The sequence below is a fragment of the Pantoea sp. Seng genome, assembly GCF_009829935.1.
GTDB lineage: Bacteria > Pseudomonadota > Gammaproteobacteria > Enterobacterales > Enterobacteriaceae > Pantoea > Pantoea communis.
On the sequence record NZ_SZZV01000007.1, the window covers coordinates 114,119 to 171,789 of the forward strand.

Here is a 57,671-nt window from a genome sequence, read left to right on the forward strand (position 1 = left end):
ACCAGCTGGCAGCCCGCCTGGCGCATCACATCGGGGATGCGGAATGCGCCGCCGATTTCGACCAGCTCACCGCGTGAGACAATCACTTCGCGACCTGGCGCCAGTGCTGCCAGCATCAGCAACACGGCGGCGGCATTGTTATTCACGATACAGGCCGCTTCAGCCCCCGTCAGTTCACACAGCAGCGCACTCACCGCACGATCGCGATGGCCACGTGACGCATCATCCAGCGCATATTCCAGCGTGACCGGCTGGCGCAAGCAGGCAGTGACCGCCTCAATCGCGCGCGTGCTTAACTGCGCACGGCCCAGGTTGGTGTGCAGCACCGTGCCGGTGAGATTGAACACCGGACGCAGCGCGCTTTGTTGCTGCTGTTGCGCGCGGCGCTGCGCTTCCTCTGGCCAGTTAAGATGCCAGCCGGGTAAAGTTTGATGCTGTTGAATATGCGTGCGTGCTTCTTGCTGCATGGCGCGCAGCTGGCGGGTGGTAAACGCGGTGCCCGTCTGCAGCAGCAGCGGCTGCATCGCGGGATCGCGCAGCAGGCTGTCGATCGCAGGCAGTTGTGAATACAGTGTTTTCATCGGGTGGCTTAGCTTAGCTGGAAGGCGGAACGGTGCGGGCAAAACTCTCCCGCGCAAACAACGTATCGGCCAGCTTGATCAATGCCGGGCGGTTCACGCACCAGTTAGGCAGCACCCGGCGGAAGTTGAGATAACCAATCATGCAGCCAGTGGCGATGTCGGCCAGATTGAGCGTACCGCTGTTCAAGAGTTCACCCTGGGCCGCCGCCGTTTCCAGCGCATCCAACCCACGCAAAATTTTCTCGCGATTACGCATTAGCACTTCTTCGGATTGTTGATCGCCGGGGCGCATCTGTTCGCGCACAATCATCACGGCGGCATCGTTGATGCCATCGGCGAGCTTTTCCAGCTGACGTACCTGCAGAGCGAGCAGGGCGTCATCCGGCAACAGAGCAGGGGCGTCACCGCGTAGCTCAATGACCTGGGCGATAATCGAAGAATCAAACCAGGTGAGATGGTTATCGTCTACCAGTGCAGGCACTTTGCCCAGCGGGTTATAGTGCGGCACGTGGCTGTCTTCCACCCAAGGCGACTGGTTAACAAATTCGAACACCAGGCCTTTTTCCAACAGGATCACTGAAATTTTGCGGACAAAAGGGCTGGTGTAGCTGCCAATCAGTTTCATCAGGCGTTTCCTTTGCGACAGTGATAAGTACACAAATTGTAGCGGTGCGCTGTATCGCGCGTTGTTGTCTGGCTCAAAAACAGCGCGATAAATCGTGCCGCTACCATTCGTCGGAAAGCTGAAATTCGGCTTAATCCCCAGGAAACATAAACGGATTCAAGCTGCTACGCGCAAAGCCTTCCTGCTCCATCCGCGCATCCAGCACCAGCGAGGCCAAATCATCGGCCACCGGTTCCACCGCCGGATCTTTCTCCTGATACAGCATCTTCAGATAGGTGCCGCAGTCACCACAGCTTTCGGCTTTCACTGCGGCTCTTTCGCTGTCGAGTGACCAATAGTGCAGGTCGCGCGTTTGCTCGCAGTTGGAGCACTTACTGCGCACCACATACCATTCACTTTCACACAGATTACAGTGTAGATAACGCAGCCCCTGCTGGCCCACATCCATATGCACCACGCTGGTCACCGGCACGCTGGCGCACACCGGGCAGAACTGGCGATGCTCGCCGTATTCTGCGCGGGCTTTGCCTGGGATCAGCGCTGCCATCTGCGCCCAATAGATCGAAAGCGCTGCCCAAATAAACGGGGCTTTATCGCTGCTGACCTGCGCAAAATCACCCTCCAGTAGCGCACTGGCCAGGCCTTCCAGCTCGGAAGAAGAGGCTTTCTCCAGGTTCTCCAGCACCGCCAATGCCTGGCCGCTCATCTCGGGCTTCAGCTCGGCAATGAGCGAATGCAGCAGACGCTGCCAGTGGGCATCGCGGGGATAGGTGTGGATATCAAGCGGAGGTTTACCCTGTTCGGCGCTTTCGGCCAAACGCTGACGCAAATCGAGTTGCAGCGGATGGTCGTACAGCACGATGTCCTGCGCCTGCGCGATCACTGCAGCAAAGCGCAGGTAATCGCCCAGCGGATTCTTCGCGGCCAGCTCACGTAAACGCGCCGCACGGCGGCTGTACAGATTTTTCAGCCGAGGGAAAAGCAGCGGCGGAACCTGTTCCGCCGTGTTTTTTTCGCCTTTCTCCAGCTGGTCCTGCGGGATAATGCGAATACTCATCAGGGACGTTTTTCCTGTTGTGTTTGGCGTTGGCGCTGCTCACGATACCAGCGTGGATGATGTTTCTTCGCCCACGCGGCCGGCACCCAGCCCTCAACCATGGCGGTAATGGTACCTTTGACCCACAGGGCCGCATAAATGTGCACCATAATCACCACGATCAATGCCACAGCTGAGACCGAATGCACCACCAAAGCGGCGCGAATCAGCGGAATCGCAAAGGCGCCTGCAAAGTAAGGACGCCAGATAACCACTCCGCTCGCCAGCAGCAAGACTAAGCTGATGATAGCAGCCCAGAACACACACTTCTGCCCGAAGTTGTATTTGCCGGTATCACCCACCTCTTCATTGCGTACGATCTTATTGATGTTTTTCGCCCAGAGCAGGTCTTCGCGATTGATCAGATTCTGTTTCCAGTAGCGCAAAAACATGATCAGAAAAGCAGCAAACATCACCACGCCGACAAAGGGATGCAGGATGCGCGCCAGTTGTGGCGTGCCCAAAACGTGCATCAGCCAGTTAAAGGAGGGAAAGAAGAAACCCAGCCCGCTCAGGGCTGCCAGAACAAAACAGAACGCTACAATCCAGTGATTGATGCGTTCCGGTGCGCTGTAGCGCACCAGACGATCGCGCTTTTTCATCATTCGCGCTCCTCTTTTTCGTGCAGGTTCTCGTCCTCATCCTCTTCCACCCGGTTCGGCCCGACGCCGACATAGTGGAATACCGAGGCAGCGAAGGTGGCGGCGAAACCGATGGCCGCCAGCGGTTTCCAGATACCTTTCCAGAAGGTGACCGCCGGACTGATGCTCGGGTTTTCTGGCAAACCGTGATACAGCTGGGGTTTATCAGCATGATGCAGCACGTACATGACATGCGTGCCGCCGACGCCTTCCGGATCGTACAAGCCCGCATTGTCATAGCCGCGCGTATTCAGCTCCGCCACGCGTTCTGCCGCCAGCGCCTGCATATCGGTTTTACTGCCGAAATGAATCGCGCCGGTCGGGCAGGTTTTGACGCACGCCGGTTCCTGGCCAACATTGACACGATCGACACACAGCGTGCATTTATACACGCGGTTGTCGTCTTTATTCAGGCGCGGCACGTCGAACGGACAGCCGGCAATGCAGTAGCCGCAGCCAATGCACTGCTCGGACTGAAAATCGACGATGCCGTTGGCGTACTGAATAATCGCACCTTCGGACGGACAGGCTTTTAGGCAGCCGGGATCGGCGCAGTGCATGCACCCATCCTTGCGGATAAGCCACTCTAACTTGCCATTCTCCTCCACTTCTGAGAAGCGCATCACCGTCCAGGATTTGGCGGTCAGATCCGCTGGGTTGTCATACACCCCAACGTTATGCCCAACCTCATCGCGGATGTCGTTCCACTCTGAACACGCCACCTGGCAGGCTTTGCAACCGATGCAGGTGGTCACGTCGATCAGCTTCGCCACCTCCTGCTGATGATTACGCGCCTGCGGGGCAGGCGTGAAACCATTGGTGGCGGAGCGGCGGATAATGTCTTGTGATTGATAAGCCATCTACGTTCTCCTACACCTTCTCAACGTTAACCAGGAACGCCTTAAACTCGGGCGTTTGCGTGTTGGCATCACCGACAAACGGCGTCAGGGTATTGGCGATAAAGCCTTTCTTCGCAATGCCTTGATAGCCCCAGTGAATCGGAATGCCGACGGTATCGACGGTTTTGCCATCCACATCAAGTGGGCGCAGGCGTTTGGTGACCACCGCTTTGGCTTTGATGTAACCGCGATTGGAGCTCACTTTCACCGTATCGCCCTGCACGATGCCCAGCTTGTTGGCCAACTTCTCACCAATCTCCACAAACTGCTCCGGCTGCGCGATGGCATTGAGTAACGCGTGTTTGGTCCAGTAGTGGAAATGCTCGGTGAGACGATACGTGGTGCCGACATACGGGAAGTGCTCGGCTTTACCCATCGCCGCCAGATCGTCTTTGAACACGCGTGCTGCCGGGTTCGAAATGACGTTCGGATGCAGTGGATTCGTGCCGAGTGGCGTTTCAAACGGCTCGTAGTGTTCCGGGAAAGGACCTTCAGCCATTTTGTCGAGCGCGAACAGGCGGCCCATGCCTTCTGGCTGCATGATAAACGGCCCCACATTGCTCCCCGGTGCGGCGGTGCTGTAATCCGGAATATCCATGCCGCCCCATTTACTGCCATCCCACTTGAGGATCTGCCGTTTCGGATCCCACGGATTCCCTTGCGGGTCGGCCGATGCGCGGTTGTAGAGGATGCGTCGGTTGAGCGGCCATGCCCAACTCCAGTTCAGCGTATTGCCCAATCCACTCGGATCGGTGTTATCACGCCGCGCCATCTGGTTGCCATCTGGCGTCCAGCTGCCCGCAAAAATCCAGCAGCCGCTGCTGGTGCTGCCGTCATCTTTCAACTGCGCAAAGCTACTGAGCTGCTGGCCTTTTTTCACCAGCAACGTGCCTTTGTCATCGAACACATCCGCCAGCGCTTTGCCGTTGCTCTCCATCGCCACTTCTTCCGAAGCCGGGTTATCAGGCGTCTGGTAGTTCCACGTCATGTTCAGCACCTGTTCGGGCAAGGCACCGCCCTCACTGGCGTACATTTTGCGCAGACGGCTGTAAATGCCGGAGAGAATTTCGCCATCGTTCAGCGCTTCGCCCGGCGCATCCTGACCTTTGAAGTGCCACTGCAGCCAGCGTCCGGAGTTGACGATGGAGCCATTCTCTTCCGCGAAGCAGGTGGAGGGCAGGCGGAACACTTCGGTCTGAATCTTCGCCGGATCGACATCGTTAAACTCCCCGTGGTTTTGCCAGAAGGTCGAGGTTTCGGTGTTGAGCGGGTCGATGGTCACCAGGAACTTCAGCTTCGACAGTGAATCGATCACTTTGCGTTTGTTTGGGAATGAGGCCACCGGGTTAAAGCCCTGGCAAAGATAGCCATTCACTTTGCCCTGCGACATCATCTCGAAGTACTGCAAAACGTCGTAGCCTTTGTCCCACTTCGGCAACCAGTCGAATCCCCAGCTGTTCTCTGCTTGCGCTTTGTCTCCAAAAAAGGCCTTCATCATGCTGACAAAGAATTTCGGGTAGTTACCCCAGTAGTTCACCTGGCCGGGTAGCGTCGGTTTCGGCGTGTTGGCCGCGAGATAGCTTTGCAGATCGGTCTGTTTCTCCGACGGCAATGTCATATAACCTGGCAAACTTTGCGACAGCAGGCCGAGATCGGTGAGCCCCTGAATGTTGGAGTGACCGCGCAATGCATTCACACCGCCGCCTGCCATACCCATGTTGCCGAGTAGCAGCTGGATCATCGCCATAGTGCGGATGTTTTGCGCACCGACAGAATGCTGTGTCCAGCCCAGCGCATACAGGAATGAGGTGGTGCGATCGCGCGCGCTGGTCTCACCGATCAGCTCGCAGACGTGCAGGAAGTCCTCTTTCGGCGTGCCGCAGATGCGTGACACCATTTCTGGTGTGTAGCGGCTGACGTGCTGTTTCAGCAGATTCCACACACAGCGTGGATGTTGCAGGCTGTCATCACGTTTGGCAAAGCCGTCATCGCCCAGCTCATAGTTCCAGCTGGTTTTGTCATACTTGCGATTGGCTTCGTCGTAGCCGCTGAACAGGCCGTCATCAAAATGATAGTCTTCGCGCACTATCAGGCTGGCGTTGGTGTACGCCTGCACATATTCATGCTGGATTTTGTCATTTTGCAGCAGCCACAGCAGCACGCCCGACAGGAAAGCAATGTCGGTGCCGGAACGAATCGGCGTGTAAAAGTCTGCCACCGATGCCGTACGCGTGAAGCGAGGATCGATAACAATCAATTTGGCTTTGTTGTGAATCTTGGCTTCCATCGCCCAGCGGAATCCCACAGGATGCGCTTCAGCGGCGTTGCCACCCATCACAACGATCAGATTGGCATTACGGATGTCGACCCAGTGGTTGGTCATCGCACCGCGACCAAATGTTGGAGCAAGACTTGCTACCGTTGGTCCGTGTCAAACGCGTGCCTGGTTGTCGACCGCTAACATGCCGAGCGATCGGGTAAATTTCTGGGTTAAGTAGCCAGTTTCATTGCTGGAGGCAGAAGCACACAGCATGCCTGATGACAGCCAGCGGTTGACGGTAACACCTGCGGCGTTCTGCGCGATAAAGTTGGCGTCACGGTCGGCTTTCAGCAGTTTCGCGATACGGTCAAAGGCATCGTCCCAGCTGATGCGCTGCCATTTATCGGAGCCTGGCGCGCGGTATTCGGGGTAGTGCAGGCGGCTTTCACTGTGGACAAAATCCAGCAGGCCAGCGCCTTTGGGGCACAATGCACCACGACTCACCGGATGATCCGGATCGCCTTCAATGTGAAAAATGGTCTCTTTGGCGTTTTTCGCGCCGTCACCGAGGCTGTACATTAACAAGCCACAGCCCACTGAGCAGTAGGTGCAGGTGTTACGGGTTTCGCGGGCACGCAGCAGCTTATACTGTCGCGTTTCCGCCAGCGCCACCTCTGGCGTGAAGCCGAGGAGTGCTGCCGATGTCCCTGCCATACCGCCAGCACAGATTTTGAAGAGTTTTCTTCGGCTGACGTTCATGGTTAATCCTTGAGTCGACATTGCTACAATTTGCCTGCGTCGTGCGTATTGTCGCTGCGTGGCCTGCGCCCATTCGTTCCCGTCGCTTACTGGTGTAAGCTCCCGGCTTGAATGGGTTTACTGCCTTGCCACAATCCGCATGACGGGCAAAATTTTTTGTGATGCGTTGGGCCGAGGCTCACAATGACCCAACTAATAGTGTGAGAATAGCAGCGAAATAATACCACTGCTTTAATGTGGTTGTTGTCCGAGGCGAGCAAAGTGAAAGTTAAAGCACAGGAAAGTCATCAGAGTGTGATTGAGATCTCAGGCGCAGTGCAGGCGCCGGTACGTCAGCGGCGTGATATCAGCACGTCTGAAACCGACTGGCTGGCACAAGAGGTGCCGATCGCGCTGGTGTATAACGGCATTTCCCATGTGGTGATGATGGCCACGCCCAACGATCTTGAGGCGTTTGCGCTCGGTTTCTCACTCTCAGAAGGCATTATTGAGAAGCCTGATGAGATTTTCGGCATGGATGTGGTGCCCGGCTGCAACGGTATTGAAGTGCAGATCGAACTCTCCAGCCGACGCTTTATGGCGCTAAAAGAGCAGCGCCGTGCCATGGCGGGCAGAACCGGCTGTGGCGTGTGCGGCGTGGAACAACTCGACCAGATTGGTAAACCGCTGCAACCGTTGCCGTTTACCCAAACCTTCGATCTGGCAAACCTCGATAGCGGGCTGGCGCAACTGCGCAATTACCAACCCATCGGCAATCTCACCGGATGCACGCACGCGGCGGCATGGATGTCGCCGCAGGGGGAATTGCTCGGTGGCTGCGAAGACGTGGGTCGCCATGTGGCGCTGGATAAACTGCTGGGGCATCGTAGCCAGCAGCCGTGGCAGCAGGGCGCGGTGCTGGTCTCCAGTCGCGCCAGCTATGAGATGGTGCAAAAGTCCGCGATGTGCGGTGTGGAGATTTTATTTGCGGTATCCGCTGCGACTCAGCTCGCCGTTGAGGTCGCCGAGCGTTGTCATTTAACGCTGATAGGGTTTAGTAAGCCGGGACGCGCCACGGTGTACAGCCATCCGCAGCGCCTGGTTTAAACCACCTGTACCTGTGGCAGCGCCTGCTGGAGCGCAGCTAATGCGCCTGCTTTGGCGGGGCCGCTGTCGCAAATAAGCAAATCCACTTCTCCAATCGGCGCGTACACCGTGCGGCTGATCACCCCCAGCTTGCTGTGATCTGCCAGTAAGAAGGTGCGCGCAGCCTGCTGCACCATGGCGCGAGCAATCGCCGCTTCATGAGGATGGAAACTGCTGGCACCGTTTTTAGCATCAATGCCAACCGGCGACAGCAGGGCAACGTCGGCGCGATAGCGGTAAATCTCGCTGACCGTGATTTCGCCGCGCGTCTGCTGTGCACCTGCCATCATCATCCCACCGAGCAAAATCACCTGATTATTCAGCGTTTCATGTTCTTCGGCGGCGCTTAGCGCCAGTGCAGCCTGCAAACTGTTAGTGATAATGGTTAAGCCGGCCATGCTGCGCAGCTGCTCCGCCAGCATGGTGGTGGTGGTGCCGGCATCCAGAAACAGCGTCTGGCCCGGCTGCAAGTGCTGTGCGGCCGCCACGGCAATCGCACGTTTCTCTTTGGCTTGAGCACTACGGCGCACTTGCAGCGGTGCTTCCGGCTGGCTATCTACCGCGACTAAACCGCCGTGCACCCGTCGTGCTAAACCCTGCGCTTCCAGCTCAATAATGTCTCGCCGTGCCGTTTCCCGTGAAATACCCAGCTCATTGATAATGCGCTCGGTGCTGACCTGATGCTGCGTGGTCAGCAGGGCTCGAATGCGGTGTAAGCGGGTTTCCTGCAGCATGACTTTTCCCTGTAGCGTAATAATCTGGGCCTAAGCTTACCTGAGTGTCATCACGGCGTCATGTGTATTTGGTTGTATTTGTGTATTTGGTTGCATTTCTCGTTAAAGCAGGCATGATGGTGACAACGGTCACACATCATGCACCCCTTTCACCTTCGCAACGGGAGTTACCATGGCTACACGTTCCACCATCATGGACACCAACAGTTTTCGTGCTGAGCACGCCGACGGTCTGGATGCAGCAACCCGCCAGCTGACGGACAAGCGCAGCAAAGTGTTGGGCGAGTCGTATCGCCTGTTTTATCGTAAGCCGGTGCATCTGGTACGCGGTGAAGGGCAGTATCTGTGGGATGCTGCAGGTAACAAATATCTCGATGTGTACAACAATGTGGCCAGTATTGGCCACTGCCATCCGGCGGTGATCGAAGCGGTGAATCAGCAGATGAAGATGCTGAACACCCACACCCGTTATCTGCACGAACGCATTCTCGATTACACCGAAGAGCTGCTGGCAACCACGCCAGACGCCATCGACCGTGCCATGTATATGTGCACCGGGTCGGAAGCTAACGATTTGGCGATCCGTGTGGCGCGTGCTTTCAGCGGCGGCACGGGCATTATCGTGTCGCAGGAGGCCTATCACGGCACCAGCGATCTCACGTCTGGCGTCTCCCCGGCACTGGGCAGCGGTCAGCCACTGGCGGCCACCACGCGTTTGGTTTCGCCACCCGATGCTTACCGCGTCAACGCACCGGATCTCGGCGAATGGTTTGCCAACGAAATTCAGAAACAGATCGATGACATGAAAGCACACGGCATTAAATTTGCTGGCTTCCTCGCGGATTCGATCTTCTCTTCCGATGGTGTGTTACCGAATCCACGCGGCTTCCTGCAGAAAGCGGTGGATGTGGTGCACGCTAATGGCGGTATCTTCATTGCGGATGAAGTGCAGCCTGGCTTTGGTCGTACTGGCGATGCGTTCTGGGGCTTTGCCCGTCACGGCGTGGTGCCGGATGTGGTGACCACGGGTAAGCCGATGGGTAACGGCATTCCGGTTTCCGGCCTGCTGGCGAAGAGTGATGTGCTGGCGGCGTTTAGTGACGATATCCCTTACTTCAACACCTTTGGCGGTAACCCGGTTGCTATGGCGGCGGCGCAGGCGGTCCTGACGGTGATTAAAGAAGAGGGCTTGCAAGAGCACAGTCGCGTGGTGGGTGCCAAACTGCTCGCCGAGTTGCAGAAGTTAATGGATCGCCATGAAAGCATTGGCGATGTGCGCGGAGCGGGGCTGTTTATCGGCTTCGAACTGGTGCAGGACCGCACCAGCAAAACGCCGGATAAAGCGCTGGCGCTGGATCTCACCGAGAAGCTGCGCGATCACCATGTGCTGACGTCGGTGGCCGGTCCGTACGGCAACGTGCTGAAGCTGCGTCCACCATTGGCGTTCCAGGAATCGGATATTGATTGGCTGGTGGGTGCGCTGGATAAGTCACTGACCGAGCTGGGTCGGTAAAAGGCTAAGGTTGCCCCAAAGCAGTATCAGGAAGATGAAGCGGGTCGCCATTCCTGGCGACCCGGCTGAGAATCTGCACGTTTCACTCAATGTGCACGTGGATGCGCACCTGGAAAGGATTACGCGGCTGCCGTTTCCTCGGCAAAAATACTTTCCATCTTCTGCCACGCCTGCGCCACATCGTCATCCAGATTGAACAAACCTGACGTGCCAACGATAAACACATCCACACCAGAAGCCGCAATCTGCTTAAAGGTGCGCGCATTGCAGGAACCATCAATCTCGGTCAGATAGTGATAACCGTGCTCTTCGCGCATGGCAATCAGCCGGCGAATCTTGTTCAGCGTTTCCGGAATAAATTTCTGCCCCGCAAAGCCAGGATCCACCGACATCACCGTAACCTTATCCAGCAGATGTGCATACTCACGAATGCTCTCGGCAGGTGTCGCCGGGTTTAATACCACGCCGCAGCGACGGCCCGCTTCTTTGATTTGAGTCAGCAGGCGGAATATTTTGTTATTTGCGGTTTCGGGATGGAAGCTAATAATATCCGCCCCCGCCTCAATGCACATTGGAATAATATCTTCCGGGTGATTGACCATTAAATGCACATCAATTGGCACATCGGTGATTTTACGCAGGTTCTCAATAAAGAACGGCGATAACGTAATATTTTTAACGTAGCTGCCATCCATAATATCGACATGATAAAAAGCCGCAGTACTATTCATCGCTTCGATCTGTTCACGAAAGCGGGTGAGATCCATACACATTAATGACGGTGAAAATTGAGCGTTCATTGTTTTTTCCTCATTACATAAACAGCGCCCGCAGGCGCTGTGTTATGACATCAATGGAAGAACGAAATAATGTGGCCGAGTACGATGCCGACAATACCGAAGTCCGCGTCGCCGAAGGTGGTCGAGGCAAAGCCCAGGTCGCCCATCAGCGGCAGCAGAATCGCCGGCAGGAAGGAGATCAGCAGCCCTTGTACAAAGGAGCCGACTACCGCGCCACGACGTCCACCCGTGATGTTGCCGTATACACCCGCGGTGGCACCGCAGAAGAAGTGGGGCACCAGACCAGGAACAATCACGCTCAGACCAAACAATGGGCACAGGAACATGCTGATCAGACCGGCGGAGAAACTGCACAGGAAGCCGATGATCACGGCATTCGGCGCGAACGGGAACACGGTTGGGCAGTCCAGCGCCGGTTTGGCGTTCGGTACTAACTTATCTGCGATGCCTTTAAAGGCCGGCACGATCTCGGCAATCACCATACGCACACCGGCGAGGATGATATAAACGCCCGCCGCAAAGGTGATGGACTGAATAATCGCGAACACGATGAAGTTCTGACCGCCGCTCACCTGGCTTTCGGTGAACTCTTTACCCGCCACCAACACCAGCGCGATAAACAGAATCATCATGGTCAGCGAAATCGCGACCGAGGAATCACGCAGGAAGTTGAGGGTTTTCGGCACCTTCAACTCTTCGGTGGATGGACTGCCTTTGCCCACTGCTTTACCGACCAGCGCAGACAGCAGATAACCGGTTGAGCCAAAGTGGCCGAGCGCCAGATCGTCCGAATTGGTGATTTTACGTGTGAACGGCTGCAGAATCGCCGGGCACACCACCATCATGGTGCCGAGAATCAGTGAACCGATTAGCACCAGCCAGAAGCCATGTACGCCGCCGACGGAAAGAATCACCGCCAGCATCGCCGACATATACAGCGTGTGATGACCGGTCAGGAAGATGTACTTCAGCGGGGTGATACGCGCCAGCAGGATGTTCACCAGCATACCGAACACCATGATCATCGCGGTTTCAGTACCGTAACTCTTCTGCGCCAGCGCGGCCATCGCATCAGTATTTGGCACGACACCCTGAATATTAAACGAGTGCTCAAACAGCTGGCTGAAAATGGTCAGTGTTGCCGCAATCAGGTTGGCCCCTGCGATGAGAATCACAAAGCCCATGATGGTTTTCAGCGTGCCAGAAATCACATCCGACACCGGTTTCTTTTGCAGTAATAAACCAATCAGGGAAAAAAGGCCGACAAGTATTGCGGGTGTTCCGAGAACATCCTTGATGATAAATTGCAGCATAATTACTCCATGTGAGTAAAATCGGGCTATTACAGATTTTCCGCCAGGATTTCTTTAATTTTGGCGTTATCTAATAAATTCGTCAGACCAAATACCTGCGCGCTATGCCCGGATAACTGATCGGCAATATCTTTGGCGCTGATAATAAGGTCGGCCTGTTCAGATTTCGCCGTGGTTAAATCGGTATGGCCCACTTCGGCCTCTTTCCCTAATTCCACCACAATTTTCTTCACGTTCATTTCCACAATAAAGCTGCTGCCTAAACCATTACCGCACACAATCAGGACTTTTTTCATAATAGGATTCTCTGGTGGTTAATTTGTAATAACAGCTTCAATCGCTGGTAGGGTTGCCGCCGTCAGCAATTGCTGCAGGCGAGATTCGTCACTGAATACTTCGGCTAATGCTGTGATCATCTGGATATGATCGTCGCCGGAAACGGCGCACAGCATAATCACCACATGCACCGGATCGTTTTCATCCGCTGCAAAGCTCACACCGTTCTTCACATGCAGCAACGACAAGCCATTCTTACGCGCACCCTGTTCCGGACGGGCATGCGGCATCGCCAGGCCGGGTGCCAGTACGTAGTAAGGTCCCAGTTCGGCATGCGAAGTAAAGATGGCATCGAGGTAAGCCGGGGTGATCGCCCCTTCGGCCAGCAGCGGCTCAGCGGATAAACGTACCGCGTCCTGCCAGTCGCTGACCTGTTCTACGATGCGGATATGTTGCGGTGTCAGCCATTGAGTGAGCATCAGTAATTCCTGGTTATTCGTCGATGGAGTGCACTTTAGGTGATTTTCTCAACGCTTTTCTGTGATGATTGTCGCAAAAGTTAGCGCTAACACAGGTGTTGTTAAAAACTGTGTTATCGCTAACATTTTTGTGCAGTCCGTTTGTCATCGTTGCAAGCACCTGACATGCTCCGAGAATCTGAAAATCCTCAGCAGGTGAGGTGTGCCCGAATCTGTGGTGATTAACGTGGCACGTTGACGCATTTGGTTTTAAGCTGCGTGCGGGCATTTGTAGCGAGTCAGTTAGGAGAAGGCATGGCAGAAAAAAAACGGCGCGGTACCGGCAAAAGCACACTGGCCGATGTTGCCCGTTTGGTCGGCGTGAGCACCATGACGGCATCACGTGCGTTGCGCATGCCGGAGAAAGTCTCACCTGAAATTCGCACCAAAATTGATGCGGCCGTCACCGAGTTGGCCTATGTGCCGAACATCCAGGCGCGTAATCTGGCGTCGGCATCGTCGAAGCTAGTCACCATGGTGGTGCCTTCTTTCGCCACGCCGGGCAGCGCGATTGTGTCGGAAGCGCTGCAAGAGATTCTGCGTCCTCAGGGTTACAACATGATGCTGGCGGAAGCCAACCACTCGGCGGCGGAAGAGAGCGAATTAATTGAGATGTTGCTCTCGTACAATCCGGCGGCGATGGTGCATTTCAACTTCGACAATGCCGCTGAAGCTCATCGTTTGCTGAGTAATTCCGGCCTGCCGGTGATGGATATCGGCGGGGTGCATCAGGAATCTGCGGGTATTAGCATTGGTGTCGATTACGCTAAAGCGATTCGCCAGCTGGTGCAGAGTTTGGTGGAACGTGGCTATCGCCATCTCGGCTTGTTGTGTACGCAAACCAATACCACGATTTTCCGCCAACTGCTGAATGGCTGGCACAGTGGCATGCTGGCATCAAATCAGGCGCCGCACCGCGTGGTGACCTCGCCGAAAATGCCGACCTTTGCCGCGGGACATAGCCTGCTGGCGGAGATCCGGCTGACCTGGCCGGAACTGGATGTGCTGATTTGTACCAGCGATGAAGTGGCCTGTGGTGCCATCATGGCTTGCCACGCCGCAGGCATCTCCATTCCCAGCCAGCTGGCGATTGCCAGCATCGGTGGCGGCCCATTGGCAGCAGTCTGCTCACCGCCGCTCACCAGCGTTATCCTGCCTTATGAAGAGATGGGGCGCATGGCGGGCAAGCGCTTACTTTCCGCATTAAAAGGCGATGAGCCTCCTGCCATCAACGAACTGCCGGTACAGCTCAAGCTGCGTGCCAGCACGCACAAGATGTAATCCTGCGGCATCGCGTGCATGGGATATGACTCTGCGTGCGGTGCTTTTCCCAGATTCATCAAATCCTTATCATTACTAAGGCATTGATAACCCTTTTACCGATCATGATTTTAACTATAATGATCCGACTGCTTACGCGGCACCCTGCTAAGGTGATGCTGCAAAACACTAAATGGAGAGGAAGAACATGAGTTATTCACTGCCATCCCTGCCTTACGCGTACGACGCACTGGAACCACACTTCGACAAGCAGACGATGGAAATCCATCACTCTAAACACCACCAGGCTTACGTTAACAACGCGAATGCAGCGCTGGAAGGTACCGAATTCGCTAACCTGCCGGTTGAAGAATTGATCGCTAAACTGGATCAGCTGCCAGCAGATAAAAAAGGTCCACTGCGTAACAACGCAGGCGGCCACGCTAACCACAGCTTCTTCTGGAAAGGCCTGAAACTGGGCACCAGCCTGCAAGGCGAACTGAAAGCCGCTATCGAAAAAGATTTCGGCAGCGTTGAAGCTTTCCAGGCTGAGTTCGAGAAAGCCGCTACCACCCGTTTCGGTTCAGGCTGGGCGTGGCTGGTGAAAAAGGGCGATAAACTGGCTGTGGTTTCAACCGCTAACCAGGATAGCCCGCTGATGGGTGAAGCCATCTCTGGCGCATCCGGTGAGCCAATCATTGGTCTGGATGTGTGGGAACACGCTTACTACCTGAAGTATCAGAACAAACGTCCTGACTACATCAAAGCGTTCTGGAACGTGGTGAACTGGGATGAAGCTGCTGCGCGTTTCGCTGCTGCTAAGTAAGTTCAGGCGATAGCCAACGCACAGAACCGGTGAAGCTGCTTCACCGGTTTTTTTCTTTACGAAAGCTAAACACTTCTTAAACCACTTCGAGATTACCTCTGCTGACAATACCGTTACGTTCGTTATTAACCTGCCGTTGATAATTTGGGGCATACAGTAGCCGCAGTTGATCACACGAAAGTAAAATAACTATGTCTACTATCACTACCCCTGTGGCGAATAAAGATTCGTCGGCATCTCTGTTTTTGCCGTTAATTAGCGGCAACGTCAGACCTGATAAGTTATGGAATAGCAGTATGTTCCGCTTTAAATTTGCTTTAAGGTCTTTAATCTTTCCTGTTACGACATTTAATTACCTTAACGCATTAGCGAAACTGCCGTTTCTGCCGCAACTGCTGAAAATGCAGGGTTTGCTGCCGGCTAAACCGCATCGCCCTTACCTGCGCGCAGGCTTTAGCGTGGCACAACGTGCGCAGGCACTGCTTGACCATTACACGCTGATGGATCAACTGGATAATGCCAAACTGCGCCAGTTACTGCTGAGTCCGGTGTTAAATGTGATTGCCACTTTTAACGGAAAAAATGATGAGGTGTTTGCTATTAATTGCTGCCCAGGACATTTTGACCGTGAAGGTGAAATAACTCTGACACTGCATTATCAAACCATGAATATTGCCTCGCTCTCTTTTTCCATTATTCAGGAAAAGGGCAAGCGCACATTATTGATTGGTGGATTGCAGGGGCCGCGCAAACACATCTCAAATGATGTTATCCGCGATGCAACCAAAGCCGCACATGGCGTATTCCCGAAACGTCTGTTAATGGAAGCGGTATTTATTCTGGCGCAACAATGTGGCGTGCAAGCGATTTGCGCAGTAGGAGATACCACGCATGTGTTCCGCAGCATGCGTTATCGCCACAGTAAAGGTGATAAGTTCTTTGCCAGCTACAGCGAGTTCTGGCTGTCACTGGGCGGTGAAGCCCGTGCCGACGACCTGTTTACGTTGCCGCTGCAGATGGAAAGGAAAGCACTGGAAGAGATCGCCAGTAAGAAACGTGCGGAGTATCGTCGTCGCTATGCACTGTTGGATGCGTTAAACACCCAGGTATTGCTGGCAGCAGGGGTTGAACCCGTGGCAGGGGTTGAAGCAGTGCAGGAACAGAGCGTGGAACGCGACGTATCACACGCCGCGTAATCGGGTATCAGAACGGCTGCTTCGCGTAGCCGGTCATCACCTTCAGCCCCATCTCACGTCCCAGCGCGGTCATTGGATGCACCACCACCAGGCCGCGCACGCTCTTCTTAAATGCGCCCATGTTGGCTTGTTCTTTCCTGGTGATCTCACGGCTGAAATCCAGCTTCTGCAGCTGTTGCGCTTCTTTACTCAGTTTCTCATCGCGAACACTGCGCAGACGTTCAATTTCCTGCACCAGCTTCTCTTTTTCACGCAGCAGCTCGCCGAGTTTTTCGGCATCGCCAGATTCCAGCAGCTGGGGTTCTTTGCGATTCAATGCGTCCAGTTGATCACTGAGCAGTTTGATCTCGGCTTTTTCTTGTTCTTTCATCAGGGGAAACTCGTTAAGGAAAACAGGCAAAGGATACATCAAAACGGGGCGATTTTGCAGCGGGGCGGATTCGACCGCGACAGTGCCCCTAAACGGCCGGCTTCTTGAAGGCTTGCTTGTGGGAGATGCGCGATATCAGCTCGGTGAGCGACAGCACCATGGTGGATCGCACCATTTGCAGATAGCGCTGCTGCTGCATACTGCGTAATGCTTCGTCATCCCGGGTGAAGTCAGGTTGTGGCGGCCACGCTACAACGCAGTGCAGTTCACCAAATGGCCCCAGAATCTCATCGTCAGTAAAGCGGTAGTCGCTGGTGTCGTGATTGAGTTCTTCACGCAGCGCCAGCAGCAGCTCACAATCTTCATATTCATGGCGATTAATCACGCCCAAACCGTAAATCAGTTTCAAACGCACCGATAGCTCGCCCAGCGGACCGTCACCGAGCAGCAGCGGTTCAACCGCGTACTTTACGGCATAATCGTCTTTACGGAAAACCTGCAACACAAGCAGGTTGACCGCTTCAGCCAATAGCTCAACGGCGGCGATCAGGAAGCTTCTCACCGATCGACCGGCGTTCAGGCGCTCAAGCACCCGGTTTTCAAAAGCTTGCTTCTCTTCCATTATTGCCTGCATCGTTCCGCTACCGCCGACGGGCACGGTTGGCACCGCGCCCGAGTGAGCTATTAAAAGGCGCGCATTATGCCATAGCGTTGTAAGCACTCACCACTGAGGTGACCACTTCGCTATTGGCTTCCAGTCCAGAGATCTCGGCCAGCGTTGCCTGCGGGCCTTTTTCAGCCAGCAGGGCAGCCAGTTCCTGCGCCTGCGGATCGGCTTCGCTGCGGTAGTGCATCGCGGCAGCAATACCCTGCACCAGGTTGGCGTGTGGCAGGTGGTACTCAAGGGTGCCGAGCGTGGGTTTGATCAGACGATCGCCCGCGCTGAGTTTACGCAGCGGCTGGCGGCCAACACGTTCAACATCATCTTTCAGGTACGGATTTTCGAAACGAGTGAGGATTTTCTGGATGTAAGCGGCGTGCTTGTCGGCATCAAAGCCATAGCGCTTGATCAGCACCTCGCCGCTCTCCTGCATCGCACCCTGCACCACGGCACGCACTTTTTCATCCAGAATCGCATCGCGGATGGTGGCGTGGCCAGCTAACTGGCCAAGATACGCGGTGATGGCATGGCCGGTATTCAGCGTGAAGAGTTTGCGCTCGACAAATGCCATCAGGTTATCAGTCAGCTCCATGCCAGGAATGTTTGGCAATTCACCTTTGAACTGCGTTTTATCGACAATCCATTCGCTGAAGGTTTCGACTGTCACTTCCAGCGGATCGTTGCTGCCGGCCTCAGATGGCGGCACGATGCGGTCAACGGCGGAGTCGACGAAGCCAACGTGCTCTTCAACCCACGCGTGATACTGTTCTGGCAGCGCTTTCAGAACGTGCTGCTTCAACTGACTGGTGCCGCGCACCATGTTTTCACAGGCGATGATATTCAGCGGACGGACATTACCGTTGTCGCTGCGTTTGGCCAGCCCCTTCGCCACACCGCCCGCGATGCGCTCCAGAATCTGCGGACCAACCGCCGTGGTAACGATATCAACCTCAGCAATCAGCGTGACGATGTCGTCGCTGGTGCTGTTCACTGCGCTAACGCCGGTAACGATTTCGACTTTTGCCTGCTCGCCAACCACATGAACCGGATATTCATGACGGGCGTTAAGGGCATCCAGAACTACCTGATTCACATCCGCGAAGACCAGTTCGATACCGGCATCAGCCAGCAACTTACCGATAAAACCGCGACCGATGTTACCTGCTCCAAAATGTAACGCTTTCATAAATTTGACCCATATCAAATGACGAAAGGGCGGGCAAATCCGCCCCGGAAATGTGGGACGGGCTTGCCCGCCCCAGGGAAGTTAAAACGTGGTATTACGCTTTCGCGGTGTTACCTGACAGCAGATCCAGCACATCCTGCACGCTGGTGGTGTTCGCCAGCTTCTCAATCACGCTGTCATCATCCAGCGCGTTGGTCAGGCTGGTAATCACCTGAATGTGTTCGTTATTGCGAGCCGCAATACCAATCACCAGGCGCGCCACGTCATCGGCTTCTTCGCCAAACAATACGCCCGCAGGGTACTGGCAGAACACCACGCCAGTTTTCAGCACGCGATCTTTGGCTTCCACGGTGCCGTGTGGCACGGCGATAGACTCACCGAGATAGGTCGGGGTCAGCTTTTCACGTTCCAGCATCGCTTCAACGTACTCTGGCTGGACATAACCGCCTTTCACCAACTGCTCACCAGCAAAGCGAATCGCCTGCTCTTTGTTGCTGGCGCTCAAGCCCAGGAACACGTTGTCCGCGCCCAATTTAAACAAGTTAGCACTGCCATCGTCGTAGCTGTCTGCCAGCGTGGTCTGCACGGTTTCACGATGTGCTTCACTGCGGTTAGCGGCGATCAGACGTTCAGTCAGATTGCTGTACAGCGCGCTATCGAGGAAGTTGTTCAGCGAAATATGCTGCGCCTGCGGTGCCTGGCGCATCGCACGCTCGGTCAGATCGCGGTGAGTAATCACCAGATCCACATCGCCCGGCAGTGAGTTAATCGCGCTGTTGGTCACCGAGATATTGCTCAGGCCGGCATCCTGCACTTTCTTACGCAGAACACCTGCACCCATGGCGCTGGAACCCATACCGGCATCACAGGCCACGATGATTTTACGCACGTGGCTCACATCAACGCTGTTGGCATCGGCGATAACCGGAGAACCGGCAACGGCCTGACCTTTAGACTGCGCTTTCATATCACGCATACGCTGAGTCGCAGCTTCGATATCGTCATCTTCTTTTACTTTGCTGGTTTTCAGCAGGATAGAAGAGACCACGAAGGAGACGGCAAACGCCGCGATGATGGCCGCGATGTTGGCGAAGTATGCGCCTTTTGGCGTCATCGCCAGTACTGCGAGAATAGAACCCGGAGACGCTGGAGAGACCAGACCGCCGTTCAGTACGGTCAGGGTGAACACGCCTGTCATACCACCGAGGATCACTGCCAGCAGCAGACGTGGCGCCATCAGCACGTACGGGAAGTAAATTTCGTGGATACCACCGAGGAAGTGGATGATTGCCGCACCGCCTGCAGACTGCTTAGCGCTACCGCGACCAAAAATCATGTAGGCAACCAGTACACCCATACCTGGGCCTGGGTTCGCTTCAATCAGGAAGAAGATGGATTTACCGGCTTCGCTAGCCTGCTGGATACCCAGTGGCGAGAAGATACCGTGGTTGATGGCGTTGTTGAGGAACAGGATTTTCGCCGGTTCAACAAAGATAGAAGTCAGTGGCAGCAGGTTGTTCTGCACCATCAGGTTTACGCCCGCCGCAAGGATGTGTGACAGACCTTCGACCAATGGACCGATGCCGATGAACGCCAGCAGCGCCAACAGCATACCGATGATACCGGCTGAGAAGTTGTTAACCAGCATCTCAAAGCCGCTTTTGATTTTACCATCAACCATACGGTCAAAGGTTTTGATCGCCCAGCCGCCCAGTGGACCGGCAATCATCGCGCCGAGGAACATCGGCATATCTGCACCGACAATCACACCCATGGTGGTAATGGCACCGACCACGCCACCGCGATCGCCGCCCACCAGACGTCCACCGGTGAAACCGATCAACAATGGCAGCAGGTAAGTGATCATTGGGCCGACGAGTTTCGCCAGCGTTGCGTTTGGAATCCATCCGGTTGGGATGAACAGTGCTGTGATGATACCCCAGGCGATAAACGCACCGATGTTTGGCATCACCATGTTACTCAGAAAGCGACCAAAGCTCTGGACCTTGACCTTCGCTGATGAGGACATAAACCCACCCCTTATTGAGACGCGCTGCAATAAGAGCGCGGTTGTTTTTGTTAAGACTTTTATTGAGCCGTTCCGGCGCGGGCCGTGGCATCACTGTATGCACGCGGACTCTAGCACTAGTTTATTACGCTGCGTAGCATCCGGGATAAGTGTGATGCAGATCACTCAAAATTGGGGTGGTCAGGGTGCTATAAGGTGATGAAGATCACATAAATAGAGTGTAAGAAAAGTACGAAGGCGAAATTTTAAGCAAAACAACGGGGTAAATGTGACTTAAGTCACCTTTGCAGCTCTCAGGTTTGTTTCATAAGTGTGATTGAGATCACAAACTATTTTTGGTTGAAAATGCGTCAGATCACACAACAGCGATGCTGATAAGTAAGGTGTAAGGAAGTGACGAAAAATCTGAAAGATGCAATGAAAAGTATGTCAGGAAAAGGGCGACCTGTTAGTCGCCCCTGAACGCATTCAAAGCGAGGTTACAAACCACCCTGCACAGCATTCTGTGCCTGAGTCAGGGCTTGAGCATTGCTGGAAAGGTTGCTCATCAGGGTATTGTACTGCGTGGCCTGATCCTGCGTTGGGAACTGAACGCCACCGTCATTGAAGGTCACACGCGTGCCCTGCGACTGCAGATAATCACCGGTTTGCACCGCCGCCTGGCTCAACGCCTGAAGCTGAGGCAGTAGCGGAATCAGTGTACCCGCTGGCTGCGTCACCACTTTGGCGTAGACGCTGTCATACACTTTCTTCAGATCGTCAGGCTGCTTCAGCGTGGCTTTGCTGCTGTCGGCCTGCATTTTGGCACTCTGAATCTGCTGTGACAGCACACTGAGGTTGCCGCTCGCCTGACGCAGACTATCGCGACGGGTCAGATAATCTTGTGGCACACGAATCGCAGCCAGTTCATCAACCACAGGGCGCATGCCTTGCTCAACCGCCTGATTGGCCTGCTGTGAGAAGCCATACAAAATGGCGTAGTCGCCCGCGTAGTTGCCAAAAGTCTGCTTCTGGTTTTCGCTCAGGCTGGGCAGATGCTCGCCGCTGCGCATTGCGGTGTTCTGCAGGAAGTCGGTGAAGGCTTTACGTTGATCGCCTTCTTTATCGCCACAGGCGGTAAGTTGCAGCACAACCAGTGCGCTGATCATAAGCATGCCGGTACGCATCCAGATGCGGGATAATCCTGACGCCATGTTGAACTCCTGTTATGGCTAATTTCGATTCGGTGGGAATGGTCCTAAAGGATAGTGCAATGGCCTGGCGTGTACAACGGGTTGAGGCGCGGCAAACTGTGGGAAAAGGCGCACTCTGGCGCGCCGGATTAAGGTCATGAAAGAAATGTGCGGGTGGTCGACCCTGGAGGTTGTACTCCATCGACACCAACGAAAGCAGGCAAAAACCGAACCCAAAGGCTGAAATCACCTGGCGGCATCTGGCAGTCCGCACTGATGCCGCCAGATTGTGATTTAAAACACCAGCGCCTGCCCATCCTTCCGGCTTTCAGTGGCGGCAATGTAGAAGCCCTGCGGGTCACGCACAATCGCCTGCGCACCGCCAAAGTTGTAGCTCTGTAATGGATCCTCCACCGTAATCTGGTGACCCATTTCGCGCAGTTTCGCCAGCACATTACGGTCGATACCCGGTTCCACCACCACCGCACGGCCTTGCTCAACACGCCAGCGCGGCGCATCAATCGCTGCCTGCGGGTTTTGCTTGTGCTGCATGATGCGCAACGCCAGCTGTAAGTGCCCCTGCGCCTGCATCGGGCCGCCCATCACGCCAAACGACATCAATGGCTGTCCCGCCGCATCCAGCGCAAACGCCGGAATAATAGTGTGGAAAGGACGTTTGCTACCGGCCACTACGTTCGGATGCTGCGGATCGAGCGAGAAGCCGCAACCGCGATTCTGCAAGCTGATGCCGGTGCCCGGCACCACCACGCCTGAACCAAAGCCCATATAGTTGGACTGAATAAAGGACACCATCATGCCGCTAGCATCGGCAGTCGAGAGATACACGGTGCCGCTCTGCTGCGGGGAGCCGAAGGTAAAATCCCCGGCCTGGTCAGGATTGATGAGCTGAGCGCGCTGCTTGAGGTAGCTGTCACTCAGCAGCAACTCTGCCGGGAATTCCAGATGGTCGTAATCGGTGACGTAACGATCCAGATCGACCAGCGCCAGCTTCATCGCTTCAATCGACAAGTGCAGCCACGGCACGGAATCAGGCGTGTAGCTGCCGATGTCCCACTGCTCCAGAATGCCGAGCGCAATTAGAGTGGCGATGCCCTGACCGTTGGGCGGTAATTCCTGCACCGAGCCATCGGCAAACGGGCGTGACAACAGATCCACCCAATCGGCGCGATGGTTGTTGAGATCGGCCATGCTCAGTGCCGCGCCGTGCTGCCCGGCAAATGCCACCATTTTTTCCGCCAGATCGCCCCGATAGAAGGCTTCCCCCCTGGTTTCGGCGATTTTCTGCAGTGTGGCGGCCTGCGCCGGGTTACGGAAAAGCTCACCAGCACGCGGCGGTCGGCCATCTGGCGCAAAACACTCAACAAAACCCGGCTGAGACTTCAGTTTGTTGTAGCCGCGCTGCCACAGATGGGCGATCAGCGGCGAAACCGGGAAGCCGTCGCGGGCGTACTCGATCGCCGGTTGTGCCAGTGTGGTCAGCGGCAGCGTGGCAAAGCGCTCGGCCAGCGTGACCCAGGCAGAAACCGCGCCCGGTACGGTCACGGCTTCCCAACCGGTTTCCGGCATGGTGCTCTGTCCGGCAAAGCGTTCTGCATTCCAGCTGGCGGGGGAGCGACCGGAGGCATTTAAGCCATGCAGCGCTTTCCCATCCCAGATAATGGCAAACGCATCACTGCCGATGCCGTTGCCGGTGGGTTCCAGTACGGTGAGCGCCATCGCCGTAGCAATCGCCGCGTCTACCGCATTTCCGCCCTGTTGCAACATGCGCATGCCGGCCTGTGCCGCCAGCGGCTGTGAGGTGGCGACTGCATTGCGGCCCATCATTGGGGCGCGGTGCGAGACATAACTAACGTTGAAATCCAAATCGCTCATAACGGTTCCTTAATGTGAGTCATTGCGCGGATCAAGTGCGTCGCGCAGTCCGTCACCCAGCAGATTGAAGCCCTGCACAGTGAGAAAAATGGCCAATCCAGGGAAAATCGACATCCAGGGTGCCTGCTCAAGATAGCCTTTTGCGGTGTTCAGCATCGCGCCCCAGGAAGGTGACGGCGGCTGCTGGCCAAGGCCGAGAAATGACAAGCTGGCTTCCGTGATGATCGCCGAGGCAATCGCCAGCGTGGCCTGTACCAGAATCGGCGACAGCACGTTGGGCAGCACATAACGCAGGATGATCCAGCGGTCCGGTAAACCGATGGCGCGCGCGCCGTCGATATACTCTTCATGGCGGATGGCAATCACCTGGCCGCGCGTCAAACGGGCAAAGATCGGCATGGCGGAAAGCCCAATGGCGATCATCGCATTGGATAAACTCGGCCCAAGAAAAGCACCCAACGCAATCGCCAGAATCAGAAACGGGCAGGCAAGCAGCGCTTCGATAAAGCGCGAGATAATGCCATCGCACCACCCCCGCCAGTAACCGGCAATTAAGCCCAGCGGCACACCAATCAAAATGGCGATCATCACGGAAATACAGCCCGCCAGCAGAGAGGTGCGCGCCCCCCAAATCAGACGCGACAGAATATCGCGGCCCAGTTCATCCGTGCCCAACCAGAACAGCGCGGAAGGGGCTTTGCGCACGGCAAGGAAGTTCGCTTTAATCGGATCGGCTGGAGCCAGCCAGGGCGCCAGCAGCGCCACGGCTACAAACAGCAGCACGATCACCGCGCCGATCAGCGCACTCTTATTACGCAGAAATTTCTTCAGCACCCGGCGGTTGGGCTTTGCAACCGCAGGCACTGCGCCTGCTGTTAACACCTCGCTCATGGTTAGCCTCGCATTTTCGGGTTGATTAACAGATAGAGCACATCGGCCAGCAGATTCAGCAGCAGAAAGCCGATCGCCACCACCAGCACCACACCTTGTACCACCGCGTAATCACGGTTAAACACCGCATCGACAATCATCTTGCCGAAACCGGGTAGGGTGAAAACCTGCTCGGTTAACACCGCACCGCCCAGCAGCTCACCAAACAGCAAGGTGGTGAGCGTGACGATCGGCATCAGTGCGTTACGAAAGGCATGTTTCAGTACCACTTTGGGGGCCAGCAGACCTTTGGCGCGCGCGGTGCGGATGTAATCGGCCTTCAGCACGCTGATCATTGATGCCCGCGTATGGCGCATCAGCGTGGCGGCGAGGCCAGTCCCCAGCACTAAAGCGGGCAGCAGCAGCGTTTTCAGGTTCTGCGCCACATCTTCACTGATGGGGACAAAGCCTGAGGCTGGCAGCCATTGCAGATGCACGGAAAACAGCAGGATCAGCAGAATCCCCAGCCAGAAATGCGGCACCGATATGCCGGAGAGCGCGACAAAATTGGTGGTGTGATCGACCCAGGTGTCTTTGCGCACCGCCGCGATAATGCCCATGCTGATGCCAATCCCCAGCGCAATCACCATCGCCAGCAGGGACAGCTCCAGCGTTACCGGCAACTTACTGGCGATCAGCGAGGTCACCGGCTCTTTGGTGCGCAGTGACATGCCCAGATCACCCTTCAGCGCATTGCCGATCCACGAGAAATACTGCGTGGGAATCGGATCATCCAGGTGATATTCCGCCCGCAGCTGTGCGATGACCGCAGGATCGCGCTCCTCACCCGCCATCGCCAGCACCGGATCGCCCGGCAGCAGCTTTTGCAGCGCAAACACCATGATGCTCACCAGTAGCAGCGTGGGGATCGCCAGCAGTAAGCGTTTAACTATCAGTTCCAGCATCATCGCTCCTCAGCGGTTTACTGCGCCATGCTCACACCCGCGAGGCGTACTAAGCCATCAGGCCAGGCTTTAAAGCCCTGCAGTTTTTTCGTCATGCCGAAGATGCGCGGCTCGAAATAGAGATAGGCGATTGGCATATCGGTTTGCAGCTTATTCACCACCTTGGTGTACAACGCCTGGCGCTGCGCCTGATCGTTGGTAAGACGTGCGGCGTTCAGCCACTCATCAACCTGGGGATTGCTGTAGCGGCCGTCGTTGAGCGTGCCTTTGCTGTTGATAAACGAGTAGATGCTGCCATCGGGATCGGGACGGCCTGACCAGCCAGATAAGCTGAGCTGGTAATCGCCGCGCTGCTGACGATCCAACAAGCTGGCGAACTCACTCATCTGCAAGTTGAGGTTAATGCCCGCTTCACCGACCATCGCCTGAATCACCTGGCCGACCTGCTGTGCGGTTGGATTGTTGGTGACCAGCAGCGTCAGATTGAGCGGCGTGGTGACACCCGCCGCCTTCAGCAACGCTTTGGCTTTCTCCACATCGCGTGTACTGATTGGGGTGTTGACGTGATAGGCACTAACCGGCGAGAAGGCTTGGTTGGATGGGGTATATAAGCCTTCAAACGCCACCTGATTCAGCGCATCGCGATCGATCGCCAGCGAGAAGGCCTCACGTACGCGCGGATCTTTTAGCGGGCTGTTGGCGTCAACCTTGCCGTTATTGATGTTGAAGGTGATGCCCTGATAACCGAGGCCGGTGACTTTGGCCAGCGCCAGCTTGCTGTCGCCTTCAACCGTTTTCACATCGCTGGCCGCCACGCCTTCTGTCAGGTCGAGATCGCCTGCGCGCAGGTTGGCGAGACGCACTGAGGCATCCGGGATCGGCAGGAAAATCACTTTATCGAAGTGGTATGCGCTTTTGTTCCAGTAGTTTTCAAAGCGCGTCAACACGATACGGTCCTGCTGCACGCGGCTGGCAAACTGATACGGGCCGGAGCAGACTGGATGGGTCGCGAAGTCCGGTTTTTTAGCGGCTTCCGGTGCCAGCATCGCGCCAGCGCGGTCGGTGAGCTGGCTGAGCAGCGCCGCATCCGGTGTTTTCAGGTGGAATTTCACCTGCATCGGCCCGCTGACTTCCACACTGTCGATGGAAGAGATTTCGCTTTTACGCAGCGAACCCGGCAGCGTCAGCGCACGCTCAATATTAAACTTCACCGCGTTGGCATCAAACTTCTCGCCATCCTGGAAGGTCACGCCCTCGCGCAGGTTCATAGTCAGGGTTTTACCGTCATCACTCCACGCCCAATCGGTTGCCAGGCCGGGCACCACTTTCAGGTTCTCATCCACATCCACCAAGCGGTCGCACATAGCCGCAAACACGAAACGTCCGTAATAGGTGCGCGCCAGATGCGGATCGAGCATGTCCGGGTCGGCACCCAGACCAATGCGAATCACACTTTTCGCCTGGCTGTGTGCACTGGCACCGAGCAAGAGCAGGCCGCTTACGGCCGTGAGTAAGGTTAATCGAGCTTTCTTCACAGGCGAATCTCCAGAGGGTTAGGCTTGTTGCTTGGCCGCCTGCTCAAACAGCGCGCGGCGACGTAAAAAGGCGGCAGAAGGGGGGGCAATCACGATGACGCTGCGATCGCGGTTAATCTCTTGCCAGCGATGACAGGCAATCTGGCGGCCACCGCTCAGCACCTGGTTAATCGGTTCAAACTGACGGCAATCCGATGTCGCCCATGGGCAGCGTGTGTGAAAACGACAGCCACTGGGCGGATTGGCTGGATTGGGCAGATCGCCCTGCAACATCGGAATCTGGCGGCTGACACCCGGTTGCATCTGCGGCGCGGAGGCGATCAGCGCCTGGGTATAGGGGTGCAGCGGCGCGTCAAAAATCTCGTCCACGGTGGCGACTTCAACAATCTGGCCGAGATACATCACCGCCACGCGATCGCTCATATGGCGAATCACCGCCAGACCGTGCGCCACGATGATCATCGTCAGGCCAAACTGCTGTTTCAGGCTTTCCAGCAGATTCACCACCTGCGCCTGCACGGAAACGTCTAAGGCGGAAACCGGCTCATCGCCCAGCAGCAATTTGGGTTGGGAGGCGAGGGCACGGGCGATGCCGATACGCTGACGCTGACCGCCGGAAAATTCGTGCGGATAACGCTCTGCCCAGGCAGCCGGTAAACCCACGGTGCGCAGTAACTCAGCGACGCGCGCATGGCGCGCCTCTCGGCTCAGTTTTTCATGCAGCCACAGCGGCTCGCCGACAATCTGTTGCACCGTCATACGCGGATTTAGTGAGGCAAAGGGGTCCTGAAAGATGATTTGCAGTTCGCGGCGCAGTTGATTCAGGCGTGCGCCGCTGGCATCGGTAATGCTTTCGCCCTGATAAAACACGTCTCCGGTACTGGCCGCCAGCAGACGTAGCAGCAAACGACCGAGGGTCGATTTACCCGACCCCGATTCGCCGACAATCGCCAGCGTCTCACCCGGCATCACCTGTAACGACACGCGATCAACCGCGGTGACGCCGCGATTGCGTTTGAACAGGCGGTTGGGTCCGGCAAAGGTTTTGCTTAAATCGCGGCACTCTAAAATCGGCTTCATGCGATCTCTCCCAACGAGACGTACTGTTCCAGCGGCGCGCGGAAACAGGCGACCTGATGATCGGTAGCCAGCGCACGCAGCGTCGGGCGGTTATGCTGGCAGCGGAGTTCGGCAAAGGGGCAACGGTTGGCAAAACGACACCCTGCGGGCATGTTTTCCGGTAATGGAACCTGGCCAGGAATGGTGGCCAGTGTGCCGCTGCGTGCGCTCAGGCTGGGAATCGATCCCATCAGGCCAATGGTGTACGGATGCTGGGGATCGTTAAAAATCGCTTCCACGCTGCCGGTTTCTACCACCTGACCGGCGTACATCACCGCCACACGCTGCGCGACTTCCGCCACCACGCCCAGGTCATGAGTAATCATCAATACGGCGGTGCCGGTTTCCTGCTTCAGGGTATTCAGCAGCGCCAGAATCTGTGCCTGAATGGTGACGTCGAGTGCGGTGGTTGGCTCATCGGCGATCAGCAATTTTGGATTGTTAATCAATGCCATGGCGATCATCACACGCTGACGCATGCCGCCAGAGAGCTGATGGGGATAGGCTTTGAGCCGCATTTCCGGGGCGGGAATCTGCACTTTTTGCAGGATGGTCAGCGCGGCTTCCATCGCCGTGCGGCGATTGACGCGGCGATGACGCATCACCGCTTCACTGAGCTGATCGCCGAGGGTGAAGGCCGGATTGAGCGAGGTCATCGGCTCCTGGAAAATCATCGCCAGCTGATTGCCGCGCAGGCTGGCGTAATCGCTGGCACTAAGATCGCGCAGGCTGCGCCCGTCGAACTGCATCTCGCCTTGTAAAATCTCAGCACTGGCGGGTTGCAGGCCCATCAATGTGAGTGAGGTGATGCTTTTGCCGCAGCCCGATTCCCCAACCAGTGCCAGCGTTTCACCCGCGTGCAGCGTCAGAGAGATATCGTCCAATACCGTAACGGGCGAACCGCGAAACTGCACGCGCAGGTTGCGAACGCTAAGCACCGGGTGATCGTTCATGGCGTCTCCTCCTGATGGTTGTAAAGCGCTTCAAGCAGCGCCTGTTGCAGTGCCAGTAAGTGTTCGCGCATCGCGGCAGCGGCTTCATGCGGCTGGCGTTGCGCGATGTGATTCACCAGGCGCTGATGATGGTCGTCATAGTTGTTGAGGCGGGCGGGGGTGCGTGCCTGTACGCGCAGATGCTGCCAACCTGGATCGCGGCGCACGGCATCCACGGCGTCGAACAGGCCCAGCATCAAGCGATTACCGGCGGCTTCCGCGATAGCGCGATGAAAGGCGCTGTCCCACAGTTCGTGCTGGTCGCCATCCTCCGGTGCCGTGATGCCATTCATGCGTTCCAGCAGGCGCTTCATCAGTGCAATCTGCTCTTTACTGGCGCGCAGGGCGGCCAGTCGCGCTAACCCTGGCTCCAGTTGCAAGCGCGCTTCCATCACTTCCAGCAGATTCGACTGCTGCGGCAGGTCGTGCAGTGCCAGCGGCTGCACCGGTGCAGCAGGACCAACAAAGGTGCCTTTACCCTGTTTGCGCCAGATGCGTCCCTCCTCTTCCAGCACATCTAGAGCACGGCGGATCTCACGGCGTCCGACGCCAAAACGCTCTGCCAGTTCACGTTCCGTGGGCAGCGCGCGGTCGGGCTGCTGCTCCTGTTGCTGGATCAGTTGACGCAGTTGCTCCAGAGCAGAACTGGAGTTGCGGGCGCTATCTGACGTGTGACTCATGATTGGTTCGCCTGTTTAAGCATCAGAAAAAGATCGGTAATCCCGGATTAACCAGCACTTTTACTGATGAAAGGCTGAGCAATCGGATTTATCAGCTTAGGCAAGAAGCGAACCAATATTGGATTGGTTCAAAGATGACAGGTACGTGACAGGAATAACCCTTTGAACAGTAAGTAAAAGTTTTTTCGGGCTTCGTTTAAAACTGCGAGGTGCATCAATATTCATGGTGGAAGTTGCGCTTCATGTTGGTGCGCTCACGCTGCATTGCTGTGCACGAGGCGAACCGTTCGAACTGGAAATAACGTGAATGATGTTGTTTTTCAATGAATTGAAATATTGGCACTTTTTTTGAATGTGTTTATGCAGATGCAGGAGCGATAGCGGGCAACCGATGTCGCCAGACAATTTGCAATGGGTCACTAGGGTTCCGGTCGAAAGATGCTGGTCCGAGAGTGACCGACCGTCCTCTGACGGTTACACGGCGGGACAAAAGCCCGGGAGGAAAGCGAGATCGTTGCTCGCCGCCTCCTGCTTTTATTTCGCCCGTTAACGCCAGAGGAACCATCATGATCAAAGCCTGCCTTCGCTTGCTGTTGCTTTGCACCGTCGCACTGTTCAGCGTCAATACGCTGGCCGCCGACAAACCCTCCTTCAAGATCTGTTGGTCCATTTACGCGGGCTGGATGCCATGGGATTTCGCCCAGCAGAGCGGCATCGTGAAAAAATGGGCCGATAAATACGGCATCGACATCCAGTTTGTGCAGGTCAATGACTACATCGAATCGGTGAATCAGTACACCGCCGGCGGCTTTGACGGCTGCACCATGACCAACATGGATGCCCTGACCATTCCTGCCACCGGCGGCGTGGACAGCACGGCGCTGATCGTCGGCGACTACTCCAACGGCAATGACGGTATTTTGCTGAAGGGCAAAGGCAACATTGCCTCGCTCAAAGGCAAGCCGATCAATCTGGTCGAACTCTCGGTCTCTCACTATCTGCTGGCGCGTGCGCTAGAGAAATCGGGCATGAGCGAGAAGGATGTCAAAGTGGTGAACACCGCGGATGCCGATCTGGTGGCGGCGTTTGGCACGTCTGACGTGCATTCCATCGTCACGTGGAACCCGCTGCTGGCCGAAGCGGAAAAGCAGCCAGACAGTCATTTAATCTTCTCTTCAGCACAAATCCCCGGCGAAATCCTTGATCTGCTGGTGGTGAATACCGCCACGCTGAAAAAGTATCCGCAGTTGGGCAAGGCGCTGACCGGTGCCTGGTATGAAACGCTGAAAACCATGTCCGGCGCGAGTGACAGCGCCAAAGCTGCGCGCACGCAAATGGCGCAGGCTTCCGGCACCGATCTGGCGGGCTTCGATCAGCAGTTGGCCGCCACTCACTTGTTCAGCGATGCCAAAACCACCCTCGATTTTGTCGACAGCCCGCAGTTGAAAGCCACCATGCAACTGGTCGCAGAGTTCTCCTTCAAGCACGGTTTACTGGGTGAAGGCGCACCGAGTGCTGATGTGGTGGGCGTGGAAACGCCAGCAGGCAATTGGGGCGATACCAACAACCTGAAACTGCGCTTCACCGATGAGTTCACCAAACTGGCCGCTGCGGGTCAGCTTTAAGCGAGACGATGCCGATGCGTAAATTGATCAACTACCAACCGCTGCCGCTCGGTCGCCTGCTGCTAGGCATCCTGCCGCTGCTGGCGCTGCTGCTGGTCTATCTGTTCGCGTCGGATGCGCGTCTCAGCCTGAACGCCGCAGACAAACTGTTGCCAGGGTTTAACGCGATGGGGGACGCCATCAGTCGCATGGCGTTTCAGCCCAGCCCGCGCACCGGGGAATACCTGCTGTGGACCGACACCGCCGCCAGCCTGATGCGCCTGCTGAGCGGGGTGGCGATCAGCGCACTGCTGGCGCTGGCGATTGGCCTGTTCACCGGCGCGCTGCCGGTGGTGCGGGCAGTGCTGGCACCGCTGGTGACGGTAGTCGCGCTGGTGCCGCCGCTGGCGATTCTGCCGATTCTGTTTATCTGCTTTGGCCTCGGCGAAGTGTCGAAAGTGGTGCTGATCGTGATTGGTATTACCCCGCTGATTGCGCGCGATTTGCAGTTGCAGGTGGAGAAAATCCCGCGCGAGCAGCTGGTGAAAGCGCAGACGCTCGGTGGGCACAGCGCGCAGATTTTGTGGCGAGTGATCCTGCCGCAGATGATGCCGCGTCTGCTGGATGCGGTGCGTCTGTCGCTGGCGTCAGCGTGGTTGTTCCTGATTGCTGCTGAAGCGATCGCCGCCACCGAAGGGCTGGGGTATCGCATCTTCCTGATGCGCCGTTATCTGGCGATGGATGTGATTTTGCCTTACGTGGCGTGGATCGCGCTGCTGGCCTTTGTGCTCGACCTGCTGCTGCGGCTGATCAGCCGTCGCTGCTGGCCGTGGTATCACGCGAAATGATTCAGGAGCGAACCATGCCATTACTGCAACTGAAAAACCTCGAAAAACATTACGGCGATCAGGTGGTGCTGGAACGTCTCAACATCAACGTCGAGCAGGGCGAGTTTGTGGCGATTGTCGGGGCATCCGGCTGTGGCAAAACCACCTTCCTCAACATGCTGCTCGGCACCGAATCGCCGACCAAAGGCCAATTGCTGCTGGATGGCGAACCCATCCCCGACGAACCGGATGCCCATCGCGGCGTGGTATTCCAGCGCTATTCGGTGTTTCCCCATCTGACGGTGCTCGGCAACGTGATGCTGGCGGAAGAGTTCAGCAGCGCCCGCTGGCTGGGACGTGTGTGGGGAAAAAAGCGGCAGGCGATTCGTCAGCGTGCGCAGGCAATGCTGGCGCAGGTTGGCCTGGAGCATGCGCAAAACAAATACCCGCACCAGCTCTCGGGCGGCATGCAGCAACGCCTGGCGCTGGCACAGGCGCTGATGAAACAGCCGCGTATCCTGCTGCTTGATGAGCCGTTTGGTGCGCTCGATCCCGGTATCCGCAGTGAAATGCACCAGCTGATTACCCGCCTGTGGCAGCAGCACAACCTGACCATTTTTATGATCACGCATGACCTGAAAGAGGGCTTCAGCCTGGCTTCGCGCCTGCTGGTGTTCGACAAACTGCGTCATGACCCGCACGCGCCGCAAGCCTGGGGCGCGACTATCACTTACGACCTGCCGCTGGATCGCACACAGCCTGATGTTGCGCTGCCATCTGAGCCGCAGGTGGCTTAAAGGAGCACCACATGAATGCTTATCAAACCCTGTTACCGGCGGGATCGCACTGGTCGCTGGTGATGCGCAGCGGTACGGCGCTGACACTGACCGATATTGAAGGCGGTGCCAACGTCGGCATGCTGTTCTACAACCCGGAAAATCTGCTGGAGCGCTACAACGCGCCCGATACGCTGAAGTGCCAGCACACTTTCCGCCTGACGGCCGGGCACTGCCTTTATTCCGATATGGGGCGCATTTTTTGCGGCATCGAAGAAGACAGCTTCGGCTGGCATGAGAGCGTTTGCGGCACCTTGAATGCTGAGCACACTGCCGCACGCTTCGGCGCCAGCGACTATCAGCAGGCGCGCAATCTGCGCCATCAAAACGGCTACGACAGTTTCCTCGTCGAGCTGGCGAAATACGGCCTCGGCCAGCGAGATGTTGCCTCCTGCCTCAACCTGTTTGCCAGGGTGCGCGCCGATGATAACGGCACGCTGCAACTGGAGCAGCAGGGTGCACCTGGCGCACAGGTGCGGCTGCGCTTCGCCATGGACACGCTGGTGATCCTACACACCTGCCCGCATCCGCTGAATGTAAGCAGCGAATATCCGCGCCAGCCGGTGCAGATCGCACTGGACGCCCAGCGCGCGCCGCTGCCGGACATTTGCCTGGCGCGTGCCGAAAACCAGCGCGGACTGCGCAACAACGCACTCTATCAGCTGTAAGGAGAAATCTGATGATCACTGAAAGCTTACTCAATTCCGCCGAAGCGCCATTCCAGCAGCAGGTGAACGCCGGTGATTACTGGCTGCAGCGCATCGAAGCGGGCCAGACCTTGCGTATCACCGATCTGGAAGGGAATCAGGCTGCCGATACCCTGTTCTTCAACGGCGACGACACTGCCGAGCGCTACAGCATGAGCGATACGCTGCGCGGGCAAAAGAATGTGTTCCTCAGTGCGGGCAGCGTGCTGCGCTCCAACGCCGATCGCCCGATGCTGACGATTACCGCTGATACCTGTGGTCGCCACGATACGCTGGGCGGGGCCTGTTCCTGTGAGAGCAACACCGTGCGTTACGATCTGGAGAAGCGCCATATGCATTCCTGCCGTGACAGCTGGATGCTGGCGGTGGCTGAGAAGCCAGAATTTGGCCTGACGCGTCGCGATATCACCCACAACATCAACTTCTTTATGAACGTGCCGGTGACGCACGACGGGGGTTTGACCTTCGCCGATGGCATTTCTGCACCGGGTAAATACGTCGAGATGGTGGCGGAGATGAATATCCTGGTGCTGATCTCCAACTGCCCGCAGCTCAACAACCCCTGTAACGGTTACAACCCGACGCCGATCTTAGTCAGCGTGTGGTGAATCTTTGACGCAACGGGACGACCCGTTTTTAAGCCGTCATTGTCCCTGCAGGACGACCTGCCGTAATAAGAGATTTCACTCATGATTGATCGCGTATTGATTGCCAACCGTGGCGCGATTGCTGTGCGCATCATCCGTACCCTGCAAGCGATGAACATCCGCGCGATTGCGGTGTATGCCGAAGCCGATCGCCACGCGCGCCATGTGCGACTGGCCGATGAAGCCTGGTCGCTGGGCGAGGGGCAGGTGCGAGACACTTATCTCAATCAGCAAAAAATACTGGAAATTGCCGCACAGAGCGGGGCGCAGGCAGTGCATCCCGGTTACGGTTTCCTCAGCGAAAATCCCGAGTTTGTGACGCGCTGTGAAGCGGCCGGCGTGCAGTTCCTCGGGCCGAGTGCCGGGCAGATGGGCGCGTTCGGTTTAAAACATCGTGCGCGTGCGCTGGCACAGGAGAATCAGGTGCCGCTGCTGCCGGGCAGTGGTTTGCTGACTTCGCTGGACGAAGCGCGAATGATGGCAGAGGAGATTGGCTATCCGGTGATGCTGAAAAGCACCGCCGGTGGCGGCGGTATTGGCATGCAGCGCTGTGATGATGCCGAACAGCTCAATGCGGCGTTTACGCGTGTTAAACGACTGGCAGGCAATAATTTCGCCGACGATGGCGTATTTTTAGAGAAGTTTATCGCCCGTGCGCGCCACATCGAAGTGCAGATTTTTGGCGATGGGGCTGGCAACGTGATTGCCCTTGGCGAGCGTGACTGCTCTGCTCAGCGCCGCAACCAAAAAGTGCTGGAAGAGACGCCCGCGCCGGGGTTGAGCGAGGCAGTGCGCGCCGAGCTACAAGCAACTGCGGTGCGACTGGTGCGTGCGGTCAACTACCGCAGCGCGGGCACCGTGGAGTATGTCTACGATGATGCCAGCCAACAGTTCTGGTTTCTTGAAGTGAACACCCGTTTGCAGGTGGAGCACGGCGTCACTGAAATGGTGTATGGCGTGGATTTGGTACGCTGGATGGTGGAGCTGGCACAACAAACGTTACCGCCGCTGCACACCTTATCGACCGAAGCGCAAGGCCATGCGATTCAGGTGCGCCTGTACGCTGAAGACCCGGCCAAACAGTTCCAGCCCAGTGCCGGTTTGCTCAGTCACGTCCAGTTACCGACGGAAAGTGAGGACGCCACGCTGCGCATTGACAGCAGCGTGGAAACCGGCATGGAAGTATCGCCGTTCTACGATCCGATGCTGGCGAAAGTGATTGTGCATGCGGCCAGCCGTGAGGTGGCATTGCGCAGTCTGGCACAGGTGCTGGACGCCACCGAGCTGTACGGTATCGAAACCAATCTGCTGTGGTTGCGCCATCTCTGTTCCCTGCCGGAAGTGCAGCAGGGCCGCATCATCACCGCCACGTTGGGCGGCGTGCAGTGGCAACCGCCCACGCTGGATATCCTCAGCGGCGGCACCTTGACCACGGTGCAGGATGCGCCTGGCCGTGTCGGTTACTGGCATGTCGGTGTGCCGCCGTCTGGCCCGTTTGACAGCCGCGCGTTCCAGTTGGGTAATCGCTTATTGAATAACGACGCGCAGGCGGCGGGGCTGGAGATTACCTTACGCGGTCCCACGCTGCGTTTTAATCAGGCGTGCAGTTTTGTTCTGACCGGCGCACCGATTGCCGCGCAGCTGGATCTGCAGCCGTTAACGATGCATCAGATTGTCACCGCGCAGGCCGGGCAAACCCTGACGCTGGGCGATGTGAGAGAAGGGTGCCGCAGCTATCTGCTGCTGGCGGGCGGCTTGAATACGCCGCGCTATCTTGGCAGCCGCAGCACCTTTACGCTCGGCAAGTTTGGCGGTCACGCCGGGCGGGCTTTGCGGGCGGGCGATGTATTGCATCTTGCCGAACCGCAGGTGCTGGCAACGGCAGACTTGCCTCGCGAGTTGGTGCCGGAACTCAACGGCGAATGGCAGCTGCGGGTGATTTACGGCCCGCACGGCGCACCGACCTTCTTTACCGATGATGACATCGAGGCGTTCTTTGCCGCCGAGTGGCAGGTGCATTATAACTCCAGCCGTACCGGCATTCGCCTGATCGGACCGAAACCGACCTGGGCGCGCAGCGACGGCGGTGAAGCGGGCATGCATCCTTCCAATATTCACGACAACGCCTATGCCTTTGGCACGGTGGATTTTACCGGCGATATGCCGGTGATCCTCGGCCCGGACGGTCCTTCGCTCGGTGGCTTTGTCTGCCCGGCCACGGTGATCGAAGCCGATCTGTGGAAGCTGGGACAGCTCAAAGCAGGGGATCGCGTGCGCTTCCTGCCGATCGATCTCAGCAGTGCGGATCAACTGGCGCAGGCAGAGCGTGAAGCGATCATCAAACTGCAATCCGTACCGCTTACAGTGAACGCTGCGCTGCCCCTTATTGATCCACTATTGCACCATCAGGCGGCAGAAAATGGCCGCCCATCGCTCAGTGTGCGTGCAGCAGGTGACCGTTTTCTGCTGGTAGAGTATGGCGATTTGATGCTGGATATCGCCCTGCGTTTCCGCGTGCACGCGCTGATGCAACAGCTGGAAGCCCATTCTCTGCCGGGTCAGCTGGAATTAACGCCGGGCATCCGTTCGCTACAGGTGCATTACGACGCACAACACTGTGTGAGAAGTGAGCTGTTGGCGCAAATTTTGCACATTGATCATGCGCTGGGCGACCTCAGCGAGGCCGCTGTGCCCTCGCGTACTGTGTGGTTACCGCTCAGCTGGGACGATGCGGCCTGCCGTGAGGCGATAACCCGCTACAGTCAGTCGGTACGCCCCAATGCGCCGTGGTGCCCTAGCAATATAGAATTTATCCGCCGCATCAATGGTCTGGCCAGCATTGATGAGGTGAAGGAGATCGTGTTCAGCGCCGCCTATCTGGTGATGGGGCTGGGCGATGTCTATCTCGGTGCGCCCGTGGCGACGCCGCTCGACCCGCGTCATCGCCTGGTGACCACGAAGTACAATCCGGCGCGCACCTGGACAGCAGAAAACTCGGTAGGTATTGGCGGCGCTTACATGTGCGTCTATGGCATGGAAGGGCCGGGCGGTTATCAGTTTGTCGGGCGCACCATGCAGATGTGGAACCGCGATCGACAAACCTCGGCCTTCACACAGCCGTGGCTGCTGCGCTTCTTTGATCAAATCCGTTTTTATCCGGTCAGCGCCGAGGAATTGCTCAGCATTCGCGAGCGTTTCCCGTGGGGTGACTATCCGCTGCGGAGCGAAGAGGGCGAATTCCGCCTTGCAGATTATCAGGCGATGCTGGTGGAGCAGGCGGAGGAAATCGACGCCTTCCAGCAGCAACGTCAGCAGGCTTTTGACTGTGAACTGGCGTGCTGGCGAGCAGAAGGGCAATTCACCTTCGACAGTCAGCTGCAGGAACAGAGTATTGAAGAGATTACGGTGCCTGCAAGGTGTAGCCCGGTAGAGAGCCAGGTGGCGGGCAGCGTGTGGCAATGGTTGGTTGACGAAGGCAGTGAGATTGAAGCGGGTGCCACGGTAGGCATTCTCGAATCTATGAAGATGGAAATCCCGATCGTGGCGCCAGTCAGTGGAAAAATCCATAGTTTCTATCGGCAGGCTGGGCAGCAAGTGCAGGCGGGTCAGTTACTTATGGTGATCGATCCTTCTGCGGCATAAGTAAGAATAAAAAATAATCAGTAATCAGGCAGCAAAGCCGGGGATTTGACCCATAATTAGTAACCCGGCTGATTGTTGCATTGCCATGACATCTTTTCGCAGTGTGCAACAGGCTGTGTCCCGTAACGGTTTAATAAAAAATCGAAAAGACCGCTGCGGGATACAGCCTGACTTGGCCGGGTTTCAGCGCCTGGTGGCGCTTACCTCTCTACTTTCACGTGCTTCATAGTGAGTTTTAAGGAGTTCTCTATGGAAATAAAAGATCCAATGGTCGAGTTATTGAGTAGCCTTGAGCAGATTGTTTTGACACGTGATGCACAGCCTTCCGTATCAGAAATTACACTCAACGCAGTATCCGTTCCCGAGCCACAGCGTTTACGCGAAATGACCGGCATGCAGGTGGATGAGTTCGCCCGCGTGATGGGGGTGAGCGTTTCATCTGTAAAAAGTTGGGAGGCGCAACGCACGCGCCCATCCGCTACGGCACGTAAACTGATGAAACTGCTGCAAGCGAATCCCTACCTGGGGCGGCAGTTGCTCGAGTAAAAAGACTATCGGTTCTCTGACCCGCCTGCACGGCGGGTTTTTTTTAGCTCAATCCGCCGTATTTCGCCGCCTGTTTCACAAACCAACTCTCTGGCACGCTGTGTGGTGGCTGCGCCAGCTGATCAATGCCTTGCTGAATGATCTGCTCTGCCTGCTGCCACAATTGCGGATCGCCCTGGTTCAACAACTGAATCTGGATCTGTTTTTCAATCAGGTAGATACGTGCAAAGTCGGGATCGAAATGCACAATGGCGCGGGTGTTGTCGATGATATCGGCCAGCTTGATGGTTTGCGCATCGGGACAGGCTTCGGCGGTATGGCGGAAGTGCGCCAGTTTGCGGGCGGCGCGGTTTTTCGCCTCAGGCTGCGCGCTGTCAGTCAGCATGTCGACCAACTGCGCGACGCGCTGTCCAAAATGGCTTTCAATGTCCTGTAACGTGCTCGGGGTATCTTCCACGGTGTCATGCAGCCAGGCGGCGGCAATCATTTGTTCATCATCGGTGACGCTGCGCACCAGTTCGGCCACCGCAGCCGGGTGCACGATGTAAGGCTCATCGGTGTATTTGCGACGCTGACCCGCAGCAGCATGTGCCTGCGTGGCATAACGGCGCGCTTGCTCTTCCAGTGAATCACGCATCTTTAACACTCCGGAATAAAGTTGCTTGCAATTATCTAGCGCGCTATCTATATTGAATCGCATGAACAGTAATCAAGATGACAAAAAAGTGCAGCAGACGCCACTCCAGGTTGATCAACACCTCTGCTTCGCGCTCTATTCGGCGAATCTGGCGATGCACAAGGTTTATCGCCAGCTGCTTGCTGAGCTGGAGATTACCTATCCGCAATATCTGGTGATGCTGGTGCTGTGGAATCAGGATGATGTGACCGTATCGGAGATTGGCGAGCAGTTGTTCCTTGATTCAGCCACGCTGACGCCGCTGCTGAAACGCTTAGAAGCCGCGGGTTTGTTACGCCGTCAGCGTTCGCGTCGCGATGAGCGCCAGGTGGTGGTGACCCTGACCGATGAAGGTCGTGCGCTGCGTGAACGAGCACAAAGCATTCCCGAGGCGATTCGCTGTGCCACCGCCTGTGACGATGACACCTTGATTGCTTTGAAAAATCAGCTGGACGATTTGCGCACCAATCTGAACCGCGCCAAATAAAGCATTTTGGATGTCGCCATTGCGGCATCCTGGATATCAACGTCAAAACTGCGCATGGATATATAGTGCGCGATTATATCGTGAATAATGAGGTTATCATGTCTTTAGATAAAGTTGTTTATACCGCAAAAGCCAAAGCCACCGGCGGCCGTGATGGTCGTGCCACTTCTTCTGATAACGTGCTGGATGTGAAGCTGGGCGTGCCAAAAGAGATGGGCGGCGCAGGCGGCGAAGTCACTAACCCAGAGCAGCTGTTCGCCGCGGGTTACTCAGCGTGCTTCCTCGGTGCGATGAAGTTTGTGGCTGGCCGTGACAAAATCACCATGCCAAAAGATGCGTGGATTGAAGGCGAAGTCGGTATCGGCCCAATTCCAACCGGTTTTGGTATCGAAGCTAAACTGAACATCCACCTGCCAGAGATGGATGCAGCCGAAGCGCAGAAACTGGTGGATGCGGCACACATTGTTTGCCCGTACTCTAACGCCACGCGCGGCAACATTGATGTGACTCTGAATATCATCAACTAAGGTCGCTGCCAGTCCAAAGAGAGGCTCCATCAGGGGCCTTTTATCATTTTATGGGGTCAGATCAATTATTGTCTGGTCTTACCATTGGTTAAATGTTCTACTGCTGCGCTGCATGCGCCTTCATTGCCGTTCCGGTTCAGATTCGTCCCGTTCCTGCTCGTTGCTTGCGCTTTTCTCGCTCACGGACGAACTCTATTGATTTTAAATAGTCCCATTTAAGGTTGGTTTATTGACACCGGGTCAGGAATGAATAAGTAAATGAATTATATCAAAACGTTAACGCAGCAAAAGCTGTCGCTGTTGCTTGCGCTCTATCTCGGCATCTTGTTGAATTTGCCAATTTTTTATCGCCGATTTGACGGCTTCCTAACGAAATCCACCCTCTCTAACTGGCTTTCTGCGGTCGCAGAAGTGACCGCTGCGGTGCTGCTGACGTTTTTCCTGATGCGTCTGCTATCGCTGGGCGGTAAGTGGGTTTATCGCATCCTTGCCACGTTAACCGTGGTAATTTCCGTGGCTGCCGCCTATTACATGGCTTTCTTTAATGTGGTGATCGGCTACGGCATCGTGGCCTCAGTGATGACCACTGATGTCGATCTCTCTAAAGAAGTGGTCGGCATGCGCTTTGTGCTGTGGATGGTGCTGGTCAGCGCGCTGCCGCTGCTGCTGATTTGGCGTAATAACCTTAGCCAGACCTTGATTGAGCAATTGAAAACGCCGGGCCAGCGTCTGAAGCCTGCGCTGATCATGCTGTTGAGCGTAGCGCTGGTGTGGTTGCCGATTCGCTACTTCGACAAACTGCAAAAAGTGAATGAAGAGATCACCAATATCGACCTGCCAAGTTACGGCGGGGTGGTGGCGCACTCGTATTTGCCTTCTAACTGGATTGCGGCGCTAGGTCTGTTTGCCTGGACCAAAGTCGATGAAGAGATGGATGGGGCGGAACTGCTCGATCCAGCGAAGAAGTTTACTTACGTGGCACCGCCGGGCATTGATGATACCTATGTGGTGTTTGTGATTGGCGAGACCACGCGCTGGGACCACATGGGTTTGCTGGGCTATGACCGCGATACCACGCCGAAGCTTTCTAAAGAGAAAAACCTGGTGGCGTTCCGCGGTGAGTCTTGCGATACCGCCACTAAGCTGTCGCTGCGCTGCATGTTCGTGCGCGAGGGCGGCACCATGGATAATCCTGGCCGCACGCTGAAAGAGCAGAACGTTTTTGCGGTGATGAAGGAGCTGGGCTTTACCTCTGAGCTGTTCGCCATGCAGAGTGAAGTGTGGTTCTACGATAACGCCGATGTGAATAATTTCTCGTTCCGTGAGCAGATTGGTTCTGAGAAGCGTAATCAGGGTAAAGCGGTGGATGACATGCTGCTGGTGCCAGAACTGCAGGCCTCGCTGCAACGTTTCCCGAAAGGTAAGCATCTGGTGGTGTTGCACACTAAGGGTTCGCATTATCTGTATTCACAGCGCTATCCGCGCAGCTTCGCCCGTTATCAGCCGGAATGTATGGGCGTGGATGAGACCTGTAGTAAAGCGCAGTTGATCAATGCTTATGACAACTCGATTCTTTACGTCGATACCATGCTGGATAGCGTGCTCGATCAGCTGCGTGATAAGAAGGCGATTGTGTTTTATGCCGCCGATCATGGTGAGTCGATCAGCGATAATATGCACTTACACGGCACGCCGCGTGAGATGGCGCCGCCGGAGCAGTTCCGCGTGCCGATGATGGTTTGGGCCTCTGATAAATATCTCGAAGATCCCACCAACCGCAGTAACTTCGAGCGTTTGCAGGCGCAGCAGCGCGTAGGGAAAACCCATCGTCATGTTGAGTTGTTCGATACCATTTTAGGCTGCCTGGGCTACAGTTCGCCGGATGGCGGGATTAAAGCGGCGAATAACTGGTGTCAGGCACCAGCGGCGACGCCTGCTAAAGCGTTGTAAGGGTTTTCTGGAAGGTGTTGAGCGGCTGGGCTTTTTGCGGCGCTGTTTGCTTTCCAGGCGATCGGGCGGATTTTACGGAAAAGGGATTGACGCTCCCAAGGGGGAGCAGTAATATTCGCCCCCATCGGCGAGTAGCGCAGCTTGGTAGCGCAACTGGTTTGGGACCAGTGGGTCGGAGGTTCGAATCCTCTCTCGCCGACCATATTTGAAGAAACCTGCTTGAAAAAGCAGGTTTTTTTTCGTCTGTCGATCGCGGAGTCGGTGCAGCCAGGAGTGAATACGGGGCCGCTGCGTAAAGTCGCTGTCTCGTCCCTGATCGCTCGACACACGCCATCCATGGCGTGTAACGCTTTACTCCGCGGCCCCGCATTCCCTCCTTCGTTTGATTCTGTGCTTGCTTTAGGAAGCGAACATTCGGCTTTGTGCGTGCTGTCATAAAGAAAACATGCTGTTGCTTAGATGCGTGCTGTTTTTCAAAACAGCGGCATCATTGCTGATGAGCGATGGGAAGGCGGCTCGGGGAGCAAAGCGTTCGCCGCAGGGATGCGGCGACCGAGGCTACAGGGATGTATTTACGCCGTCTTTGCGATCGAGCCGCCTTCCCTGAGCAGCGCACCATTTAAAAGCGATGCTGTTTGCACCTAACCTTAGAATTCACCCATCCCATCCGACAAATCACATTTACCCGCCATTATTCCCACTTTACCGACTCGACCCCTCACGCAATCAACCCTGCACGCTTAATTCGCGACACATTCTTCTTATGACCGATTAATGCTTTTTGCTGATTTCTTATGCCATTACACCAGCATATTTCGCTGCCTGAACGTCATAACGCACGACGAATCGTTCAGTTATTCGACGTTTACCAATAACTTTTGTGTGTTTTTTAGCGGTGATAATCACTGTCATTTGACTGTATAGCCAGACAATCACGCGGCATTGCGCGCTTTATCACCTTTTTAAATTTTGGCTCAGCGCAATAACCCTGTTTTTTATCGTTGCTTGCACTTACTCACACTCTGTGTAAATAACCCCACCTTGTATTGACGTTCTTTGCAACTGTTGACAAATTGATGCGTCAATAACATGCAGAGTAGGGCGATTCTGAGGAGCCATTGGCTATCGGATGACAAAAAAAACCACTCGCATGCTGCCCGAACCGCATAAAAAAATTCAGAGGTCGGGCGACGCACACAACATCACATCACAATGGAGCAAAACATGATCAACTCCCTGGCTAAATCCAGGATGCTGAAGGTCGGTCTTAGCCTGATTGCTATGACTGTTGCCGCGGGTGTCCAGGCGAAAACCCTTGTATATTGTTCAGAAGGTTCGCCGGAAGGCTTCAACCCACAGCTCTTCACATCGGGTACCACTTACGATGCCAGCTCCGTGCCGATCTACAACCGTCTGGTTGAGTTCAAAACCGGTACTACCGAGCTGCAGCCTGGCCTGGCTGAAAAATGGGACGTTAGCGAAGATGGTAAAACCTATACCTTCCATCTGCGTAAAGGCGTGAAGTGGCAAACCACCAAAGACTTTAAGCCAACGCGTACCTTCAACGCTGACGACGTCGTGTTCTCCTTCGAGCGCCAGCTCGACAAAAACAACAAGTACCACGGTGTATCGGGCGGCAGCTACGAATACTTCGAAGGTATGGATATGCCGAAGCTGATCGAGAAAATCGAGAAAGTTGACGACTACACCGTACGCTTCACCCTGAGCCGTCCTGAAGCACCGTTCATTGCTGACCTCGGCATGGACTTCGCCTCGATCCTGTCAAAAGAGTATGCGGACAACATGCTGAAAGCCGGCACGCCAGAGAAGCTGGACCTCAATCCAGTGGGCACCGGTCCATTCGTGCTGCAGCAGTATCAGAAAGATTCTCGCATTCTGTATAAAGCCAACCCGGACTTCTGGGGCACCAAGCCGAAGATTGATCGTCTGGTGTTCTCTATCACGCCTGATGCGTCTGTGCGTTACGCCAAACTGCAGAAGGGTGAGTGCCAGGTGATGCCGTACCCGAACCCGGCTGACATCGCCAGCATGAAGAAAGATGACAAAATTAACCTGATGGAGCAGCCTGGTCTGAACGTCGGTTACCTGTCATTCAACACCGAGAAAAAACCGCTGGATAACGTGAAAGTGCGTCAGGCACTGACCATGGCGGTGAACAAACAAGCCATCATCGACGCTGTGTATCAGGGCGCTGGCCAGGCCGCGAAAAACCTGATCCCACCAACAATGTGGGGCTACAACGACGATGTGAAAGATTACGCTTACGATCCTGCCAAAGCGAAAGAGCTGCTGAAAGAAGCCGGCATGCCGGATGGTTTCTCTATCGACCTGTGGGCGATGCCGGTACAGCGTCCTTACAACCCGAACGCCCGTCGTATGGCGGAAATGGTTCAGGCTGACTGGGCGAAAATTGGCGTGAAAGCCAAGATCGTCACCTTCGAGTGGGGCGAGTACCTGAAACGCGCCAAAGCCGGTGAACACCAGACTGTCATGATGGGCTGGACCGGTGACAATGGGGATCCGGACAACTTCTTCGCCACCCTGTTTAGCTGTGCCGCCGCCAAAGACGGCTCTAACTACTCACGCTGGTGCTACAAGCCGTTTGAAGATCTGATTCAGCCTGCACGTGCTGAAGCCGATCACAACAAACGTATTGAGCTCTACAAACAGGCTCAGGTAGTGATGCATGACCAGGCTCCGGCGCTGATTATTGCTCACTCCACCGTGTATGAGCCGGTGAGCAAGAAAGTGACTGGCTATGTGGTTGATCCATTAGGTAAACATCACTTCGAAAACGTCGATATCCAGGAATAACCTTTCGGATTATCGCGGTCTGGGCCAGCGCTGCTGGCCCTCGGGCGGCACCTTTGCCGCCCGGTCTCCGCACTTTTTTTCCGGCTAATTTCTTATATTGAAGCGCTTCTTGCGTCGCGTCCGGCATTGTCGGCTGCGTGTTGTGAGCAATGTAGTCCCTGGCGGCAACGCCACGGGAAATGACTGAGAATCCGGCTTATGCTGCAATTCATACTCCGACGTCTGGGCCTTGTCATCCCAACGTTCATCGGTATTACCTTACTGACCTTTGCGTTTGTCCATCTGATCCCCGGTGACCCGGTGCTGATCATGGCTGGCGAACGCGGTATCTCTCCCGAGCGTCACGCCCAGCTGATGGCCCAATTTGGCCTCGACCAGCCGATGTGGAAACAGTACATCACCTACATTAATGGTGTGCTGCACGGCGATCTCGGCATCTCGCTGAAAAGCCGCATCCCGGTATGGGATGAGTTCGTCCCTCGTTTCAAAGCCACGCTGGAACTCGGCATCTGCGCGATGCTCTTCGCGATTGCGGTGGGCATTCCGGTTGGCGTGCTGGCGGCGGTAAAACGCGGTTCGGTGTTTGACCACACTGCAGTGGGCATCTCCCTGACCGGTTACTCCATGCCGATTTTTTGGTGGGGCATCATGCTGATCATGCTGGTATCGGTGCAGCTCAACCTGACACCGGTATCCGGGCGTGTCAGTGACACGATTTTCCTTGATGACAGCCACCCACTCACCGGTTTTATGCTGATTGATACGCTGCTGTGGGGTGAAGAGGGCGATTTCAAAGATGCGGTGATGCACATGATTTTGCCGGCCATTGTGCTGGGCACTATCCCGCTGGCGGTGATCGTGCGTATGACGCGTTCTTCAATGCTGGAAGTGCTGGGTGAAGATTATATCCGCACTGCGCGCGCTAAAGGCCTGACGCGTATGCGCGTCATCGTAGTGCATGCACTGCGCAACGCGATGCTGCCGGTGGTAACGGTTATTGGTTTGCAGGTCGGCACCCTGCTGGCCGGTGCGATTCTGACAGAAACCATCTTCTCGTGGCCGGGACTGGGTCGCTGGCTAATCGAAGCATTGCAGCGCCGTGACTATCCGGTGGTGCAGGGCGGCGTATTGCTGGTGGCAATTCTGATCATCGTGGTCAACCTGCTGGTTGATCTGTTGTACGGCGTGGTCAATCCGCGCATTCGACATAAGAAATAAGGGGGGCATCATGACAACTGTTGATCCCGCAAGCGTAAGCGCTGCACCCAAGCCGATGACCCCGATTCAGGAATTCTGGCACTACTTCAAACGCAATAAAGGCGCGGTGATTGGCCTGGTTTACATCATTCTGATGCTGCTGATCGCCATCTTCGCCGATGTGCTGGCGCCGCATGCGCCGTCAGAGCAGTTCCGTGATGCGCTGCTGCATCCGCCGGTGTGGCAGGAAGGCGGCAGCTGGAAATTTATCTTTGGCACCGATGACGTGGGCCGTGATGTGCTGTCACGCCTGATGTTCGGCGCACGTTTATCGCTGCTGGTTGGCTGTCTGGTGGTAGTGCTGTCGCTGATCCTTGGCGTGGTGTTTGGTCTGATGGCAGGTTACCTCGGCGGCGTCGTCGACGCGGTGATCATGCGTCTGGTGGATATCATGCTGGCGCTGCCAAGCCTGCTGCTGGCATTGGTGCTGGTGGCGATCTTTGGGCCGTCGATTGTCAACGCCTCGTTGGCGATTACTTTCGTCGCGCTGCCGCACTATATCCGTCTGACGCGCGCAGCGGTGCTGGTGGAAGTAAACCGCGATTACGTCACCGCTTCCAGCGTGGCGGGTGCCGGCACGCTGCGCCAGATGTTTGTCAATATTCTGCCTAACTGCCTGGCACCGCTAATCGTGCAAGCATCATTAGGCTTCTCCAACGCCATCCTCGATATGGCGGCGTTGGGCTTTCTCGGAATGGGGGCGCAACCGCCAACGCCGGAGTGGGGCACCATGCTCTCCGACGTGTTGCAGTATGCGCAAAGTGCCTGGTGGGTAGTGACGTTCCCTGGTGTCGTCATCCTGCTCACCGTGCTGGCATTCAACCTCATGGGCGATGGTTTGCGTGATGCACTCGACCCGAAACTCAAGCAGTAAAGAGGCACCGAGATGGCACTATTAAATGTAGAAAAACTGTCGGTGCACTTCGGCGACGAAAAAACACCGTTCCGTGCAGTAGACCGTATCAGCTACCAGGTTGAACAAGGCCAGGTGGTGGGGATTGTGGGTGAATCCGGCTCGGGTAAGTCGGTCAGCTCGCTGGCGATTATGGGCCTGATTGATTATCCCGGTCGTGTGATGGCGGAAAAGCTGGAGTTCAACCAGCGCGACTTGCAGAAGATCTCTGAAAAAGAGCGCCGCCAGTTGGTGGGCGCAGAAGTGGCGATGATCTTCCAGGACCCGATGACCAGCCTCAACCCGTGCTACACCGTGGGCTTCCAGATCATGGAAGCGCTGAAGGTGCATCAGGGCGGCAGCAAAAGCACGCGCCGTCAGCGTGCTATCGACCTGCTGGATCAGGTCGGTATTCCCGATCCGGCATCGCGTCTTGATGTTTATCCGCATCAGTTGTCGGGCGGTATGAGCCAGCGCGTGATGATCGCCATGGCGATCGCCTGCAAACCTAAGCTGCTGATTGCTGATGAACCGACAACTGCACTGGATGTGACCATTCAGGCGCAAATCATCGAACTGCTGCTGGAGTTGCAGAAGCAGGAGAACATGGCGCTGATCCTGATTACCCACGATTTGGCGCTGGTGGCAGAAGCCGCGCAGCACATCATCGTGATGTACGCCGGACAGGTGGTGGAAAGCGGGAAAGCGGTGGATATCTTCAAAGCCCCGCGTCATCCCTACACCCAAGCGCTGCTGCGCGCGTTGCCGGAGTTTGCCGCAGATAAAGCGCGTCTGGCTTCGCTGCCGGGTGTGGTGCCGGGCAAATATGATCGTCCTACCGGCTGTCTGCTCAATCCGCGCTGTCCGTATGTGACCGAACGCTGCCGTCGTGAAGAACCTGAACTGCGTGACATTCCGGGTCGCCAGTCTAAATGCCATTTCCCACTGGATGATGCCGGGAGACCGACTTATGAGTCTTGATAACACTAAGCAGGATTACCTGCTGCAGGCGATCGACCTGAAAAAACACTACCCGGTGAAGAAAGGGCTGTTTGGCCAGGAGCGTCTGGTGAAAGCGCTGGATGGCGTCTCGTTCAACCTTGAACGCGGCAAAACGCTGGCGGTGGTCGGTGAGTCGGGCTGTGGTAAATCCACACTTGGTCGCTTGCTGACCATGATTGAAACGCCAACCGAGGGCCAGCTCTACTGGCATGGTCAGGATTTGCTGAAGCACGATCCGCAGGCGCAAAAGCTGCGTCGTCAGAAAATCCAGATCGTGTTCCAGAACCCGTATGGCTCACTCAATCCGCGTAAGAAAATCAGCCAGATTCTCGAAGAGCCGTTATTGATTAACACTTCGCTGAGTAAAGCGGAACGCCGTGAGAAGACGCTGGAGATGATGGCGAAGGTGGGCCTGAAAACCGAGCACTACGATCGCTATCCGCATATGTTTTCCGGTGGCCAGCGTCAGCGTATCGCCATTGCGCGTGGTTTGATGCTCGATCCCGATGTGCTGATTGCCGATGAACCGGTTTCTGCGCTCGACGTTTCCGTACGTGCGCAGGTGCTGAACCTGATGATGGATTTGCAGCAGGATTTGGGTTTGTCGTATGTGTTCATTTCTCATGATTTGTCGGTGGTGGAGCATATCGCTGACGAAGTGATGGTGATGTATTTAGGTCGTTGCGTTGAGCGCGGCGGTAAAGAGGCCATTTTCAGCAATCCGCGTCATCCTTATACGCAGGCCTTGTTGTCAGCCACGCCGCGTTTGAATCCAGATGAGCGTCGTGAAAGGATTAAATTGACCGGCGAACTGCCAAGTCCACTCAATCCGCCGCCGGGCTGTGCGTTTAACGCGCGCTGCCGCCGCCGCTTTGGTACCTGCGTCCAGTTGCAGCCCAAACTTAAGCAATATGGCGAGCAGCAAATTGCCTGTTTCGCGGTGGATCAGGACGAGAATCAGCCAGTGGGCGTGTAATTAACAACGCCAGAAATGAATGAAGGCTCCTGCGGGAGCCTTTATTTTTTCCTGCGTTATACTTCAGGAATGCTAACAAGAAAAATGTTTCTGCCAGAACCGCCAGGAAATGTATTACTCCAGTGCATCAGTAATCGATTGGTCCTGATTAGGAGGGAGAATCGTTAAGGCAAATTCTGAATAGCGTCAGGATTATGTGAGTGTAATCACACAGCTGTTAAATCCGTAACTTGAACCACTTTCTCATCATATCAGTAGCTTAGGTGAATGTTTTTGCCGTTATTATTTCAGTTAATCGATATTAATAAATCTCCGGCCTTAAATATCTGCACGCTTTTTGCATTGCCAGATTTTCAATCATATTGATAAAAGTCTTTTGTTGAATACGCCGTTTTTATAATCAGAATTCTCTCACTCTCTTTTAATGTGTGTGATATATTCGCGGAAAATTCCCTCCCGCTTTTACAGGCTCTGATCATGAAGAATTACGACGATCTGCAGCGTTTTAAAGAAAAGACCAAAACGCTTGATATCGCTTTTAAGGACATGTCTGGGCAATCGCAGGAAGCGGATCACAGCCAGTGGGCGATCATACGCCAATTAGCGAACGATAATGAGCCAGACCTGGGTAGCGGCCAACGTATTGATCTGCCACAGCCACAGCCGATTCGCGGCAATGAGTTCAGCGCGCCCGCAGCGCCGATGCAGAGTGCGCCAGCAGCAATTTCCTCTGCGGCCAGCTCTTCACGCAGTTCAATTCCCGACAGCCTGGCGGCCACTGCGCCTACAGAACCTGCGCCATCCACGCCGCCTGCGGGAGTCTCATCACTTTTCCCGCCTGCACCAGCGGCTAAACCGGCGCCTTCTGTGATCTCACAGGCACCGAAAGCGACCCATGTTGAGCGGCAGGCCACGACGTCGCTGTTTCCACCGCCGCCAGCGAAACCGGCGGCTGCACCTTTATCTGCATCCGCACCTATCGCTGCGGTACCTACCGTGACGCCGGCTCCCGCACCTGTAGCGAACCCTGCTCCAGCGCCTTTAGACTCACCGATTGCCGCGACATCGGCTGAAGCGCCGCAGGCTACTACAACGTTCAGTGCGCCCGCGTCTACCTTCACCGCTCCGGTTGAACCGGCGCGTCCGGCAGCTTCTGCACCCTCACGTTTTGGTGCCCTGTTCCGCTCGCGTGCGACGGAACCTGCTCATCTTTCAAAAGAAACACCCTTAAAACCGCTATTGGAGAAGATTGCGCTATGCCGTTAGTTTGTGTGTGCTCGCCAAAAGGGGGAGTAGGGAAAACCACCATGGCGGCCAACCTTGCATGGAGCCTGGCTCGCGCTGGCAGCAAGGTGTTGGCAATCGATTTCGATGTCCAGAACGCCTTGCGTCTGCATTTTGGTGTGCCACTGCACGATGGTCGCGGCTTTGTTGCGCGTTCTGAAGAGCAGGCTGACTGGAGCCAATCCATCCTCACCACCGGCGGTAATATTTTCGTCATGCCTCATGGCGATGTGACCGAAGATCAGCGTGAGCGTTTTGAAGAGAACCTGATTAAAGATCCGCATTTCCTGCGCCGCGGTCTGGACACAGTTTTAAATTATCCGGGACTGGTGATTATTGCCGATTTCCCGCCAGGCCCTGGTCCTGCACTTAAAGCCATGGCCGCTTTGGCCGATATGCATCTAGTGGTGATGCTGGCAGATACCGCCTCGGTCTCTTTACTGCCGCAAATTGAAAATGACCGCATGATAGGTAAGCCGCTCAATAATAAGCGTGGTCACTATTTCGTACTTAATCAAAGTGACAATCGCCGCAATATTAGTCGCGAAGTCACCGGCTTTATGCAGCAGCGTTTGGGCGAAAATTTATTAGGCGTGGTGCATCGTGATGAAAGCGTCGCGGAAGCCAATGCTTCACAACAATCAGTTTATGATTTCAGCCCGGCATCAGCCGCAGCCTTTGATATTGAACTGGTGGCGAAGCGCGTAGCCAATATCCTGAATATTACTGTGGGTAACGGTGAAGTTCAGGCACCTATCCGCAGCCATTATTAATCGCCAGGCATTTGCCTGGCGGTATTAGCAATAATAACAACACAGCTTCTTTAGGGTGAATCATGAGTAAACTCGGGTTTTACCTGCTGCTGCTGGTGCTTGCACCTGTGGCTGCGGTAATCGTCATCACGCCTATGGACAGCCAAAAACAATATATTTTTGGCTTAATCAGCATCGGGATGATGTTTTTACTGGGCTTCAGCAAAAGCCGCAAAATAACTGTCATCATGGTTATCCTTTCTGCGCTGATGTCGACCCGATATATCTGGTGGCGCACCACGGAGACGCTGCAGTTTAATTCCGAGATTGAAGCGATTCTCGGCATCGGCTTATATCTGGCCGAACTGTATGTCTGGCTGATTCTGATTCTCGGCTTCCTGCAAACCACCTGGCCATTAAAACGCACCATTGAACCGTTGCCGGACGATACCAGCCTGTGGCCTACCGTTGACGTCTATGTCCCGACCTATAACGAAAGCCTCGACGTAGTGCGTGATACCGTGCTGGCGGCGCAGTGCATCGATTATCCGCGTGACAAGCTCAAGGTCTATCTGCTGGATGACGGCAAGCGCAGCGAGTTTGCGGTTTTTGCCGCCGATGTAGGGGTGGGCTATATCACCCGTGACGACAACAGTCATGCGAAAGCCGGTAACCTCAACCATGCGATGAAAATCACCAAGGGTGAGCTGATCTGCATCTTTGACTGTGACCACGTCGCCACCCGTACCTTCCTGCAGGCGACCGTCGGTCCGTTCCTGAACGATCCCAAGCTGGCGCTGTTGCAGACGCCACACTATTTCTATTCACCGGACCCGTTTGAACGTAACCTGCGTGCAGCGCGTACCATTCCGAACGAAGGCGCGCTGTTCTACGGCCCGGTTCAGCAGGGTAACGACAACTGGAACGCCACCTTCTTCTGCGGTTCCTGTGCGGTGATTCGCCGTAGCGCGCTGGAAGAGATTGGTGGCTTTGCGGTGGAAACCGTGACCGAAGATGCGCACACCGCATTGAAAATGCAGCGTTTAGGTTGGGGTTCAGCCTTCCTGGCGATTCCGCTGGCTGCCGGTTTGGCCACCGAACGTCTCGGTCTGCACGTGGTTCAGCGTAACCGCTGGGCGCGTGGCATGACGCAGATCTTCCGTGTGGATAATCCGCTGTTTGGCCGTGGTCTGAAATGGCAGCAGCGTCTCTGCTACCTCAACGCCATGCTGCACTTCCAGTTCGGTCTGCCGCGCGTGGCATTCCTGACCGCGCCGCTGGCGTACCTGCTGTTCAACCTGAACATTATTCACTCGTCGGCGTCGCTGATCTTCGCCTACGTATTGCCGCATCTGGTGATGTCGCTGTACGTCAACTCCCGCATGAACGGCAAGTTCCGTTACACCTTCTGGGGTGAAATCTACGAAACCGTGATGTGCTTCCACCTCGTGATCCCGACGTTGCTGACCATGCTGGCACCAAAGCGCGGTAAATTTAACGTAACGGATAAGGGGGGCCTGCTGGACCAGGGCTTCTTCGATTTCCACATCGTCCGCCCCCATGTGATTGTCGCGGTACTGCTGACCATTGGTATCGTCGCGGGTGTGGTGCGTGCTGTTGCGCATGACTACTTCGGCGTGGATCCTTATGTCATCGCTCTCAACGTCGGCTGGGCGGTGTTCAGCCTGATCATCCTGATGGCGGCGATTGCCGTGGCGCGCGAAACCAAGCAGGTACGTAAAACCATTCGTATCGAAGTGCAGATTCCGGCGGTGATTCACTACGCCAGCGGTATCTCATCACGCACCCAAACCAGCGACCTGTCGATGGGCGGCGCGCAACTGGATGCGCCGGACAACCGTCATGAGCATGATGAAATTGAAGAGATTGATCTGCTGCTGAAATCCGGTGCCATCACTATTCCGGTGAGCAAAATCTCCGGCGATGAAGAGACCATTCGTCTGCGCTTTGGTGATATGCCGCTATCGCGTCGTCGTGAGCTGGTGCGTGTGGTACTGGCGCGCGCCGATGCGTGGATCCAGCCCGAGTATAAGCAGGACAACCCGCTGGTATCGTTGGGCACTATTATTCGTACCGTATTTGAGCTGTTCTGGCTGACCTGGAAAGATCGCCGTGAGAAGCATAAGCGTGAAAACCAGTCGGCAGTGAAAGAGGACAGCGCAGTATGAAGAATTTGACGCAAACGTTGCTGGCAAGCTCGCTGGCGACGGCGCTGATGCTCGCCCCGGCCTGGGCAGAAACCCCTGCGGTAACGCAGGATAGTTCGGCCTTGTCCAACGTGCCGCCACCGCAAGGCATCCAGAGTGAAGCGGATGCCCAGTTGCAGCAGGCGGCGGGTGCAACACCTTATGCGCCCACTGAAAATGCACCAGCAACTGAAAATACTGCCCCGGCTGCGACGGATATGCCAGCAGCCAACGCCACGAACTCGGCTGCACCACAGACGGAGCCGCCTGCTACCACGCCAGCGCCAGAGATGGTGCTGCCTGATGTGGCACCTGCAGCATCAGTCGCCGCACCCGTGGTTTCCGCTTCTGCGATGCTCAATCAACCTATCAGCAGCACCATTTCCGTGGCGCAGATGGGCCAGCCGCAGGGCATCACCTTAACGGGCGGTCAGCTGCAATCGGGCATCGTGTTTACTCTGCCGAGCGATGAAGTGATCACCAACGCGCGTCTGAATTTGTCGCTGCGCGTTTCAGCAGCACTGGCGGCGCGTAATACCTCGTTGCAGCTGATGCTGAATGGTCAGCCGCTGGGCACTTTGCCGCTGGGTTCAAGCGACAGCGATGTCAGCGACTATCAGCTGGATATTCCAGCGGCGATGGTGGTCTCAAGCAACAACCTCAGCTTCAAAATTAACGATGCCGACAAACTGCTGTGCGAAAAAGAGAGTGCACAGCAGTATCAGGTGTCGATTCTGCCTAAAACCACGCTGAGCCTCGAAGGCCAGCAGTTGAATATCGGCACCAGCCTGCGCAACTTCCCGCGTCCGTTTATGGATGCGCAGCGTATGACGCCAGCCAGCGTGACCTTTGGCTTTGCCGCCAATGCCACGCCGGACAGCATCAGCGCGGCGGCGTTAGTGGCATCATGGATGGGTATTCAATCGGACTATCGCGGCATTCGTTTCCCGGTGGTGCGTGGCGATCTGCCTGAGCACAACGGCATTTTGATTGGTCATCCCGGTGAGAAGATCGGTTCTGTGACTTTACCTGCCACCAACGGTCCGCTGTTGCAGGTGATTGATAACCCGAACAACCCGGTTTACAAACTGCTGTTAGTTGTCGGTGCGGATGATGCTCAGCTGCGTCAGGCGGCAAACCGTTTGACCACGCAACCGCTGGCGACCGATGCCAGCAGCCTGAACGTGCAGCCGCAGCCGATTGGCCTGCGTAAGCCGTATGACGCGCCGCGCTGGATCAATACCACTCGTCCGGTGCGGTTGAGCGAGCTGCTGCGTAAAGATCAGAGTCTGACCACCACCGGCATCTGGCATGATGCGCTGAGCGTGAACTTCCGCGCGGCACCCGATTTGTTCATGTGGGATGGCGACACTATTCCGGTCGAGCTGCACTACCGCTTCCCGTCGGAAAGCTGGATTGATGAGAACAAATCGTTCCTCAACGTGATGCTTAACGGCACCTTCCTGCGCAACCTGACCGTAAACAAAGTCGGCTTGCTGGAGAGCGCCTGGCATCGTCTTGGCGGCGACGCCCGTCAGGAGCACTACACCCTGAAGCTGGAGCCGTATCTGATTTACGGTGATAACCAGCTGGCGTTGTACTTCAACATCAAACCGAAAGCGGACGCGCCATGTGGTGTGTTGCTCAACAACAACATCAAGAGCCGCATCGAAGATGATTCGTGGATCGATCTGAGCCACACGCGTCACTTCACCATGCTGCCGAACCTGTCGTACTTCGTTGGCGCATCATTCCCGTTCTCGCGTCTGGCGGACTTCTCGCAGACCACCTTGCTGCTGCCAGAAAAACCGACCGATGCAGAGATCTCCACGCTGCTGGATATGTCTTCACGTGCGGGTAACGCGACCGGTGTACCGCTGGTGCAGAATCAGGTGCTGTTTGGTTTGCCAAATGGTGGCACTAACCTGACACGCCTGCAGGACAGTGATCTGCTGGCGGTGAGCACCACTCAGAACAGTGAATTCAATCAGCAGATGCTGGCTAACACGCCCTATCAGACCAGCGGTAATACGTTGGGCGTGAAAGATCCGACGACCTGGGACAAGCTGCGTGGCTGGCTGACCGGCGACTGGAACCTTCAGCAGCTGGATGCCGATCGTTACTTCTCCTCCAACGAAGCGTGGCGTGGCTTTGTCAGCTACCGCTCGCCGTGGAATGCCGATCGCCTGGTGGTGATGACGGTGGCAACCAGCGATCAACAGCTGCTGCGTTTGCATGAAGATCTCAACTCGGCGCGCATTAACGCGGGCATTCGTGGCGATACCGCCATCATCACTGATGAAAACGGTATTCGCAGTTTCCGCGTCGGTCCACAGTTCCCGAGTGGCGAAATGCCGTGGTACATGATGGTGGTGTGGTATGCCAACCAGCATTCGGTGCTGATGGCGCTGGCCGCTCTGGTGCTGGCAACGCTGGTCGGCGGTAGCGCATGGGCGATGCTGAAGCGTCATGCATGGCGACGCCTCAACCCGAAAGCTGATAGCAAGTCCGGCAAGAAGTAAGGATAAAAACAATGAAAAAAAATCTGTTGAGTGCCGGTATTCGTCATGCCCTGATTCTGGGTGGGGCACTGGCGTTCTCTCAGCCGCTGCTGGCGGCGGAGAGCACCAATCCTGCGTTACAAGCGTTGTTTGATCAGGCGGCTTACTGGCATCAGAAAGCGCATGACGATTTGGCCAAATCTTCGCTGCAAAAAGTGTTGATGGTGGAACCCAACAACACTCAGGCGCTTTATTTGCTGGCGCTCTATTCCCAGCAGAGCGGCAGCAGCGCGGAAGCGGCGCAGTGGCGCGCGCGACTGAGTGCCGCATCGCCGAACGATCCGCACCTCACCGAACTGGATAATGCGCGTCAGCTGCAAACCATCCCACAGGCGCAGCTGTCGTTAGCGCGCCAGCAGGCCCGCAGTGGCAATATTGCAGCTTCGCTGCAAACCTGGCGCAATACCTTTAATGGTAATGAGCCACCACCGAGCGTGGCGGCGGAATATTACCTGACCATGGCCGGAGACCGCTCGCTGCTGCCGCAGGCGGTCGAAGCGCTGCGTCAATTCGCGGCCGATCATCCACAAGATACCGGCGCGAAGCTGGCACTCGGCAAAGCACTGACCTATCAGGAATCGACCCGTCGTCAGGGTATTGATCTGCTGGGCACGCTGGCGGATGGCAATAAAGACGCTGACCGTTCACTGCGCCAGGCGCTGCTGTGGCTCGAGCCGCAGGCGTCCGATGCTTCCCTGTACCAGACCTGGCAGCAGCGCCATCCGCAAGACAATGCGGTGATGGATTACTACCGTAAAAATGTTGGCGGCGCTGAGAAGGGGGCTGGCTTTACCGCACTGAACAGTGGTGACGTCAGCAACGCGCAGAACAACTTTGAGAAAGTGCTGCAGGCGAACCCGCAGGATGCCGATGCACTGGCAGGGATGGGCTATGTGGCTCAGCGTGCCGGGCGCTATGCCGAAGCGGCTGATTATCTGACGCGCGCCGCGCAGATGGGCGGCGATCAGAGCGAGACGCGCCAAAAGCAGGCAGCCGATGCGCGCTTCTATGCTCAACTGGCGACCGCGCAGCAGGCGCTGAAAAACGGTGACAGCGCGCAGGCATTGGCCTTGAGTGAACCCCTGGCGCAGGCCGATGGCGAGAAAGGCGTTTCAGCTAAGCTGTTCCGCGCGGACGTGCAGCGTCGCAGCAATCAACTCGACCAGGCAGAACAAACTTATCGCTCTATCCTGCAAGCCGATCCGAACAACCGTAACGCCAAAGAAGGCCTGTTCTACGTGCTGCGTCAGCAGAATCGCAGTGCCGAAGCCAACACGCTGCTGGCTTCTCTGCCGGATAGCGTGCGCCAGAGCGTGGCCCCGCGCGGCAGCAGCACCGATCCGATTCGTGCGCAGGCTAAGCGTGAGCTGGCGGCGGGCAACAACAGTGCGGCGATTGCCACCTTGAACAGCGGTATTCAGCGCTTCCCAAATGATGGCTGGTTACGCCTCGACCTGGCGCGTATTTATCGCGCACAGGGCGATAATATGATGGCCGCCAATATCATGCAGCCGTCGATGCGCAGCGGCGCCAGCACGTCAGAGCTGTATGCTGGCGCATTG

49 protein-coding genes, 1 tRNA gene and 1 riboswitch (2 of these 51 running past the window's edge) are annotated in these 57,671 nt (G+C 56.0%); of the genes, 26 read left to right on the forward strand and 24 right to left on the reverse strand.

Annotation, left to right across the window (positions count from 1 at the left end; all coding sequences use genetic code 11):
* The 6 genes from selA to fdnG form a co-directional block, all read right to left on the reverse strand.
* Window positions 1-581, reverse strand: partial view of an L-seryl-tRNA(Sec) selenium transferase gene (gene selA, locus FD737_RS09240; protein WP_097118463.1) — the 5' end (the start) only. The gene continues 799 nt to the left of window position 1, outside the view; the window shows 581 of its 1,380 coding nt (coding positions 1-581); the start codon lies at window positions 579-581; its stop codon lies off the left edge, out of view.
* A gap of 13 nt (window positions 582-594) precedes the next feature.
* The gene (locus FD737_RS09245; protein WP_034827706.1) at window positions 595-1,206 is read right to left on the reverse strand and encodes a glutathione S-transferase; all 612 of its coding nucleotides are present in this window, start codon (window positions 1,204-1,206) and stop codon (window positions 595-597) included.
* 130 nt (window positions 1,207-1,336) lie between these two features.
* Complete coding sequence (gene fdhE / locus FD737_RS09250; RefSeq protein ID WP_034827709.1) at window positions 1,337-2,263, reverse strand: formate dehydrogenase accessory protein FdhE; 927 nt, start codon at window positions 2,261-2,263, stop codon at window positions 1,337-1,339.
* Window positions 2,263-2,904, reverse strand: coding sequence for a formate dehydrogenase cytochrome b556 subunit (fdoI, locus tag FD737_RS09255; protein ID WP_097118543.1), 642 nt, complete (start codon window positions 2,902-2,904; stop codon window positions 2,263-2,265). The genes fdhE and fdoI overlap by 1 nt, the downstream gene beginning before the upstream one ends.
* Complete coding sequence (gene fdxH / locus FD737_RS09260) at window positions 2,904-3,803, reverse strand: formate dehydrogenase subunit beta (RefSeq protein ID WP_097118464.1); 900 nt, start codon at window positions 3,801-3,803, stop codon at window positions 2,904-2,906. Before fdxH ends, fdoI begins: the two co-directional genes overlap by 1 nt.
* A gap of 10 nt (window positions 3,804-3,813) precedes the next feature.
* Complete coding sequence (fdnG, locus tag FD737_RS09265) at window positions 3,814-6,861, reverse strand: formate dehydrogenase-N subunit alpha (protein ID WP_160833338.1); 3,048 nt, start codon at window positions 6,859-6,861, stop codon at window positions 3,814-3,816.
* A 303-nt stretch (window positions 6,862-7,164) separates the two neighbouring features.
* Between fdnG and fdhD the strand changes: the two genes are divergently transcribed.
* Window positions 7,165-7,947 (forward strand): formate dehydrogenase accessory sulfurtransferase FdhD, encoded by a 783-nt coding sequence (fdhD, locus tag FD737_RS09270; protein ID WP_255253273.1) that lies wholly within the window; start codon window positions 7,165-7,167, stop codon window positions 7,945-7,947.
* Here the strand turns inward: fdhD and FD737_RS09275 are convergent.
* Window positions 7,944-8,720 carry a DeoR/GlpR family DNA-binding transcription regulator gene (locus FD737_RS09275; protein ID WP_058961122.1) on the reverse strand — a complete coding sequence of 259 codons (777 nt, stop codon included), beginning with the start codon at window positions 8,718-8,720 and terminating at the stop codon, window positions 7,944-7,946. The genes fdhD and FD737_RS09275 overlap by 4 nt on opposite strands.
* 172 nt (window positions 8,721-8,892) lie before the next feature.
* Here FD737_RS09275 and FD737_RS09280 point away from each other — a divergent pair, with 172 nt between their 5' ends.
* Window positions 8,893-10,233: an aspartate aminotransferase family protein gene (locus tag FD737_RS09280; RefSeq protein ID WP_034827718.1), complete on the forward strand. Its 1,341-nt coding sequence runs from the start codon at window positions 8,893-8,895 to the stop codon at window positions 10,231-10,233.
* A 119-nt stretch (window positions 10,234-10,352) separates the two neighbouring features.
* Here the strand turns inward: FD737_RS09280 and alsE are convergent, their stop codons facing one another.
* The 4 genes from alsE to FD737_RS09300 are packed head-to-tail and all read right to left on the reverse strand — an operon-like array spanning window position 10,353 to window position 13,101.
* Window positions 10,353-11,033, reverse strand: a complete 681-nt coding sequence (gene alsE, locus FD737_RS09285) for a D-allulose 6-phosphate 3-epimerase (protein WP_160833339.1) — start codon at window positions 11,031-11,033, stop codon at window positions 10,353-10,355.
* A 50-nt stretch (window positions 11,034-11,083) separates the two neighbouring features.
* The gene (locus FD737_RS09290; RefSeq protein ID WP_034827723.1) at window positions 11,084-12,346 is read right to left on the reverse strand and encodes a PTS ascorbate transporter subunit IIC; all 1,263 of its coding nucleotides are present in this window, start codon (window positions 12,344-12,346) and stop codon (window positions 11,084-11,086) included.
* Window positions 12,347-12,375: 29 nt separating this feature from the next.
* Complete coding sequence (locus tag FD737_RS09295) at window positions 12,376-12,642, reverse strand: PTS sugar transporter subunit IIB (protein ID WP_097118469.1); 267 nt, start codon at window positions 12,640-12,642, stop codon at window positions 12,376-12,378.
* An 18-nt stretch (window positions 12,643-12,660) separates the two neighbouring features.
* Window positions 12,661-13,101: a PTS sugar transporter subunit IIA gene (locus tag FD737_RS09300; RefSeq protein WP_034827726.1), complete on the reverse strand. Its 441-nt coding sequence runs from the start codon at window positions 13,099-13,101 to the stop codon at window positions 12,661-12,663.
* Between the two features lie 294 nt (window positions 13,102-13,395).
* Between FD737_RS09300 and FD737_RS09305 the strand changes: the two genes are divergently transcribed.
* The 3 genes from FD737_RS09305 (at window position 13,396) to FD737_RS09315 (ending at window position 16,422) form a co-directional block, all read left to right on the forward strand.
* On the forward strand, window positions 13,396-14,421 hold the full coding sequence (locus FD737_RS09305; RefSeq protein WP_160833340.1) for a LacI family DNA-binding transcriptional regulator: 1,026 nt from the start codon (window positions 13,396-13,398) through the stop codon (window positions 14,419-14,421).
* 187 nt (window positions 14,422-14,608) lie between these two features.
* Window positions 14,609-15,226, forward strand: coding sequence for a superoxide dismutase [Mn] (gene sodA, locus FD737_RS09310; protein ID WP_034827730.1), 618 nt, complete (start codon window positions 14,609-14,611; stop codon window positions 15,224-15,226).
* 191 nt (window positions 15,227-15,417) lie between these two features.
* Entirely contained in the window at window positions 15,418-16,422 is a 1,005-nt protein-coding gene (locus FD737_RS09315; RefSeq protein ID WP_160833341.1) for a VirK/YbjX family protein, read from the forward strand.
* A 7-nt stretch (window positions 16,423-16,429) separates the two neighbouring features.
* Here FD737_RS09315 and FD737_RS09320 read toward each other — a convergent pair whose 3' ends face one another.
* The 12 genes from FD737_RS09320 to FD737_RS09375 all read right to left on the reverse strand — a co-directional run bounded on the left by FD737_RS09320 (window position 16,430) and on the right by FD737_RS09375 (window position 29,894).
* A complete protein-coding gene (locus tag FD737_RS09320) occupies window positions 16,430-16,792 on the reverse strand; it encodes a YibL family ribosome-associated protein (RefSeq protein ID WP_160833342.1) in 363 nt (120 codons plus the stop codon).
* Between the two features lie 88 nt (window positions 16,793-16,880).
* Window positions 16,881-17,414 (reverse strand): MltR family transcriptional regulator, encoded by a 534-nt coding sequence (locus FD737_RS09325; protein WP_034827734.1) that lies wholly within the window; start codon window positions 17,412-17,414, stop codon window positions 16,881-16,883.
* Window positions 17,415-17,490: 76 nt separating this feature from the next.
* Window positions 17,491-18,639, reverse strand: coding sequence for a mannitol-1-phosphate 5-dehydrogenase (mtlD, locus tag FD737_RS09330; RefSeq protein WP_034827736.1), 1,149 nt, complete (start codon window positions 18,637-18,639; stop codon window positions 17,491-17,493).
* Window positions 18,640-18,733: 94 nt separating this feature from the next.
* Window positions 18,734-20,668: a PTS mannitol transporter subunit IICBA gene (locus FD737_RS09335; RefSeq protein WP_034827738.1), complete on the reverse strand. Its 1,935-nt coding sequence runs from the start codon at window positions 20,666-20,668 to the stop codon at window positions 18,734-18,736.
* A 479-nt stretch (window positions 20,669-21,147) separates the two neighbouring features.
* Window positions 21,148-21,861: a DUF3053 domain-containing protein gene (locus FD737_RS09340; protein WP_097118474.1), complete on the reverse strand. Its 714-nt coding sequence runs from the start codon at window positions 21,859-21,861 to the stop codon at window positions 21,148-21,150.
* Window positions 21,862-22,134: 273 nt separating this feature from the next.
* Entirely contained in the window at window positions 22,135-23,733 is a 1,599-nt protein-coding gene (locus tag FD737_RS09345) for a gamma-glutamyltransferase family protein (RefSeq protein ID WP_160833343.1), read from the reverse strand.
* A 9-nt stretch (window positions 23,734-23,742) separates the two neighbouring features.
* Window positions 23,743-24,624, reverse strand: a complete 882-nt coding sequence (locus tag FD737_RS09350) for an ABC transporter permease (RefSeq protein WP_097118476.1) — start codon at window positions 24,622-24,624, stop codon at window positions 23,743-23,745.
* Window positions 24,625-24,626: 2 nt separating this feature from the next.
* Window positions 24,627-25,568: an ABC transporter permease gene (locus tag FD737_RS09355; RefSeq protein ID WP_034827746.1), complete on the reverse strand. Its 942-nt coding sequence runs from the start codon at window positions 25,566-25,568 to the stop codon at window positions 24,627-24,629.
* 17 nt (window positions 25,569-25,585) lie between these two features.
* A complete protein-coding gene (locus FD737_RS09360; protein ID WP_160833344.1) occupies window positions 25,586-27,103 on the reverse strand; it encodes an ABC transporter substrate-binding protein in 1,518 nt (505 codons plus the stop codon).
* An 18-nt stretch (window positions 27,104-27,121) separates the two neighbouring features.
* Window positions 27,122-28,183, reverse strand: a complete 1,062-nt coding sequence (locus FD737_RS09365) for an ABC transporter ATP-binding protein (protein WP_058961107.1) — start codon at window positions 28,181-28,183, stop codon at window positions 27,122-27,124.
* The gene (locus tag FD737_RS09370) at window positions 28,180-29,175 is read right to left on the reverse strand and encodes an ABC transporter ATP-binding protein (RefSeq protein ID WP_160833345.1); all 996 of its coding nucleotides are present in this window, start codon (window positions 29,173-29,175) and stop codon (window positions 28,180-28,182) included. The genes FD737_RS09365 and FD737_RS09370 overlap by 4 nt, the downstream gene beginning before the upstream one ends.
* Complete coding sequence (locus FD737_RS09375) at window positions 29,172-29,894, reverse strand: FadR/GntR family transcriptional regulator (protein WP_160833346.1); 723 nt, start codon at window positions 29,892-29,894, stop codon at window positions 29,172-29,174. The genes FD737_RS09370 and FD737_RS09375 overlap by 4 nt, the downstream gene beginning before the upstream one ends.
* Before the next feature lie 408 nt (window positions 29,895-30,302).
* Window positions 30,303-30,397, forward strand: a riboswitch (guanidine-I (ykkC/yxkD leader).
* Window positions 30,398-30,460: 63 nt separating this feature from the next.
* Between FD737_RS09375 and FD737_RS09380 the strand changes: the two genes are divergently transcribed.
* The 7 genes from FD737_RS09380 to FD737_RS09410 all read left to right on the forward strand — a co-directional run bounded on the left by FD737_RS09380 (window position 30,461) and on the right by FD737_RS09410 (window position 38,703).
* Window positions 30,461-31,519: a putative urea ABC transporter substrate-binding protein gene (locus FD737_RS09380; protein ID WP_058961101.1), complete on the forward strand. Its 1,059-nt coding sequence runs from the start codon at window positions 30,461-30,463 to the stop codon at window positions 31,517-31,519.
* A 14-nt stretch (window positions 31,520-31,533) separates the two neighbouring features.
* Complete coding sequence (locus FD737_RS09385; RefSeq protein ID WP_058961099.1) at window positions 31,534-32,346, forward strand: ABC transporter permease; 813 nt, start codon at window positions 31,534-31,536, stop codon at window positions 32,344-32,346.
* Window positions 32,347-32,360: 14 nt separating this feature from the next.
* Window positions 32,361-33,122: an ABC transporter ATP-binding protein gene (locus FD737_RS09390; RefSeq protein ID WP_097118480.1), complete on the forward strand. Its 762-nt coding sequence runs from the start codon at window positions 32,361-32,363 to the stop codon at window positions 33,120-33,122.
* Between the two features lie 11 nt (window positions 33,123-33,133).
* Window positions 33,134-33,829: an urea amidolyase associated protein UAAP1 gene (locus FD737_RS09395; protein ID WP_160833347.1), complete on the forward strand. Its 696-nt coding sequence runs from the start codon at window positions 33,134-33,136 to the stop codon at window positions 33,827-33,829.
* A gap of 11 nt (window positions 33,830-33,840) precedes the next feature.
* Window positions 33,841-34,476: an urea amidolyase associated protein UAAP2 gene (locus tag FD737_RS09400; protein ID WP_160833348.1), complete on the forward strand. Its 636-nt coding sequence runs from the start codon at window positions 33,841-33,843 to the stop codon at window positions 34,474-34,476.
* A gap of 81 nt (window positions 34,477-34,557) precedes the next feature.
* Window positions 34,558-38,157: an urea carboxylase gene (uca, locus tag FD737_RS09405; RefSeq protein ID WP_160833349.1), complete on the forward strand. Its 3,600-nt coding sequence runs from the start codon at window positions 34,558-34,560 to the stop codon at window positions 38,155-38,157.
* 249 nt (window positions 38,158-38,406) lie between these two features.
* Window positions 38,407-38,703, forward strand: a complete 297-nt coding sequence (locus FD737_RS09410) for an HTH-type transcriptional regulator (protein ID WP_034827767.1) — start codon at window positions 38,407-38,409, stop codon at window positions 38,701-38,703.
* A 43-nt stretch (window positions 38,704-38,746) separates the two neighbouring features.
* Here FD737_RS09410 and FD737_RS09415 read toward each other — a convergent pair whose 3' ends face one another.
* On the reverse strand, window positions 38,747-39,340 hold the full coding sequence (locus FD737_RS09415; protein ID WP_045815024.1) for an HD domain-containing protein: 594 nt from the start codon (window positions 39,338-39,340) through the stop codon (window positions 38,747-38,749).
* A gap of 61 nt (window positions 39,341-39,401) precedes the next feature.
* Here FD737_RS09415 and FD737_RS09420 point away from each other — a divergent pair, with 61 nt between their 5' ends.
* The 14 genes from FD737_RS09420 to FD737_RS09485 form a co-directional block, all read left to right on the forward strand.
* On the forward strand, window positions 39,402-39,866 hold the full coding sequence (locus tag FD737_RS09420) for a MarR family winged helix-turn-helix transcriptional regulator (protein WP_160833350.1): 465 nt from the start codon (window positions 39,402-39,404) through the stop codon (window positions 39,864-39,866).
* Window positions 39,867-39,964: 98 nt separating this feature from the next.
* Window positions 39,965-40,393, forward strand: coding sequence for an organic hydroperoxide resistance protein (locus FD737_RS09425; protein WP_034827959.1), 429 nt, complete (start codon window positions 39,965-39,967; stop codon window positions 40,391-40,393).
* A 258-nt stretch (window positions 40,394-40,651) separates the two neighbouring features.
* The gene (eptB, locus tag FD737_RS09430; RefSeq protein WP_097118486.1) at window positions 40,652-42,343 is read left to right on the forward strand and encodes a kdo(2)-lipid A phosphoethanolamine 7''-transferase; all 1,692 of its coding nucleotides are present in this window, start codon (window positions 40,652-40,654) and stop codon (window positions 42,341-42,343) included.
* Window positions 42,344-42,468: 125 nt separating this feature from the next.
* Window positions 42,469-42,545, forward strand: a tRNA-Pro gene (locus FD737_RS09435).
* Between the two features lie 1,022 nt (window positions 42,546-43,567).
* Entirely contained in the window at window positions 43,568-45,178 is a 1,611-nt protein-coding gene (gene dppA, locus FD737_RS09440; RefSeq protein ID WP_034827775.1) for a dipeptide ABC transporter periplasmic-binding protein DppA, read from the forward strand.
* A gap of 198 nt (window positions 45,179-45,376) precedes the next feature.
* The gene (gene dppB / locus FD737_RS09445) at window positions 45,377-46,396 is read left to right on the forward strand and encodes a dipeptide ABC transporter permease DppB (RefSeq protein WP_034827777.1); all 1,020 of its coding nucleotides are present in this window, start codon (window positions 45,377-45,379) and stop codon (window positions 46,394-46,396) included.
* Window positions 46,397-46,406: 10 nt separating this feature from the next.
* A complete protein-coding gene (gene dppC / locus FD737_RS09450) occupies window positions 46,407-47,309 on the forward strand; it encodes a dipeptide ABC transporter permease DppC (RefSeq protein ID WP_034827779.1) in 903 nt (300 codons plus the stop codon).
* A 12-nt stretch (window positions 47,310-47,321) separates the two neighbouring features.
* Window positions 47,322-48,308, forward strand: a complete 987-nt coding sequence (dppD, locus tag FD737_RS09455; protein ID WP_038643846.1) for a dipeptide ABC transporter ATP-binding protein — start codon at window positions 47,322-47,324, stop codon at window positions 48,306-48,308.
* Entirely contained in the window at window positions 48,298-49,305 is a 1,008-nt protein-coding gene (gene dppF / locus FD737_RS09460) for a dipeptide ABC transporter ATP-binding subunit DppF (protein ID WP_160833351.1), read from the forward strand. Before dppD ends, dppF begins: the two co-directional genes overlap by 11 nt.
* Window positions 49,306-49,782: 477 nt before the next feature.
* A complete protein-coding gene (gene bcsO / locus FD737_RS09465) occupies window positions 49,783-50,571 on the forward strand; it encodes a cellulose biosynthesis protein BcsO (protein WP_160833352.1) in 789 nt (262 codons plus the stop codon).
* Window positions 50,562-51,362: a cellulose biosynthesis protein BcsQ gene (gene bcsQ, locus FD737_RS09470; RefSeq protein WP_160833353.1), complete on the forward strand. Its 801-nt coding sequence runs from the start codon at window positions 50,562-50,564 to the stop codon at window positions 51,360-51,362. The genes bcsO and bcsQ overlap by 10 nt, the downstream gene beginning before the upstream one ends.
* A 62-nt stretch (window positions 51,363-51,424) precedes the next feature.
* Window positions 51,425-53,530, forward strand: coding sequence for a UDP-forming cellulose synthase catalytic subunit (bcsA, locus tag FD737_RS09475; protein ID WP_160833354.1), 2,106 nt, complete (start codon window positions 51,425-51,427; stop codon window positions 53,528-53,530).
* Complete coding sequence (gene bcsB, locus FD737_RS09480) at window positions 53,527-56,070, forward strand: cellulose biosynthesis cyclic di-GMP-binding regulatory protein BcsB (protein WP_097118490.1); 2,544 nt, start codon at window positions 53,527-53,529, stop codon at window positions 56,068-56,070. Before bcsA ends, bcsB begins: the two co-directional genes overlap by 4 nt.
* Window positions 56,071-56,081: 11 nt before the next feature.
* Window positions 56,082-57,671, forward strand: the 5' portion of a protein-coding gene (locus FD737_RS09485; protein ID WP_160833355.1) for a cellulose biosynthesis protein BcsC. Its footprint extends 2,214 nt past the window's final position; only the first 1,590 of its 3,804 coding nucleotides appear in the window; the start codon lies at window positions 56,082-56,084; its stop codon lies off the right edge, out of view.

What these genes read in the sequence shown, in the direction of transcription:
- FD737_RS09245 (WP_034827706.1), bottom strand. Translation starts at nt 1,206, where the DNA reads ATGAAACTGATTGGCAGCTACACCAGCCCTTTTGTCCGCAAAATTTCA.
- fdhE (WP_034827709.1), bottom strand. Translation starts at nt 2,263, where the DNA reads ATGAGTATTCGCATTATCCCGCAGGACCAGCTGGAGAAAGGCGAAAAA.
- fdoI (WP_097118543.1), bottom strand. Translation starts at nt 2,904, where the DNA reads ATGAAAAAGCGCGATCGTCTGGTGCGCTACAGCGCACCGGAACGCATC.
- fdxH (WP_097118464.1), bottom strand. Translation starts at nt 3,803, where the DNA reads ATGGCTTATCAATCACAAGACATTATCCGCCGCTCCGCCACCAATGGT.
- FD737_RS09275 (WP_058961122.1), bottom strand. Translation starts at nt 8,720, where the DNA reads ATGCTGCAGGAAACCCGCTTACACCGCATTCGAGCCCTGCTGACCACG.
- FD737_RS09280 (WP_034827718.1), top strand. Translation starts at nt 8,893, where the DNA reads ATGGCTACACGTTCCACCATCATGGACACCAACAGTTTTCGTGCTGAG.
- alsE (WP_160833339.1), bottom strand. Translation starts at nt 11,033, where the DNA reads ATGAACGCTCAATTTTCACCGTCATTAATGTGTATGGATCTCACCCGC.
- FD737_RS09290 (WP_034827723.1), bottom strand. Translation starts at nt 12,346, where the DNA reads ATGCTGCAATTTATCATCAAGGATGTTCTCGGAACACCCGCAATACTT.
- FD737_RS09295 (WP_097118469.1), bottom strand. Translation starts at nt 12,642, where the DNA reads ATGAAAAAAGTCCTGATTGTGTGCGGTAATGGTTTAGGCAGCAGCTTT.
- FD737_RS09300 (WP_034827726.1), bottom strand. Translation starts at nt 13,101, where the DNA reads ATGCTCACTCAATGGCTGACACCGCAACATATCCGCATCGTAGAACAG.
- FD737_RS09305 (WP_160833340.1), top strand. Translation starts at nt 13,396, where the DNA reads ATGGCAGAAAAAAAACGGCGCGGTACCGGCAAAAGCACACTGGCCGAT.
- sodA (WP_034827730.1), top strand. Translation starts at nt 14,609, where the DNA reads ATGAGTTATTCACTGCCATCCCTGCCTTACGCGTACGACGCACTGGAA.
- FD737_RS09315 (WP_160833341.1), top strand. Translation starts at nt 15,418, where the DNA reads ATGTCTACTATCACTACCCCTGTGGCGAATAAAGATTCGTCGGCATCT.
- FD737_RS09320 (WP_160833342.1), bottom strand. Translation starts at nt 16,792, where the DNA reads ATGAAAGAACAAGAAAAAGCCGAGATCAAACTGCTCAGTGATCAACTG.
- FD737_RS09325 (WP_034827734.1), bottom strand. Translation starts at nt 17,414, where the DNA reads ATGGAAGAGAAGCAAGCTTTTGAAAACCGGGTGCTTGAGCGCCTGAAC.
- mtlD (WP_034827736.1), bottom strand. Translation starts at nt 18,639, where the DNA reads ATGAAAGCGTTACATTTTGGAGCAGGTAACATCGGTCGCGGTTTTATC.
- FD737_RS09335 (WP_034827738.1), bottom strand. Translation starts at nt 20,668, where the DNA reads ATGTCCTCATCAGCGAAGGTCAAGGTCCAGAGCTTTGGTCGCTTTCTG.
- FD737_RS09340 (WP_097118474.1), bottom strand. Translation starts at nt 21,861, where the DNA reads ATGGCGTCAGGATTATCCCGCATCTGGATGCGTACCGGCATGCTTATG.
- FD737_RS09345 (WP_160833343.1), bottom strand. Translation starts at nt 23,733, where the DNA reads ATGAGCGATTTGGATTTCAACGTTAGTTATGTCTCGCACCGCGCCCCA.
- FD737_RS09350 (WP_097118476.1), bottom strand. Translation starts at nt 24,624, where the DNA reads ATGAGCGAGGTGTTAACAGCAGGCGCAGTGCCTGCGGTTGCAAAGCCC.
- FD737_RS09355 (WP_034827746.1), bottom strand. Translation starts at nt 25,568, where the DNA reads ATGCTGGAACTGATAGTTAAACGCTTACTGCTGGCGATCCCCACGCTG.
- FD737_RS09365 (WP_058961107.1), bottom strand. Translation starts at nt 28,183, where the DNA reads ATGAAGCCGATTTTAGAGTGCCGCGATTTAAGCAAAACCTTTGCCGGA.
- FD737_RS09370 (WP_160833345.1), bottom strand. Translation starts at nt 29,175, where the DNA reads ATGAACGATCACCCGGTGCTTAGCGTTCGCAACCTGCGCGTGCAGTTT.
- FD737_RS09375 (WP_160833346.1), bottom strand. Translation starts at nt 29,894, where the DNA reads ATGAGTCACACGTCAGATAGCGCCCGCAACTCCAGTTCTGCTCTGGAG.
- FD737_RS09380 (WP_058961101.1), top strand. Translation starts at nt 30,461, where the DNA reads ATGATCAAAGCCTGCCTTCGCTTGCTGTTGCTTTGCACCGTCGCACTG.
- FD737_RS09385 (WP_058961099.1), top strand. Translation starts at nt 31,534, where the DNA reads ATGCGTAAATTGATCAACTACCAACCGCTGCCGCTCGGTCGCCTGCTG.
- FD737_RS09390 (WP_097118480.1), top strand. Translation starts at nt 32,361, where the DNA reads ATGCCATTACTGCAACTGAAAAACCTCGAAAAACATTACGGCGATCAG.
- FD737_RS09395 (WP_160833347.1), top strand. Translation starts at nt 33,134, where the DNA reads ATGAATGCTTATCAAACCCTGTTACCGGCGGGATCGCACTGGTCGCTG.
- FD737_RS09400 (WP_160833348.1), top strand. Translation starts at nt 33,841, where the DNA reads ATGATCACTGAAAGCTTACTCAATTCCGCCGAAGCGCCATTCCAGCAG.
- uca (WP_160833349.1), top strand. Translation starts at nt 34,558, where the DNA reads ATGATTGATCGCGTATTGATTGCCAACCGTGGCGCGATTGCTGTGCGC.
- FD737_RS09410 (WP_034827767.1), top strand. Translation starts at nt 38,407, where the DNA reads ATGGAAATAAAAGATCCAATGGTCGAGTTATTGAGTAGCCTTGAGCAG.
- FD737_RS09415 (WP_045815024.1), bottom strand. Translation starts at nt 39,340, where the DNA reads ATGCGTGATTCACTGGAAGAGCAAGCGCGCCGTTATGCCACGCAGGCA.
- FD737_RS09420 (WP_160833350.1), top strand. Translation starts at nt 39,402, where the DNA reads ATGAACAGTAATCAAGATGACAAAAAAGTGCAGCAGACGCCACTCCAG.
- FD737_RS09425 (WP_034827959.1), top strand. Translation starts at nt 39,965, where the DNA reads ATGTCTTTAGATAAAGTTGTTTATACCGCAAAAGCCAAAGCCACCGGC.
- eptB (WP_097118486.1), top strand. Translation starts at nt 40,652, where the DNA reads ATGAATTATATCAAAACGTTAACGCAGCAAAAGCTGTCGCTGTTGCTT.
- dppA (WP_034827775.1), top strand. Translation starts at nt 43,568, where the DNA reads ATGATCAACTCCCTGGCTAAATCCAGGATGCTGAAGGTCGGTCTTAGC.
- dppB (WP_034827777.1), top strand. Translation starts at nt 45,377, where the DNA reads ATGCTGCAATTCATACTCCGACGTCTGGGCCTTGTCATCCCAACGTTC.
- dppC (WP_034827779.1), top strand. Translation starts at nt 46,407, where the DNA reads ATGACAACTGTTGATCCCGCAAGCGTAAGCGCTGCACCCAAGCCGATG.
- dppD (WP_038643846.1), top strand. Translation starts at nt 47,322, where the DNA reads ATGGCACTATTAAATGTAGAAAAACTGTCGGTGCACTTCGGCGACGAA.
- dppF (WP_160833351.1), top strand. Translation starts at nt 48,298, where the DNA reads ATGAGTCTTGATAACACTAAGCAGGATTACCTGCTGCAGGCGATCGAC.
- bcsO (WP_160833352.1), top strand. Translation starts at nt 49,783, where the DNA reads ATGAAGAATTACGACGATCTGCAGCGTTTTAAAGAAAAGACCAAAACG.
- bcsQ (WP_160833353.1), top strand. Translation starts at nt 50,562, where the DNA reads ATGCCGTTAGTTTGTGTGTGCTCGCCAAAAGGGGGAGTAGGGAAAACC.
- bcsA (WP_160833354.1), top strand. Translation starts at nt 51,425, where the DNA reads ATGAGTAAACTCGGGTTTTACCTGCTGCTGCTGGTGCTTGCACCTGTG.
- bcsB (WP_097118490.1), top strand. Translation starts at nt 53,527, where the DNA reads ATGAAGAATTTGACGCAAACGTTGCTGGCAAGCTCGCTGGCGACGGCG.